General features: G+C 72.0%; 48 protein-coding genes. 16 read left to right on the top strand and 32 right to left on the bottom strand.

Going from position 1 to position 53,813, the window contains the following annotated elements; genetic code table 11:
• The 3 genes from AB0F18_RS18205 to AB0F18_RS18195 form a co-directional block, all read right to left on the bottom strand.
• Positions 1–1,319: histidine kinase (locus AB0F18_RS18205; protein ID WP_362061411.1), on the bottom strand; the 1,319-nt coding region annotated here is incomplete at its 3' end.
• A gap of 106 nt (positions 1,320–1,425) precedes the next feature.
• The gene (locus AB0F18_RS18200) at positions 1,426–2,421 is read right to left on the bottom strand and encodes a hypothetical protein (protein ID WP_362061408.1); all 996 of its coding nucleotides are present in this window, start codon (positions 2,419–2,421) and stop codon (positions 1,426–1,428) included.
• Positions 2,422–2,514: 93 nt separating this feature from the next.
• Positions 2,515–3,336 (bottom strand): IclR family transcriptional regulator, encoded by an 822-nt coding sequence (locus tag AB0F18_RS18195; RefSeq protein ID WP_362061405.1) that lies wholly within the window; start codon positions 3,334–3,336, stop codon positions 2,515–2,517.
• Positions 3,337–3,474: 138 nt separating this feature from the next.
• Here AB0F18_RS18195 and AB0F18_RS18190 point away from each other — a divergent pair, with 138 nt between their 5' ends.
• The 3 genes from AB0F18_RS18190 to AB0F18_RS18180 all read left to right on the top strand — a co-directional run bounded on the left by AB0F18_RS18190 (position 3,475) and on the right by AB0F18_RS18180 (position 6,596).
• The gene (locus AB0F18_RS18190) at positions 3,475–4,998 is read left to right on the top strand and encodes an aldehyde dehydrogenase (NADP(+)) (protein ID WP_362061402.1); all 1,524 of its coding nucleotides are present in this window, start codon (positions 3,475–3,477) and stop codon (positions 4,996–4,998) included.
• 122 nt (positions 4,999–5,120) lie between these two features.
• A complete protein-coding gene (locus AB0F18_RS18185; protein WP_362061399.1) occupies positions 5,121–6,305 on the top strand; it encodes a TerD family protein in 1,185 nt (394 codons plus the stop codon).
• Between the two features lie 114 nt (positions 6,306–6,419).
• Positions 6,420–6,596, top strand: a complete 177-nt coding sequence (locus tag AB0F18_RS18180; protein ID WP_362061396.1) for a hypothetical protein — start codon at positions 6,420–6,422, stop codon at positions 6,594–6,596.
• A gap of 16 nt (positions 6,597–6,612) precedes the next feature.
• On the opposite strand, the gene AB0F18_RS18175 is transcribed toward AB0F18_RS18180, so the two are convergent.
• Complete coding sequence (locus AB0F18_RS18175) at positions 6,613–8,070, bottom strand: alkaline phosphatase PhoX (RefSeq protein ID WP_362061393.1); 1,458 nt, start codon at positions 8,068–8,070, stop codon at positions 6,613–6,615.
• 197 nt (positions 8,071–8,267) lie between these two features.
• The gene (locus tag AB0F18_RS18170; protein WP_362061390.1) at positions 8,268–9,770 is read right to left on the bottom strand and encodes a hypothetical protein; all 1,503 of its coding nucleotides are present in this window, start codon (positions 9,768–9,770) and stop codon (positions 8,268–8,270) included.
• A gap of 295 nt (positions 9,771–10,065) precedes the next feature.
• On the opposite strand from AB0F18_RS18170, the gene AB0F18_RS18165 reads away from it, so the two are divergent.
• Positions 10,066–11,907: an endonuclease/exonuclease/phosphatase family protein gene (locus AB0F18_RS18165; protein ID WP_362061387.1), complete on the top strand. Its 1,842-nt coding sequence runs from the start codon at positions 10,066–10,068 to the stop codon at positions 11,905–11,907.
• Positions 11,908–12,097: 190 nt separating this feature from the next.
• Complete coding sequence (locus tag AB0F18_RS18160) at positions 12,098–12,352, top strand: hypothetical protein (protein ID WP_362061384.1); 255 nt, start codon at positions 12,098–12,100, stop codon at positions 12,350–12,352.
• An 80-nt stretch (positions 12,353–12,432) separates the two neighbouring features.
• On the opposite strand, the gene dapD is transcribed toward AB0F18_RS18160, so the two are convergent.
• Together dapD and AB0F18_RS18150 are read right to left on the bottom strand one after the other, a co-directional pair.
• Complete coding sequence (dapD, locus tag AB0F18_RS18155; protein ID WP_362061381.1) at positions 12,433–13,413, bottom strand: 2,3,4,5-tetrahydropyridine-2,6-dicarboxylate N-succinyltransferase; 981 nt, start codon at positions 13,411–13,413, stop codon at positions 12,433–12,435.
• 9 nt (positions 13,414–13,422) lie between these two features.
• Positions 13,423–14,673, bottom strand: a complete 1,251-nt coding sequence (locus AB0F18_RS18150; RefSeq protein ID WP_362061378.1) for an MFS transporter — start codon at positions 14,671–14,673, stop codon at positions 13,423–13,425.
• Between the two features lie 86 nt (positions 14,674–14,759).
• Between AB0F18_RS18150 and AB0F18_RS18145 the strand changes: the two genes are divergently transcribed.
• A complete protein-coding gene (locus AB0F18_RS18145) occupies positions 14,760–15,635 on the top strand; it encodes a winged helix-turn-helix transcriptional regulator (RefSeq protein WP_362061375.1) in 876 nt (291 codons plus the stop codon).
• A gap of 87 nt (positions 15,636–15,722) precedes the next feature.
• On the opposite strand, the gene AB0F18_RS18140 is transcribed toward AB0F18_RS18145, so the two are convergent.
• Positions 15,723–16,259 carry a TetR family transcriptional regulator gene (locus AB0F18_RS18140; RefSeq protein WP_362061372.1) on the bottom strand — a complete coding sequence of 179 codons (537 nt, stop codon included), beginning with the start codon at positions 16,257–16,259 and terminating at the stop codon, positions 15,723–15,725.
• Complete coding sequence (locus tag AB0F18_RS18135; protein ID WP_362061369.1) at positions 16,259–16,582, bottom strand: multidrug efflux SMR transporter; 324 nt, start codon at positions 16,580–16,582, stop codon at positions 16,259–16,261. Before AB0F18_RS18135 ends, AB0F18_RS18140 begins: the two co-directional genes overlap by 1 nt.
• A gap of 106 nt (positions 16,583–16,688) precedes the next feature.
• On the opposite strand from AB0F18_RS18135, the gene AB0F18_RS18130 reads away from it, so the two are divergent.
• Positions 16,689–17,516, top strand: coding sequence for a hypothetical protein (locus AB0F18_RS18130; protein ID WP_362061366.1), 828 nt, complete (start codon positions 16,689–16,691; stop codon positions 17,514–17,516).
• A 10-nt stretch (positions 17,517–17,526) separates the two neighbouring features.
• On the opposite strand, the gene AB0F18_RS18125 is transcribed toward AB0F18_RS18130, so the two are convergent.
• The 9 genes from AB0F18_RS18125 to AB0F18_RS18085 all read right to left on the bottom strand — a co-directional run bounded on the left by AB0F18_RS18125 (position 17,527) and on the right by AB0F18_RS18085 (position 25,639).
• Complete coding sequence (locus AB0F18_RS18125; protein WP_362061423.1) at positions 17,527–18,834, bottom strand: DUF3616 domain-containing protein; 1,308 nt, start codon at positions 18,832–18,834, stop codon at positions 17,527–17,529.
• Positions 18,835–19,073: 239 nt separating this feature from the next.
• Complete coding sequence (locus AB0F18_RS18120; protein ID WP_007263433.1) at positions 19,074–19,418, bottom strand: metal-sulfur cluster assembly factor; 345 nt, start codon at positions 19,416–19,418, stop codon at positions 19,074–19,076.
• Positions 19,415–19,876, bottom strand: a complete 462-nt coding sequence (gene sufU, locus AB0F18_RS18115; RefSeq protein ID WP_344154520.1) for a Fe-S cluster assembly sulfur transfer protein SufU — start codon at positions 19,874–19,876, stop codon at positions 19,415–19,417. The genes AB0F18_RS18120 and sufU overlap by 4 nt, the downstream gene beginning before the upstream one ends.
• A gap of 25 nt (positions 19,877–19,901) precedes the next feature.
• Complete coding sequence (locus tag AB0F18_RS18110) at positions 19,902–21,158, bottom strand: cysteine desulfurase (RefSeq protein WP_362061361.1); 1,257 nt, start codon at positions 21,156–21,158, stop codon at positions 19,902–19,904.
• Positions 21,155–21,919, bottom strand: a complete 765-nt coding sequence (gene sufC, locus AB0F18_RS18105) for a Fe-S cluster assembly ATPase SufC (protein ID WP_362061358.1) — start codon at positions 21,917–21,919, stop codon at positions 21,155–21,157. The genes AB0F18_RS18110 and sufC overlap by 4 nt, the downstream gene beginning before the upstream one ends.
• A 7-nt stretch (positions 21,920–21,926) precedes the next feature.
• On the bottom strand, positions 21,927–22,244 hold the full coding sequence (locus AB0F18_RS18100; protein WP_042820167.1) for a bifunctional 3-phenylpropionate/cinnamic acid dioxygenase ferredoxin subunit: 318 nt from the start codon (positions 22,242–22,244) through the stop codon (positions 21,927–21,929).
• Positions 22,244–23,422, bottom strand: a complete 1,179-nt coding sequence (gene sufD, locus AB0F18_RS18095; RefSeq protein WP_362061354.1) for a Fe-S cluster assembly protein SufD — start codon at positions 23,420–23,422, stop codon at positions 22,244–22,246. The genes AB0F18_RS18100 and sufD overlap by 1 nt, the downstream gene beginning before the upstream one ends.
• 67 nt (positions 23,423–23,489) lie before the next feature.
• On the bottom strand, positions 23,490–24,905 hold the full coding sequence (gene sufB / locus AB0F18_RS18090) for a Fe-S cluster assembly protein SufB (protein ID WP_362061351.1): 1,416 nt from the start codon (positions 24,903–24,905) through the stop codon (positions 23,490–23,492).
• Positions 24,902–25,639 (bottom strand): ArsR family transcriptional regulator, encoded by a 738-nt coding sequence (locus tag AB0F18_RS18085; RefSeq protein WP_362061348.1) that lies wholly within the window; start codon positions 25,637–25,639, stop codon positions 24,902–24,904. Before AB0F18_RS18085 ends, sufB begins: the two co-directional genes overlap by 4 nt.
• A gap of 227 nt (positions 25,640–25,866) precedes the next feature.
• On the opposite strand from AB0F18_RS18085, the gene AB0F18_RS18080 reads away from it, so the two are divergent.
• From AB0F18_RS18080 to AB0F18_RS18065, 4 genes are all read left to right on the top strand, one after another.
• Positions 25,867–26,793: an ABC transporter ATP-binding protein gene (locus AB0F18_RS18080; protein ID WP_362061345.1), complete on the top strand. Its 927-nt coding sequence runs from the start codon at positions 25,867–25,869 to the stop codon at positions 26,791–26,793.
• The gene (locus AB0F18_RS18075) at positions 26,790–27,572 is read left to right on the top strand and encodes an ABC transporter permease (protein WP_362061342.1); all 783 of its coding nucleotides are present in this window, start codon (positions 26,790–26,792) and stop codon (positions 27,570–27,572) included. Before AB0F18_RS18080 ends, AB0F18_RS18075 begins: the two co-directional genes overlap by 4 nt.
• 97 nt (positions 27,573–27,669) lie before the next feature.
• Positions 27,670–28,806 (top strand): hypothetical protein, encoded by a 1,137-nt coding sequence (locus AB0F18_RS18070; RefSeq protein WP_362061339.1) that lies wholly within the window; start codon positions 27,670–27,672, stop codon positions 28,804–28,806.
• A gap of 4 nt (positions 28,807–28,810) precedes the next feature.
• Positions 28,811–29,800: a COX15/CtaA family protein gene (locus tag AB0F18_RS18065; protein ID WP_362061336.1), complete on the top strand. Its 990-nt coding sequence runs from the start codon at positions 28,811–28,813 to the stop codon at positions 29,798–29,800.
• A 19-nt stretch (positions 29,801–29,819) separates the two neighbouring features.
• On the opposite strand, the gene AB0F18_RS18060 is transcribed toward AB0F18_RS18065, so the two are convergent.
• The 3 genes from AB0F18_RS18060 to AB0F18_RS18050 form a co-directional block, all read right to left on the bottom strand.
• Positions 29,820–30,914: an amidohydrolase gene (locus AB0F18_RS18060; protein ID WP_362061333.1), complete on the bottom strand. Its 1,095-nt coding sequence runs from the start codon at positions 30,912–30,914 to the stop codon at positions 29,820–29,822.
• A 95-nt stretch (positions 30,915–31,009) separates the two neighbouring features.
• The gene (locus AB0F18_RS18055; protein WP_362061330.1) at positions 31,010–31,369 is read right to left on the bottom strand and encodes a hypothetical protein; all 360 of its coding nucleotides are present in this window, start codon (positions 31,367–31,369) and stop codon (positions 31,010–31,012) included.
• 24 nt (positions 31,370–31,393) lie between these two features.
• Complete coding sequence (locus AB0F18_RS18050) at positions 31,394–32,341, bottom strand: heme o synthase (protein WP_362061420.1); 948 nt, start codon at positions 32,339–32,341, stop codon at positions 31,394–31,396.
• A gap of 314 nt (positions 32,342–32,655) precedes the next feature.
• Between AB0F18_RS18050 and tkt the strand changes: the two genes are divergently transcribed.
• The 5 genes from tkt (at position 32,656) to pgl (ending at position 39,460) form a co-directional block, all read left to right on the top strand.
• Positions 32,656–34,758: a transketolase gene (gene tkt / locus AB0F18_RS18045; RefSeq protein ID WP_362061327.1), complete on the top strand. Its 2,103-nt coding sequence runs from the start codon at positions 32,656–32,658 to the stop codon at positions 34,756–34,758.
• 34 nt (positions 34,759–34,792) lie between these two features.
• Positions 34,793–35,911 carry a transaldolase gene (gene tal, locus AB0F18_RS18040; RefSeq protein ID WP_362061324.1) on the top strand — a complete coding sequence of 373 codons (1,119 nt, stop codon included), beginning with the start codon at positions 34,793–34,795 and terminating at the stop codon, positions 35,909–35,911.
• Between the two features lie 2 nt (positions 35,912–35,913).
• Positions 35,914–37,443 (top strand): glucose-6-phosphate dehydrogenase, encoded by a 1,530-nt coding sequence (zwf, locus tag AB0F18_RS18035; protein WP_362061417.1) that lies wholly within the window; start codon positions 35,914–35,916, stop codon positions 37,441–37,443.
• Positions 37,440–38,492, top strand: a complete 1,053-nt coding sequence (gene opcA, locus AB0F18_RS18030) for a glucose-6-phosphate dehydrogenase assembly protein OpcA (protein WP_362061321.1) — start codon at positions 37,440–37,442, stop codon at positions 38,490–38,492. Before zwf ends, opcA begins: the two co-directional genes overlap by 4 nt.
• A 185-nt stretch (positions 38,493–38,677) precedes the next feature.
• The gene (pgl, locus tag AB0F18_RS18025) at positions 38,678–39,460 is read left to right on the top strand and encodes a 6-phosphogluconolactonase (RefSeq protein WP_362061318.1); all 783 of its coding nucleotides are present in this window, start codon (positions 38,678–38,680) and stop codon (positions 39,458–39,460) included.
• Between the two features lie 82 nt (positions 39,461–39,542).
• On the opposite strand, the gene pgi is transcribed toward pgl, so the two are convergent.
• From pgi to uvrC, 11 genes are all read right to left on the bottom strand, one after another.
• Positions 39,543–41,198, bottom strand: coding sequence for a glucose-6-phosphate isomerase (pgi, locus tag AB0F18_RS18020; protein WP_362061414.1), 1,656 nt, complete (start codon positions 41,196–41,198; stop codon positions 39,543–39,545).
• Positions 41,199–41,361: 163 nt separating this feature from the next.
• Positions 41,362–41,697, bottom strand: coding sequence for an RNA polymerase-binding protein RbpA (locus AB0F18_RS18015; RefSeq protein WP_007263454.1), 336 nt, complete (start codon positions 41,695–41,697; stop codon positions 41,362–41,364).
• A 107-nt stretch (positions 41,698–41,804) separates the two neighbouring features.
• Positions 41,805–42,038 (bottom strand): preprotein translocase subunit SecG, encoded by a 234-nt coding sequence (gene secG / locus AB0F18_RS18010; RefSeq protein WP_358893201.1) that lies wholly within the window; start codon positions 42,036–42,038, stop codon positions 41,805–41,807.
• Positions 42,039–42,159: 121 nt separating this feature from the next.
• A complete protein-coding gene (gene tpiA / locus AB0F18_RS18005; protein ID WP_362061314.1) occupies positions 42,160–42,948 on the bottom strand; it encodes a triose-phosphate isomerase in 789 nt (262 codons plus the stop codon).
• A 6-nt stretch (positions 42,949–42,954) separates the two neighbouring features.
• Positions 42,955–44,169: a phosphoglycerate kinase gene (locus AB0F18_RS18000; protein WP_362061311.1), complete on the bottom strand. Its 1,215-nt coding sequence runs from the start codon at positions 44,167–44,169 to the stop codon at positions 42,955–42,957.
• A gap of 138 nt (positions 44,170–44,307) precedes the next feature.
• The gene (gene gap, locus AB0F18_RS17995; RefSeq protein ID WP_344154451.1) at positions 44,308–45,315 is read right to left on the bottom strand and encodes a type I glyceraldehyde-3-phosphate dehydrogenase; all 1,008 of its coding nucleotides are present in this window, start codon (positions 45,313–45,315) and stop codon (positions 44,308–44,310) included.
• A 232-nt stretch (positions 45,316–45,547) separates the two neighbouring features.
• The gene (locus AB0F18_RS17990; RefSeq protein ID WP_362061308.1) at positions 45,548–48,514 is read right to left on the bottom strand and encodes a M14 family zinc carboxypeptidase; all 2,967 of its coding nucleotides are present in this window, start codon (positions 48,512–48,514) and stop codon (positions 45,548–45,550) included.
• A 163-nt stretch (positions 48,515–48,677) separates the two neighbouring features.
• Positions 48,678–49,673, bottom strand: a complete 996-nt coding sequence (gene whiA, locus AB0F18_RS17985; RefSeq protein ID WP_030237199.1) for a DNA-binding protein WhiA — start codon at positions 49,671–49,673, stop codon at positions 48,678–48,680.
• A complete protein-coding gene (gene yvcK / locus AB0F18_RS17980) occupies positions 49,664–50,728 on the bottom strand; it encodes a uridine diphosphate-N-acetylglucosamine-binding protein YvcK (RefSeq protein ID WP_362061305.1) in 1,065 nt (354 codons plus the stop codon). Before yvcK ends, whiA begins: the two co-directional genes overlap by 10 nt.
• Positions 50,725–51,672 carry an RNase adapter RapZ gene (rapZ, locus tag AB0F18_RS17975; protein ID WP_362061302.1) on the bottom strand — a complete coding sequence of 316 codons (948 nt, stop codon included), beginning with the start codon at positions 51,670–51,672 and terminating at the stop codon, positions 50,725–50,727. The genes yvcK and rapZ overlap by 4 nt, the downstream gene beginning before the upstream one ends.
• Entirely contained in the window at positions 51,669–53,669 is a 2,001-nt protein-coding gene (gene uvrC / locus AB0F18_RS17970) for an excinuclease ABC subunit UvrC (RefSeq protein ID WP_362061299.1), read from the bottom strand. The genes rapZ and uvrC overlap by 4 nt, the downstream gene beginning before the upstream one ends.
• Positions 53,670–53,813 lie beyond the last annotated feature (144 nt).

Below are 53,813 nucleotides of genomic sequence, written 5' to 3'. Positions count from 1 at the left end.
GCCCGCAGCCGCCAGCCGTCCCCGTGCGGTCCGGCCTCGACGCGGCCGCCGAGCAGGGCGGCCCGCTCGGCGGCGCCGCGCAGCCCGCGGCCCCCGGTGGTGCGCCCCGCACCGCCGTCGGGGGACGGCGGGGTCTGGGCGGGCGGGTTGGTCATGGTGATCTCCAGTTCGCGGTGGCCGTCGGACGTGTGGACGCGGATCAGCAGGGCGATGGGGCCGGCGCCGTGGCGCAGGGCGTTGCTCAGGCCCTCCTGGACGATCCGGTACGCCTCGCGGGAGGCGATCGCCGGGAGCTGCGTCCAGTCCCCGGCCGGGCCGGGGTCCTGCTCGGCGGTGAGGGTGGTGCCGCCGGCCCGGGTGCGGGCCAGGAGGCCGTCGAGGTCGACGGCCAGGGTGGGGGCGGGCATGGCGTCGGCCCGGGCCGGGTCCCCGTCCCGCAGCAGGCCGAGGACCGCGTCGAGCTCGCCGACGGTGCGCCGGGTGGTGTCCTCGATGGCGGCGAGCGCCTCGCGGACGAACTCCGGGTCTCTGTCCAGCACCCGCCGGGCCGCGCCCGCCTGGAGGGTGACGGCGCTCAGCGCGTGCCCCACGGCGTCGTGCAGTTCCCGGGCCAGCCGGTTGCGCACGGCGAGGTCGGCGGCCCTTTCCTCGGCGGCGGCCAGCCGGTCCGCCGCGGTCGGCCCGAGGAGTACGGGCGCGAGCCGGGCCAGCAGCGCGCCCGCCCCGGCGCAGATCGCGGCGAGCGCGGTCAGCAGTCCGGCCCCGACCAGGGGCGAGACGTAGGGCTCCGCCTCGGCGCTGAACCAGCCCACGCCCCACACCGAGGCCCGCAGCGCCCCGGAGAACGGCATGACGATCAGCACCACGCCCATGGGCGGTACCGCCAGGCTCATCCCGCTGACCACCGCCCCGATGCCCAGGTGCAGGGTCCACCAGGCCGAGGCCCGCCAGCGGGCCCCCCAGGACCGGGCCGGACCGTCCGCCAGCCGGTCCCCCGGGACCCCGGTCATGGTCCGGGCGACGGTCGCCGACAGCGGCCGGACCAGGCCGAACAGCCCGGTCAGGGCGATCAGGGGCAGGGAGGCCGCGTAGGAGAGCAGGGTCAGCGGGAGGGAGACCAGCACGTTGGCCCCGCCGGCCGCCGCGCTCACCACGACCTGGGTGAGCAGGAGGTACGGCATCAGCAGCGCCCCGCCGAGCACCAGGTGCACCCACCGCAGCCGGGCCCGCGCCCCCACCAGCAGCCCGGCCCCCCGGCGCAGCGCCCCGGCCGGCCGTCCCTCGCCGAAGCCGCTCACGGCCGTCCCCCGTTGGTCCATGTCTCTCCCCCGCCGGCTCCCCCGGCCCATCGGTTTCCTCCGGTCCCCCGCCGGTCCCCCGCCGGCCCCCCGCCGGTCCCCCGCCGGCCCCCTGCCGGCGGCCGGGTCAGCCCTCCCTGCGGGAATAGAGGCAGCGGACGAGGACGGCTCCGGCCAGCAGTCCGGTGATCATCTGGTCAGCGTAGGCCAGGAAGAAGGCCGTGGTGGAGGGTTCGCCCTCGCCGAGGTTCACGCCGAGGACGGCTATCAGGGTCCACGCCCCCCAGGTCAGCGCGGCCGCCGAGCCGATCCAGGCGAGGGCCAGCGGCCAGCGCGCCGGGCGCGACCCGCCCCGGGCCAGCATCAGCGCCCCCGCCACGGCGGCGAAGGCGCATATCGCGTGCGCCGCGGACACCACGCCGGTCTCCGCCGAGTACGCCGCCGCCCGCTCGGCGGGCAGCCCGGCGCTCCCGCCGAAGGCCCAGTACACCTGGACCGCCCCCGCTGCGAGGCCCGCCAGCGCAGCGGCTCCCGCCACCACCCCCGTGGGGGACGGGAGCCGCTGCCCGAGCGCGCCCTGCCAGAGCCGGCCCCAGCGCTGCCGCGCGTAGGGGACGAACAGTCCGGCCAGGGCGATCGCCTGGATGATGAAGCCGGTGTAGACGACGGCGAACACCCAGGAGTCGAGGAAAGGTTCGCGGGCCGCCATGGCCGCCTCGTCGGCGCCCATGCCCAGGGCCTTGACCAGGAGCTGGGCCGGGTAGCCGAGGACGATCGGGGTGAGCAGCCCGGTGGCGACGAAGACCGGCACCGCCAGCAGCCGGCCGGGCACCCGCATGCCCCAGGGGCGGGTGAGCACCAGCACGAGCACGATCACGCAGGCGTCCATGGCGACGGTGATCGCGTTGGCCACGGTCAGGGCCGTCCCGGCCTTCAGCAGGATGCTGTCCGCCGGTATGCCGATCCGACTCCCGGCCAGCCAGGCCGCCTTGAGGGTCAGGTAGGGCAGGGTGGCGGCCACGGCGGTGGTGCGCAGGATCCGCTGCCCGGTCCCCAGGGACCGGGCGGCCGACGGCTGCGTCGTGCTCATCTCGTTCGTCATGCGGACGGCTCGTGTGCTCATGCCTCAACGGTCGCGTGCGCGGCGCCCCGCCACCTCCCCCACGAAGGTGAACCGCCTCCCCCGCGCGGGGGAGGAACTCCCGCGTCCACCGCCTCACATGCGGCGCGTCACCACCGACAGCCGGTCCCGCGCCTCGAACAGCGCGGCCTTGATCGTCCGCTCGTGGTCCTCCGTCAGCCGGGCCACCGGCACCGAGCAGCTCACCGCGTCGCGGGCCGGCGTCCGGTACGGGACGGCCACCCCGAAGCAGCGCAGCCCGAGGGTGTTCTCCTCCCGGTCCACCGCGTAGCCCTGCTCCCGCACCAGCGCCAGCTCCTCGACCAGCCGCTCCCGGTCGGTGATGGTGTGTTCCGTGACGGCCTCCAGCCGCCGCGGCAGCATCCTGCGCACCTCCTCGTCGGTGTGCGTGGCCAGCAGGGCCTTGCCCAGGGCGGTCGAGTGGACGGGCAGCCGCCGCCCGACCCGGGTGAAGGGCCGCAGGTAGTGCCGGGAGGGCCGGGTGGCCAGGTAGACGACGCTCGTCCCGTCCAGCCGCGCCAGGTGGATCGTCTCGGTGGTGTCGTCGGAGAGCCGGTCCAGGCTGGGCCGGGCCGCCGCGACCACCTCGTCCCCGTCGATGTACGAACTGCCGACGAGCAGGGCCCGTACGCCGATGCCGTAGCGCGTGCCGGTGGCGTCCGTCTCCACCCAGCCCAGGTTCACCAGGGTGCGCAGCAGCATGTAGAGGCTGGACTTGGGCAGGGAGAGGTCGCTCTGGATGTCGGCGAGGCTGTGCAGCCCCGGATGCGCCGCGAAGTGCTCCAGCAGCAGGACCGTGCGCACCGCCGACTTCACGGGCGGTGCCGTCGCGGGGAGTCCCGGCTCGGCCGCCGGTGCGGGAGGGCCGTCCGTCCCGGTCGTCTCGGCTGTCGTCATGCGCCTGCTTCCCCTCTGGTCGGCTCGGATCGCCTCTTGTCACCCGGTGGACGCGGAACCTAGAGTCCGCAGCAGAAGTGATCATTCATCCACCGGAACGGCGTTCAGAATACTGAACGATCCGAGGAGGAGCAGGCCATGACGGCGAATCCAGTCTGGAGTGTGGACCCCCGCACCGGGAAGCAGCGCGAACGGGTTGCGGTGGAAGCCACAGCCCCGGACGTGGACCGGGCCGTACGGGCGGCGCACGCCGCGCGCGGCGCCCTGGCGGACGCGTCCGTCCGCGCCGCCTTCCTGCGGGCCGCCGCCGAGCTGCTCGACGGGGCCGCCGGGCAGGTCGTGGGGGCCGCCGACGCCGAGACGGCGCTGGGCACGGCCCGCCTGACCGGCGAGCTCGCCCGCACCACCGGCCAGCTGCGGGCCTTCGCCGACGCGGTGGAGGAGGGCTCCTACCTCGACGTCCGGATCGACCGGGCCGACCCCTCCCTCACCCCGCCGCGCCCCGAACTGCGCCGCTACAAGGTGCCGCTGGGCGTGGTCGCCGTCTACGCCGCCTCCAACTTCCCGCTGGCCTTCTCCGTACCCGGCGGGGACACCGCGAGCGCCCTCGCCGCCGGCTGCCCGGTGGTGGTCAAGGCCCACCCGGACCACCCGGCCACCTCCGAGCTGTGCGGCTCCCTGCTGCGCCGGGCGGCCGTGGAAAGCGGTCTGCCCGCGGACGTGGTGGCCGTGGTCCACGGGTTCGACGCCGGCCTGGAGCTGATCCGCCACCCGCTGGTCTCCGCCGCCGGGTTCACCGGTTCCGTCCGGGGCGGACGGGCCCTGTTCGACGCGGCCGCCGCCCGGCCGGTGCCCATCCCCTTCCACGGCGAGCTCGGCTCCCTCAACCCCGTCGTGGTCACCCCGGCGGCCGCCGCCGAGCGCGCCGAGGAGATCGGCTCCGGGCTCGCCGCCTCCGTCACCCTGGGCGTCGGCCAGTTCTGCGTGAAGCCGGGCCTGGTCCTGGTGCCCGAGGGGGCGGACGGCGACCTGCTCACCGCCGCGCTCGCCAAGCAGCTCGGGGAGACCGGGCCGGGCGTGCTGCTCGACCACCGGATGCGGGACGCCTTCCTCGCCGGCGTCCGCGAGCGGGCCGCCCTCCCCGGGGTCACCTCCCCGGTGACGCCGGGCCCGGGCGGGGAGCACGCCGTCGGGGCCGGCTACCTGAGCGTGCCCGCGGCGCGGCTGCTGGAGGGCGGCCCGTACGGGGTGCTCCTGGAGGAGTGCTTCGGCCCGGTGACCGTCGTCGTCCGCTACGAGGGCCCGGACGAGGCCGCCGAGGTGCTCGGCCGGCTCGACGGCAACCTGACCGCCACCCTCCAGCTGTCGCGGGCCGAGACCGAGGGCGCCCCGGGCCCGGCCGCCGCACTGATCGGGCAGGTCACGGGGCTGGCGGGACGGATCGTGGTGAACGGCTGGCCCACCGGGGTCGCGGTGGCCCCGGCCCAGCACCACGGCGGCCCCTACCCGGCCGCCACCTCGCACTCCACCTCCGTCGGCGGCACGGCGATCGAGCGCTGGCTGCGGCCGGTGGCGTACCAGTCGGTGCCGGACGCGCTGCTCCCGCCGGAGCTGCGCGAGGGCAATCCGCTGGGCCTCCCGCGCCGGGTCACCGGGGCCTGAGCGGCGCCCGGGGGCGGGACGGGTGCGGCAAGGAGCGCACGGACCGCGACCGCCCCCGCGACCGGCGCCGAAATCCCCCGAGGGTAAGGGAACGGCAAAGCGGCGCCGGTCGTTCTCCCGGCATGACCGCTATGACCCCTGGTTCCAACCTGCCGCTCGACACCACCCGCGTGACGGTGGACGTGGCCGCCCCGGTACGGCTCGACGTATCGGGTCTGCTGCTCGCGGCCGACGGCAAGGTGCGCTCCGACGCCGACTTCATCTTCTACAACCAGCCCTCCGGGCCCGGTGTCAGCCACCGGTCCGGCGGCGGGGCGGCGCCGGACTCGATCACCGTGGACACCGGCGCGCTGCCGCCCGGCATCGAGCGGATCGTGGTCACGGCCAGCCCCGACGCCGCGGGGCAGACCTTCCAGGGCATCGAGCCCACCGCCACCGTGCGGGACGCCGCGGGCGGCGCGGTGATCGCCACCTTCACCCCGCCGCAGCTGGGGACGGAGACCGCCCTCGTCGTCGTCGAGGTCTACCGGCGCGGCGGGGTGTGGAAGGTGCGCGCGGTCGGCCAGGGGTACGCCAACGGGCTCGCGGGCATCGCCACGGACTTCGGGGTCTCCGTCGACGAGGAGCCCGCGGCGGCCGCCCCGCCGGCCCAGGCCCCGGCCCCGGCGGCCGTCACCCCGCCCGCCCCGCCGATGCCGTCGGCGCCCCCGGCCGCTCCCCCGGCCTCCGGGAAGATCAACCTCGACAAGGGCCGGGTCAGCCTCCGCAAGAACCAGACCGTCTCCCTCGTCAAGGGCGGCCGCCCGCTGCTCTCGCAGGTCAAGATGGGTCTCGGCTGGGAGCCCGCCTTCGGCGGCCGCGACATCGACCTCGACGCGTCCGTCATCGCGTACGGACCGCAGCGCAACTTCGTCGACGCCTGCTACTTCGGCAAGCTGTCCATCCTGAGCGGCTCCGTCAAGCATTCGGGCGACAACCTGACGGGGGAGGGCGCCGGGGACGACGAGGTGATCGTCGTGGACCTCGGCCGGCTGCCCGCCGAGGTCACCGGCCTGGTCTTCACCGTCAACTCCTTCTCCGGCCAGAAGTTCACCGAGGTCGCCAAGGCCTACTGCCGGCTCATCGACGCGGCGAGCGACGAGGAGCTGGTCCGCTTCGACCTGACGGGCGCCGAGCCCCAGACCGGCGTGATGATGGCCAAGCTGATCAAGCAGTTCTCCGGCGAATGGGAGATGACGGCCATGGGCGACTTTGTGAAGTCCCGCACAGTGCGCGGCATGGTCCAGCCGGCCTCCCAGGCACTCTGAGCAGGTGGGCGGGCATATGCGGCTGCCAGGGGCCCGGGCGGGGGGCGGCGCGGGTGATCGATGCCACGCGTAATCCGGAGGTGGCTGTCAGTGCCCGCCCGTAGCCTTGGACCCATGCAGACTTCACTCCAGCCCGCGGGTCCCGCGCGCCCGTCCGCCGCCGAGGCGAACGAGGCGATTCGGCTCCTCGTCGAGACCTGGGCGGACGGGGAGTGGCCCTCGGAGGCGTACGAGTTCCTCCTGGAGGAGTGGGCCGCGGCCTCCCGCGCGGAGATGGCCGCGGCCCAGTAGGACCGGTACGCCCGCGTCAGCGCGGGGAGCGCCGCCACGGGCCGGTGACGGCCAGCATGATGCCCGGGTCCTGGATGTTGGCGTACAGGGTGCGCCCGTCCGGGGAGAAGCACACCCCGGTGAACTCCGAGTACTCCGGCTTCTCGGGCGTCCCGATGTTCAGTTCGTTGCGCGCCAGCGGGTAGACGCGGCCCGATTCGGTGGCCCCGAGCAGGTGTTGCAGCCCTTCGCCGTCCTCGGCGATGACCAGGCCCCCGTACGGGGACACGGTGATGTTGTCGGGGCCGTCGTAGCCGCCCTCGGCGTCCGGGGCGGCGTTCACCCCGATGAGGACGACGAGCCTGATGGTGCGCCGCTTGGGGTCGTAGAACCACACCTGCCCGTCGTGCGCGGCGCCCGGGCTCTCCTCACGCGCGTACGAGGAGACGAAGTAGGCGCCCCCGTCCGCCCACCACATGCCCTCCAGCTTGCGGGCCCGGGTCACGGCGCCGGCCGCGAACTGCTTGCGGACGGACAGGCTCCGCGCGTCGCGGTCGGTCACCTCCACCCAGTCGACCCCGTACACGGTCCCCGTCTTCGTCGCGCGCGAGAGGTCGTCCACGAACTGACCGGCCTTGTCGAAGCACTTGGCGGCGGCGAGCACCCCGGCACCGTCGGCGAGGGTGCGCAGCCTGCCGCGCCCGTGCCGGAAGCCCTGCGGCGGGGTCCAGCGGTAGAGCAGCCCGTTGGGGCCCGAGGCGTCCTCGGTCAGGTAGGCGTGGCCCTGGCGCGGGTCGATGACGACGGCCTCGTGCGCGTACCGGCCGAAGGCCTTGACGGGCCGGGGGTCGCGGTTGGCCCGGCGGTCGTGGGGGTCCACCTCGAAGACGTAGCCGTGGTCCTTGGTCATGCCGTTCTTGCCGGCCAGGTCCTCGGTCTCCTCACAGGTCAGCCAGGTGCCCCAGGGGGTGGCCCCGCCCGCGCAGTTGGTCGAGGTGCCGGCGATGCCCACCCATTCGGCGACGCCGCCGCCGCGCCGGACCTCGACGACCGTGCAGCCGCCGGAGGCGGCCGGGTCGTAGACGAGGCCCTCGGTGAGCGGAACGGGGTGCGCCCAGTTGGCCCGGGGGCCCTTGAGCTCGTGGTTGTTGACGAGGAGGGTGACTCCGCGGGCCCCCTCGAAGGCGGCCGTGCCGTCGTGGTTGGAGGGGGTGCTCTCGCCGGAGTCGAGGGTGGTGACTCCGCTGCGGGTGATCACGCGGTAGGTGAACCCGGCGGGCAGGGCGAGCAGTCCGGCCGGGTCCGGCAGCAGCGGGCCGTAGCCGGGGGCGTGCGGGTGGCCGTGCCCCTCTCCGGCGTCGGCCGTGTCGGGCCGCGGGTCGTCGGCGGCCAGTGCCCCGGGGGCGGTGGCGAGGGCGCCGACCGTCCCGGTGAGGGCGACGCCCGCACCGGCGATGACGGTACGGGCGGTGAAGTCTCTGCGGCTGAGGGGCATCGGGTCTCCTGGGGTGGGGAGGTGGTGCGCCTGACGTACGGTCGTCGGCGCACACGCTCCCGGCCGTATGTGAACGGCGGCTGAACTACCCGCGAACGCGGACCGGCCCCTTGCCGCCGGACGGAATGGCGAACTCCGGCCGCGGAACGGCCGGTTGCCGCCCCCGCCACGGCCCGGAGCGGCCCCCCGGCCCCAGGTCAGGACTGCCGGGACCGGGCCTTGAACGCGGCCTTCCGGGCCTCCTTGGCGGCCTTCTTGTCCGGATGCAACCGGCCCATGGCCTCCAGCACGTGGGCGGTCGCCGGGTGCTCGACCCGCCACACCTGGTCGAAGAACCCGGCGTGGTGCTCCGTCAGGCTGCGCATCAGCAGCGGCAGCTCCTCGGTCTCCCCGTCCGCGGCGAGCTGCGCCGCGATGGTGTCCACCGTCAGCCAGAACACCATCTCCTCGTCCGGGGCCGGTACGTCCGCCGCCCCGTGCTCCGCCAGCCAGACCCGGGCCAGCCCGCCCAGCTGCGGGTCGTCCAGCACGGCGCGCACCGCCGGCTCGGCCTCCGGTCCGGCCGGGGTGAGGGCCTGCTGGCAGCGCAGCCGGCGCAGCGGCGCGGCCTCGTCGTCGCCGCGGGCCGCGGCCAGCAGCTCGGCGACGGCGGTGGGCAGGTCGCGCCCGGCCAGCCACTGCTCGATCTCGGCCTGCGCGGCGGCCTCCGGGTAGAAGGAGACGGCGTCGAGCAGCATGTCCGCGCCCTTGCCCGCCAGTTCTCCGATGGCCGGGGCCTCGACCCCGGCCTCCAGCATCCGGGCGCGGACGCCGTACAGGCCGAGCGGGGTCAGCCGGACCATGCCGTAGCGGGTGATGTCCTCGTCGTCCTCCGCACGGTCCGGGCCGCCGGCGACGGCGTCCGCGTCGGCGAGGTCGTCGGCTTCCGCCATCAGGGCCTCGTCGACGGGGTGGTAGTCGACGAGTCCGATCGGGTCCAGCTGCCGGAACTGGTCGTCGAGGCGCATCATCGCGTCCGAGACCTGCTCCAGGACGGCGTCGGACGGGTCGCCCATGTCGTCCGGCATGATCATCGAGGCGGCGAGCACGGGCAGCGGCACCCGGCCGTCCGCCGGGGCCCCCTCGGAGACGCTGAGCAGGTAGAGGTTGGCGAGCACCCCGTCGAGGAAGTCGGCCTCGCGCTGCGGGTTCCAGTCGAGCCGGTCGAAGTCGATCTCGCCGCCCGCGTCGAGGGCGTCGACGAGGTCGTCCAGATCGGGTACGGCGGCGTCCGCGAGGACGGTGTCCAGGGCCGCCAGCCACAGGTCGAGCACGTCGGCGGGCGCCCCACCGGCCACCAGGGGGAGGTCCTCGCCGGGCGAGGCGGTGCCGTACTCAGGCTCGGCGCCGTCCGCGCCGTCGCCGCTGTCCTCCTCCGGCTCCGTCACGTCGACCAGGCCGGTGTCCACGGCCACCCGCCAGGCCTGGCTCGCGTACACGGGCGAGTCCTCGTCGGCGGGGTCGAGGCCGAGCGCCTCGGCGGCCTCGGGCAGCTGGTCGGCGACGAGTTCGCCGCCGACGTCGACGCGGGTGTCGGGTCCGGCCCAGCGGGCAAGGCGAACGGCGCGGGCGAACAGCGGGGCGACGAGTGCGTCGCGGGCCAGCTCCGCATCGGAGTGCAGCCGTACCGGCGGCAGCGTGGAGTGCGGCTCTGCGGACATGGGGTGGTTCTCCTCGGACGGGCGCGCGCGGGACGGCGGGGGTGAAATCAGGACGGAACGGGGCGGGCGGAGCGGTCACGGAGGGACCGTCAGACCCGGTGCGGCGACCCAGCGTAGACGCATTCGGGGCGGTCCCGGCGGAGCGGAACCGTCAGTTCATCCCACAGTCAGCTGTCGTATTTCCTGGAGACCTTGACAACTTTGCTGGTCACACAGGACATTGACGCGCGTAGACGTTAAGGGACCGTCAAATCCCACCCCCCTCTTCATCCTCCACACACCGGAGTTCCCTCACATGCGCTCATCGCATCCCCGTTCCGCCGCCGTCGCCGCCCTCGTCGCCGCCGCGCTGGCCTCCGGCCTGCTCGCGGGCACGGCCGACGCGGCCGAAGGCGCCGTGTCCGCCGATCCGGTACGCATCCACGACATCCAGGGCACCACCCGGATATCCCCGCTCAACGGCAAGGCCGTCGCCGACGTCCAGGGCATCGTCACGGGCGTGCGCACCTACGGCTCGCGCGGGTTCTGGATCCAGGACCCCGACGCCGACGACAACCCCGCCACCAGCGAGGGCGTCTTCGTCTTCACGAACTCCGTCCCGACCGTCGCCGTCGGCGACGCCGTCAAGGTCTCGGGCACGGTCGGCGAGTACGTCCCCGGCGGGGCGGCCTCCGGCAACCAGTCGGTCACCCAGATCTCCAAGCCCACCGTGACCGTGGTCTCCTCCGGCAACGCGCTGCCCGAGGCCACCGCCGTCAACGAGTACTCCGTCCCGGCGGAGTACGCCCCGGCGGGCGACCCGGCCGCCGGCGGCAGCATCAACGGCCTGACCCTGGAGCCCTCGCGCTACGCCCTGGACTACTACGAGTCCCTGGAGGGCATGAACATCCGCATCGGCAACTCGCGCGTGGTCGGCGCCACCGACCCGCACGCCGAGATGTGGGTGACGGTGAAGGGCTGGGAGAACACCGCCAAGCGCGGCGGCACCCTCTACGGCTCGTACGAGTCCCAGAACACCGGCCGCCTCCAGATCCAGCAGCTCGCGCCGCTCGCGCAGCAGCCCTTCCCGGTGGCCAACGTCGGCGACAGGCTGACCGGCACCACCGAGGGCCCGCTGGACTTCAACCAGTTCGGCGGCTACACCCTGGTGGCCCGCACCCTCGGCGCGGTCAAGGCGGGCACCCTCGCCCCCGAGAAGACCAAGGCCCAGTCGCCCGGCGAGCTCGCGGTGGCCACGTACAACGTGGAGAACCTCGACCCGACCGACCCGCAGGAGAAGTTCGACAACCTGGCCAAGGCCGTCGTCCAGAACCTGGCCTCGCCCGACATCGTCGCCCTGGAGGAGATCCAGGACGACAACGGCGCCAAGAACGACGGCACCGTCTCGGCCGAGGAGACCATCAAGAAGTTCACCGCGGCCATCGCGGCGGCGGGCGGCCCGGCCTACCAGTGGCGGACCATCAGCCCCGAGAACAACAAGGACGGCGGCGAGCCCGGCGGCAACATCCGCCAGGTGTTCCTCTTCAACCCCGCCCGGGTCTCCTTCACCGACCGCGCGGCGGGCGACGCGGTGACCGCGACCGGTGTGGCCAAGGAGAACGGCAAGGCCGCCCTGACCCACTCCCCCGGCCGGATCGACCCGGCGAACCCGGCGTGGGCCGACAGCCGCAAGCCGCTGGCCGGCGAGTTCGTCTTCCGCGGCCGCACGGTCTTCGTGATCGCCAACCACTTCAGCTCCAAGGGCGGCGACGAGGGCCTGACCTCGCAGCACCAGCCCCCGGTGCGCAAGTCGGAGGACAAGCGGCTGCTCCAGGCGCAGGCGGTGAACTCCTTCGTCAAGGAGCTCCTCGCGGCCGACAAGAACGCGGACGTCCTCGCCCTCGGCGACATCAACGACTTCGAGTTCTCGAACACGGCCAAGGCGCTGGAGGACGGCGGCGCACTGTACTCGGCGATCAAGTCGCTGCCGAAGGCGGAACGTTACTCCTACGTCTACCAGGGCAACGCGCAGGTGCTGGACCAGATCCTGGTCAGCCCGGCGATCAAGAACTACGCCTACGACAGCGTGCACATCAACGCCGAGTTCTCCGCCCAGAACAGCGACCACGACCCGCAGGTGCTGCGCTTCCGCCCGTAACACCCGCCCGGAGGGGCCGGGCGCCGCCGCCACGGCCGGGCCCCTCCGCCACGCTCCGGCCGGGGAGGCCGGGGGGCTTTCGGCCCTGGCGTGACGCTGGACACACCGCTGCCCACATGGGCCGGTTGTGGTGTTGAGTGTCCCCCACGCCCGATCTTGTCCTTCTTGTACCCCCGCACCTGGAGGCCGCGTGTTCCCCTCCATCTCCCTCGCCCAGGAAATCGGCCTCGCCGTCCTGCTCGTGGCCGCCCTCGTCTGGGTGCTCGGCCTCGGCCACACGCTGTGGGACAGCCGCTTCCACCACCCGGAGCCGGACGCCTACGAGGGCCTGCCGGTCATCCCGTCCCAGCGCACGGCGGCGGGACACCCGATGGAGTCGGTGGAACTGACGCAGGCGGAACAGGAGGCCTTCGCGGGCCTGATCCGCTCGATCCCCCTGCACTGACCCCCCGCGGGCACACACGGCAAAGCGCCCCCCACCCCCGCGAGGGGTGGGGGGCGCTTCGGCTGCGCGGCCCGTGCGGGTCAGTTGTGGCTGTGCAGGACCTCGTTGAGGCCGCCCCAGTTCGCCTTGTACGGGCGGGCCTCGACGGCGCCGGTGACCGAGTTGCGGCGGAAGAGGATGTTGTCGGCGCCGGAGAGCTCCAGGGCCTTGACGACCTGGCCGTCCGGCAGGGTCACCCGGGTGCCGGCGGTGACGTAGAGGCCGGCCTCGACGACGCACTCGTTGCCCAGCGCGATGCCGATGCCCGCCTCGGCGCCGATCAGGGTGCGCTCGCCGATCGAGATGATCTGCTTGCCGCCGCCCGAGAGGGTGCCCATCGTGGACGCGCCGCCGCCGATGTCGGAGCCGTCGCCGACGACGACGCCCGCCGAGATGCGGCCCTCGACCATGGAGGTGCCCAGGGTGCCGGCGTTGAAGTTGACGAAGCCCTCGTGCATCACGGTGGTGCCCTCGGCGAGGTGCGCGCCGAGGCGGACGCGGTCCGCGTCGGCGATGCGCACGCCCTTGGGGGCGACGTAGTCGGTCATGCGGGGGAACTTGTCGATCGAGGTGACCTGGAGGTGCAGGCCCTCGGCGCGGGCGTTCAGGCGGACGGTCTCGACCTGGTCGACGGCGACCGGGCCGAGCGAGGTCCAGGCGACGTTCGCCAGCAGGCCGAAGACGCCGTCCAGGTTCTGGCCGTGCGGCTTGACCAGGCGGTGGCTCAGCAGGTGCAGGCGCAGGTACGCGTCGTGCGCGTCCAGCGGCTTGTCCTCCAGGGAGGCGATCACGGTGCGGACGGCTACGACCTCGACCCCGCGGACCGCGTCCGAGCGGATCGCCTTGGCCGCGGCGGCGCCGAGGAGCTCCACGGCCTGCTCGGCGGTGAGGCGCTCGGTGCCGGCCGGGCCGGGCTCGGCGGAGAGCTCGGGGGCGGGGAACCAGGTGTCGAGGACGGTGCCGTCGGCGGCGAGGGTGGCAAGTCCGGCGGCGACGGCGCCGGTGGTACGCGTAGCAGTCATGCCCGAAACCTAACCGGCGACGGCCGCTGCGGGCGAACCGGTCTCATGTGCCGGTCGCGCGCGTCGCCGTACCCCCCGCGCGCCCATGGCCAGCACGGTTCCCCCGGCGGCCGCCCCGAGCACCGCGCACAGGGGCCACAGCAGGTCGGGCGCGGTGGAGTACAGCGCCCCGCCGAGGGGCGCCGCGAGGACGACACCGCTGACCGAGACGCCCGCGTACAGGCTCTGGAAGCGGCCGATGGCGTGCCCGGGCGACTCGTCCGCGACGTACGCCGTGGCGGTGGTCTTGTAGAGGATCTCGCCGAGGGTGAGCAGCACCATCATCGCGGCGGCGCTCGCGGCGCCCACGCCGAGCAGCAGCATCGCGTAGGCGCCGCCCACCAGGACCAGCCCGGTGCCGATGATGTGCAGCGGGGAGCGCCTGCGCAGCGCGAGGGCCGCGGGGATCTCCAGGAGCATGATCACACCGCCGTTGATCGCGATGAGCAGGCCGTAGGCCCGGGTGTCCAGACCGTGGTCCGCGAGGAAGACCGGGAAGGTCGTGTAGTGCTGCCGGTAGACGACGTCGATGACGACGATCGCGCCGAGCAGGACGAAGACGCGGGGCCGCGCGCACAGCTCCCGCCACAGCCCCCCGCGGCCCAGACCCCCGTCCGGGGCCGCGGAGGGGGTGGTGGCCGCCCTGGCCGGGACGACCCGGGCGGTCCAGAGGGCGAAGAAGAGGGTGCCGAGGCCGTCCGCGACGAAGAGCCAGTCGTAGGAGAGCCCGGTCGCCACGAGGGCCCCGAGCGGTGAGCCCACCGCGAAGCCGGCGTTGGACGTGAAGCGGGTGACCGCGAAGGCCTGGCGCCGGGAGCCCTCCGGCACGGTGACGGCGACCAGCGCCGAGTTGGCGGCCCGGATCACCCCGGAGGCGTACTGGGCGAGCGGCAGGACGAGGGCCAGCAGGCCGGTGGGGACCGCCGGCAGGACCACGAGGGCGGCGCCACCGAGCACGGAGGCGGTGATCAGCACCCGGCGGTGGCCGAAGCGGTCGCCGTACCAGCCGCCGGTGAAGTTCCCGGCGACCAGGCCGACGCCGCCGATGCCGACGATCAGGCCCGCCTGGGCGGCACCGAGGCCGCGCGGGCCGGTCAGGTAGAGGAAGACGAAGACGAAGGTGAAGCTGACGACGGCATTGACGAAGATCCCCGCAGCCAGCAGCCACACGACCCTCGGTACGTCCTTGAACCCCTGCAGCACACCCGTGTCCCCCTGCATTCCGTGAGTCAGTTCCTGAGTCAGTTCCTTTTGGGAACGGACTATGCCAGCATGACAGCCTGGGGTCAACGGACAAAGGAGTGCCCATGGCCCAGCGCACGCACCTCGGCGACGCGGACTGCTCCATCGCCCAGGCCCTCGACGTCGTGGGCGACTGGTGGACGCTGCTGATCGTGCGCGACACCGCGCGCGGTCTGTACCGCTTCGAGGAGCTCCAGCGCGAGCTGGGGGTGTCCCGGAAGGTGCTCGCCGAGCGGCTGAAGCTGCTGGTGGAGGCCGGGGTGCTGACGCGCGAGCCGTACCAGGAACGCCCGGTGCGGCACGAGTACCGGCTGACCCCGCGCGGGCGGGGGCTGCTGCCGGTCCTGGTGGCCCTCCAGGACTGGGGTGACACCTGGGTCCTGGGAGAGGGAGAGATGTCCGCGACCACCGACGAGTCCTCGAAGGAAGCCGCACGGGTCCACGCGCTGCGCGGCACCCGGCTGCCGGAGCTGCTGCTGCCGGACCGTTTCGGCGAGCGCCGCGATCCGGTGGCGGACAGCCCGTTCACGGTCCTGTACTGCTTCCCCGGCGCGTACGCCCGGGCCGAGTCCTACCCGCCCGGCTGGGGCGGGATCCCGGGCGCGAAGGGGTGCACGCTGGAGTCCTGCACCTTCCGCGACCAGCTGGCGGAGTTCACCGCGGCCGGCGCCACCGTGCACGGGGTCTCGACGCAGCGGCCGGACGAACAGCGGGAGTTCGCGGAGCGGGAGCGGCTGCGCTTCCCGCTCCTGTCGGACGCGGACCTCGACCTGGTGACGGCCCTGCGGCTGCCGACGTTCCGCGCGGCGGGGGTGAGCCGGATCAAGCGGCTGACGCTGGTGGTGGACCGGGAGCGCACGGTGCGGGAGGTGTTCTATCCGGTCCGGGACATCGAGACGAGCGTGACCGCTGCGCTGGCGGCCGTGCGCTCCGGGGGGTAGCGCGGGGGCGCCCCCAGACCCTCCCCCAGCTACCTCTGCCCCCTCAAACGCCGGCGGGGCTGGATATTGCCGCCGCGCGACATCCGGCTAGGCGGGGCGGAGGACCCGGCTCAGGATCTCGCGGGCGTACGGCTCCTCGTACGGCGTACCCGTCAGGAGGACCTGGAGGCTGATGCCGTCCATCACCGCCACCAGCGCCCGCGCCGTCACCGGGTCGGTGTGGTCCGCCAGGGCCTCGGTGACGGTCTCGCACCACTCGGCGGCCACCGGCCGCAGCGCCGGCCGGCGCAGGGCGGCCAGGTAGAGCTCGTATTCCAGCTCCGCCCGGCCCCGGTCCGCGGCCAGCATCTCCCCCAGCAGGCGGGCCAGCGCCCCCGCGAGGTCCTCCCCCTCGCGCAGGGCGAGCGCGGGCGCGTACACCTCGTTCGCCTGCCGCAGGGCGGCCACCAGCAGGTCGTCCAGGGTCTTGAAGTGGTACGTGGTCGAGCCCAGCGGTACGTCCGCCTCCGCCGCCACGCTGCGGTGGCTCAGCCCGGCGATCCCCTTGGCCCCGACCACCCGGATCGCGGCGTCGATGATCCGCTGCCGCCGCTCGGGGTCGTACCGGCGCACGGGGCCGGCCATCAGTGGGCCGCCCCGCCGAGGTTGAGCAGGACCACCCCGCCGATGACCAGCGCGATCCCGGCGATCTTCGCGGCGGTGGCCGCCTCCCCCATGAAGACCATCCCGATCGCGGCGATGGCGGCGGTGCCGACCCCGGCCCAGATCGCGTAGGCCGTGCCCACCGACATCGACTTCAGGGTCTGCGCGAGCAGCGTGAAGGCGATGACGTAGCCCAGCAGGGTGCCCAGCGAGGGCCACAGCCGGGTGAAGCCCTCGCTGTACTTCATCGCGGTGGTGCCCGCGACCTCGGAGGCTATGGCCAGGGCAAGCAGTACGTAAGGCACGTGTACAACAGTACGCAACGATGCGTACACATGTACACAGACCGACCCCGGGACACCGGCGCACATCGGAGCTACGGTGTCCCCACTCAGGGACAGGGGGCCGCTCATGGCAATGCACCAGGGGACCCACCCGGGCGGCGGCCGGCTGCCCCCGCAGCGGCCCCGGCCCGGGGTGGTGCCCCTGCGCCCGCTGGGGACCTCGGACATCCTCGGGGGCGCGCTCGCCGCCCTGCGCCGCTACGGCGGCCCGCTGTGCGGCGCGCTGCTGCTGGGCCAGCTGATGGCCGGGCTGCTGGTCACGGCGGCTGCCGGAGCGGCCACGCTGGCCTCGCTCAGCCCGAGGTCGGGCAGCCGCGTCTTCGTCTGGACCCTGTTCCCGGCGGCGGGCCTCTTCCTGCTGTTCACCTGCGCGCTGGCCACCGCCCTGATCGCGGCCCTGCTGCGCCCGGCGGTGCTCGGCCGCCCGGTGACCGCGCCGGGGCTGCTGCGCGCCGCGCTGCCCCGCACCCCGGCGGTGCTCGGCGCCCAGCTGCTGGCCCTGCTGGCCGCGGCCGGGCCCCTCGTGCTCCTGGTCGCCCTGGGGGTGCCGCTTCTGGCGGTGCTCCCCCTCCTCCCGGTCGCCCTGTGGCTCGGGGTGCTGTCCGCCCTGGCGCCGACCGCCGCCGGGTACGAGGGGCTCGGGCCGGCGGCCGCGTTGCGCCGCTCGGCGCACCTGGTGCGCGGGGCGTGGTGGCGGACGCTGGCCGTCACCGCCCCGGCCGTGGTGTTCACCGGGGCGGCCGCCTCCGCGCTCCTGCTGTGGCTGGGGCTGCCGGGGGCGCTGTCGGCGCTGGTCCTGCTGCCGGCGTTCCCGCAGCTGCCGGCCGGCCTGCTCTACGTGGACCGGCGGATCCGCCGCGAGCACCTCGCCGAGGCCTTCGCGGCCGACGCCTGACCGAGAACCCCTAGGAAAGCGTGAACCACGCGGCGCGGGACTTCTTGAACTCCGGGTGCGTGAGGTCCTTGGCCGCGATGCCGTCCCCGTAGAGGTCGGCGGAGCCGCTGTCGGTGATCAGCTGGACGCGCGCGCCCGGCGCCGACAGGTCCGGCACCTCGACGATGGCCTCCCAGCCGCCCGGGTCGGTGGTCGGCAGGTCGGCCCGCTTGACCGGGGCGTGTCCGGCGACGCCGTCCCACTGGTAGAGGGCGTAAGGGTCGGAGTTGTCGTCGGCGGCCCAGGACCCGGCCAGGATCAGGTACTGGTCCTGCGCGTTCTTGCGGATGTCGCGGACGGACAGCCCGCCCAGGTCCAGCTCGATCGCGGAACCGAACACCGCCGAGGCCCCGTTGGCGAGGACCTTGTCGAAGTTGGTGACCGGCACGAGCAGCGCCTTGCCGCCCGGGACCGCCGGGGCGAGCGGTGCGCGGAAGCCGACGTAGGCGGTGGTGGTGGAGCCCGGCGCGAACTCCAGGCCCTCCACGTTGAACCCGTCGATCTGCTTGGGCGCCTGACCCGTCGCCGTACCGGCCGCGAAGCCGTACTGGTCGCCGTGCGCCTGGTCCCAGGCGACCAGGTCCTCGCGCAGGTGCTCGTACGAGCGCCCGTACGCGAGCTGCGTGGCGGACCCGGAGCCGCTGAGGGTGGTGGTGAACACCGTGTTGCGGGGGGCCTTGTACTCGCCGTCCTTGTTGTTGCCGAGCGAGCCGGTCCAGTAGACGGTGTTGCCGATCCGGGTGGCGCCCTCGATGTCCACCTCCTTGGTGACGCCGAGCTGGGAGCTGAAGTCCCAGGTGCGCACGGGTGCGTCGGAGCGGGAACGGTCGTACAGGCGCAGCACGTTGTTCTCGTCGTCGGCGACGACGGTGTAGCCGTCGCCCACGTCCACGGCGGCCGAGGAGTCCGAGGCGCCGCTGAAGTAGCGGGCGTCGGCCGGGTTCTGGACGGCGGCGGAGGCGGCGTAGGAGAGGGTCTTGACGGCGGTCTTGCCGCCGAGCCCGGTGACCTTGATCGTCAGGTTGGTGTAGCCGCGGCCGTGCGCGGTGACGGCCAGCCGGCGCACGGCCCCGGTGCCGGTGACCGTGACGTCGCCGGTGCCGGCGACGGAGGCCTGGGTGGAGGCGGAGGCACTGACGGTGAGGGCGGAGACGTCGGCGCCGCTCTGCCCGACGGTGACGTTGACGGTCTGGTCGCCGACCCCGCCCACGGCCCCGGACAGGTAGCCGGCGGACAGCGAGATGGTCGGGGTGCCGTAGGTGACCGCCTGCGCGGGCATGACCGTCGTGGCGACGATCAGTGCGGCGATCCCCGCGGTACCGGCGATACCGAGCTGCTTCTTCAAGGTGGCGTCCTCTCCCTCAGGGCGTCACACCGTGACGGCCGTCGAGAAGGTTCGGCCACGCCGGCCAACTTCCGGTGCACGCCGTCCGGCCGCCGGAAGAACAGGGAGCGCCCGGGGAAGCAGGGAGGGCCCCCGGCACGAGTGTGCCGGGGGCCCTCCTGTGACCGCGTGGGTCAGACGTTGAAGCCGAGCGCGCGCAGCTGCTCACGGCCGTCGTCCGTGATCTTGTCCGGGCCCCACGGGGGCATCCAGACCCAGTTGATGCGGAGCTCGTTGACGATGCCCTCCGTCGCCGACTTCGCCTGGTCCTCGATGACGTCCGTCAGCGGGCAGGCCGCCGAGGTCAGGGTCATGTCGAGGGTGGCGATGTTCGCGTCGTCGATGTGGATGCCGTAGATCAGGCCCAGGTTGACGACGTCGATGCCCAGCTCGGGGTCGACCACGTCGTAGAGGGCCTCGCGGACCTCCTCCTCGGTGGCCGGCTTGATCGACGCCTCGGGCGTCGCGTTCTCGGTCATGCCGTCTTCCTCTCCGCGTCACCCAGCACCTGGGCGGTCGCGTCCTTCCACGCCATCCAGCTCAGCAGAGCACACTTCACACGCGCCGGATACTTGGAGACACCGGCGAACGCGACCGCGTCCTCCAGCACCTCCTCCATCTCCTCGTCCGGCTCGATCTTGCCCTTGGACTGCATCAGCTCCAGGAACACGCCCTGGATCTTCTGCGCCTCGGGCAGCTTCTTGCCGACCAGCAGCTCGTTCAGCACGGACGCGCTGGCCTGGCTGATGGAGCAGCCCTGGCCCTCGTAGGAGACGTCGGTGAGCGTCTCGCCGTCGTACTTCACGCGGAGCGTGATCTCGTCGCCGCACGTCGGGTTGACGTGGTGCACCTCGGCGTCGCCGTCGCGCAGGCCACGCCCGTGCGGGTGCTTGTAGTGGTCCAGGATCAGTTCCTGGTACATCGAATCCAGCTTCACAGCGTCCTCGTCCTCGTCGCCTTCGTCAGCCGAAGAAGTTCCGTACGTGCTCCAGCCCGTCGACCAGCGCATCGACATCGGCGGGAGAGGAGTACAGATAGAAAGACGCCCGCGTGGTCGCCGGAATTCCGTAGCGCAGGCAGACAGGGCGCGCGCAGTGGTGTCCCACGCGGACCGCGATGCCCTGCTCGTCGAGGACCTGGCCCACGTCGTGCGGGTGGATGTCGCCGAGTACGAAGGAGATCGCGGCGCCGCGGTCCTCGGCCGTGGTGGGGCCGATGATCCGCAGGCCGGGCACCTCCTGGAGGCGCTTGACCGCGTACTCGGTGATCGCGTGCTCGTGCGCGGCGATCTTGTCCATGCCGATCGAGGTCAGGTAGTCCACGGCCGCACCGAGGCCGACGGCCTGGGCGATCGGGGGGGTGCCCGCCTCGAACTTGTGGGGAGCCGGGGCGTACGTCGACGAGTGCATCGAGACGGTCTCGATCATCTCGCCGCCGCCGAGGAACGGGGGCAGGTCCTCCAGGAGCTCCTGGCGGCCCCACAGGACGCCGATGCCGGTCGGGCCGCACATCTTGTGGCCGGTGAAGGCCACGAAGTCGGCGCCGAGCGCCTGTACGTCCAGCGGCATGTGCGGAGCGGCCTGCGAGGCGTCGATCAGCACCAGCGCGCCGACCTCCTGCGCCCGCCGGACGATCGCCTCGACCGGGTTGACCGTGCCCAGGATGTTGGAGACCAGGGTGAAGGAGACGATCTTCGTCTTCTCCGTGATGACCTCTTCGATGTTGGACAGGTCGAGCCGGCCGTCGTCGGTGAGGCCGAACCACTTCAGCTTCGCGCCCGTGCGCTGCGACAGCAGCTGCCACGGCACGATGTTGGAGTGGTGCTCCATCTCCGTGATGGCGATCTCGGTGTCGCGGTCGACCCGGTAGGGCTCGTCGGCCCAGCCGAGCATGTTCGCGACCAGGTTGAGCGACTCCGAGGCGTTCTTGGTGAAGATCACCTCGTCGCGGCTCGGCGCGTTGATGAAGGCGGCGACCTTGTCGCGGGCGCCCTCGTACAGCGCCGTGGCCTCCTCGGCGAGCACGTGCACGCCGCGGTGGACGTTGGCGTTGTGCTGCTCGTAGTACTCGTTCAGCGCGTCGAGTACCTGGCGCGGCTTCTGCGAGGTCGCCGCGTTGTCCAGGTAAACGATCTTCTTCCCGTCGTGGACCACACGATCCAGCAGGGGGAAGTCCTTGCGGATCGCCTCGATGTCGAGGAGGCCAGGCAGCTGTGTCACGCGGTCGCGCCACCCTTCACGTACTTGTCGTAGCCCTCGTTCTCCAGCTGGTCGGCGAGCTCGGCGCCGCCGGACTCGGCGATGCGGCCGTTCGCGAAGACGTGAACGAAGTCGGGCTTGATGTAGCGCAGGATGCGCGTGTAGTGGGTGATCAGCAGGGTGCCGACCTCACCGGTCTCGCGGACGCGGTTGACGCCCTCGGAGACGATGCGCAGGGCGTCGACGTCGAGGCCGGAGTCGGTCTCGTCGAGGATCGCGATCTTCGGCTTGAGGAGCTCCAGCTGGAGGATCTCGTGGCGCTTCTTCTCACCGCCGGAGAAGCCCTCGTTCACGTTGCGCTCGGCGAAGGCCGGGTCCATCTGGAGCTGCTCCATGGCGGACTTGACCTCCTTCACCCAGGTGCGCAGCTTGGGGGCCTCGCCGCGGATGGCGGTGGCGGAGGTGCGCAGGAAGTTGGAGACCGAGACGCCGGGGACCTCGACCGGGTACTGCATGGCGAGGAAGACGCCGGCGCGGGCGCGCTCGTCGACGGACATCTCCAGGACGTCCTCGCCGTCGAGGGTCACGGTGCCACCGGTGACGGTGTACTTCGGGTGACCGGCGAGGGAGTACGCCAGGGTGGACTTGCCGGAGCCGTTGGGGCCCATGATGGCGTGCGTCTCACCCTGCTTGACCGTCAGGTTGACACCCTTGAGGATCTCGCGGGCGCCGTTCTCGGCCTCGACGGAGACGTGCAGGTCGTGGATTTCAAGCGTTGCCATGGGTACCTCAGGACTCCTGGGTGAGGGAGACGAGAACGTCGTCCCCTTCGATCTTTACGGGGTAAACGGGGACGGGGCGCGTCGCGGGCAGACCGGAGGGCTTGCCGGTGCGCAGGTCGAAGGCCGACCCGTGCAGCCAGCACTCGATCATGCAGTCCTCGACCTCACCCTCCGAGAGCGAGACGTTCGCGTGCGAGCAGATGTCGTTGATCGCGAACACCTCCCCCTCGGTGGAGACGATGGACACCGGCGTGCCGTCGAGTTCCACCCGCTTGGGGGTGTTCTCCTCCAGCTCGCTCAGCGCGCAGGCCTTGACGTACGTCATCAGACGGCCGCCGCCAGCTCGGCCTCGATCTTCGCGATGAGGCGCTCCTCGATGTCCGCGACACCGATCTGCTGGACGAGCTCGGCGAAGAAGCCGCGCACGACCAGACGGCGGGCCTCGTCGGCCGGGATGCCGCGGGCCTGGAGGTAGAAGAGCTGCTCGTCGTCGAAGCGGCCGGTCGCGGACGCGTGGCCGGCGCCGACGATCTCGCCCGTCTCGATCTCCAGGTTCGGCACCGAGTCGACGCGCGCGCCGTCCGTCAGGACGAGGTTGCGGTTCATCTCGTAGGTGTCCGTGCCCTCGGCGGTCTTCTCGATGAGGACGTCGCCGATCCAGACCGCGTGGGCGTCCTGGCCCTGGAGCGCGCCCTTGTAGACCACGTTGGACTTGCAGTGCGGGGCGTCGTGCGTGACCAGGAGGCGGTGCTCCTGGTGCTGGCCGGCGTCCGTGAAGTACAGGCCGAGCATCTCGGCCTCGCCGCCGGGGCCCGCGTAGGTGACGCGCGGGTGCAGGCGGACGAGGTCGCCGCCGAAGGTCACGACGACGGACTTGAAGCTCGCGTCGCGGCCGACGAGGGCGTTGTGCTGCGAGGTGTGGACCGCGGTGTCGTCCCAGTCCTGGACGGACACGAAGGTCACCTTGGCGCCGTCGCCGACGAGGACGTCGACGTTGGCGGCGCGCACGCCGTCACCGGTGTGGTCGATCACGATGATCGCCTCGGCGAAGGGCTTGATGTCGAAGACGGTGTGCCCGAAGGTCGTGCCGCCCTCACCGTGCAGGGAGACCCGGATGGGCTCGGCGAGCACGGTCTCCTTGGGCACGGTGACGACCGTGGCCTTGGCGAACGAGGAGAAGGCCTGGGCCGACACGCGGTCGACGGGGGTGCCGGCCTTGCCGACCCGCTCGTCGTCGCGCTCGACGGACTCGACCGTCACGCCCTCGGGGGCGTCGATCTGGGCCTTCATGGTTCCGTTGGCGACCGCGGTGCCGTCGTGCAGGCCCTTGAGGCGGGCGAGCGGGGTGAACCGCCACTCCTCCTCGCGGCCGGTCGGGACCGGGAAGTCGGCCACGTCGAAGGACGGGGGCGCACTCATCCGGGTGGCGACGGTGGACTCGGCGGCCACCGCGATCGCGCCGGCGGTGGTGGAGCCCGCCGGAATGTTCTGAGCCTCAGCCATGGCTGTCGTTCTGCTCTCTTCCTACGTCAAGAAATGTGCTGCGGGTGGACGGGTCGGGCGGCCGGTACTAGCCGACCGAACCCTCCATCTGCAGCTCGATCAGCCGGTTCAGCTCCAGCGCGTACTCCATCGGCAGCTCCTTGGCGATCGGCTCGACGAAGCCGCGCACGATCATGGCCATGGCCTCGAACTCGGTGAGGCCGCGCTGCATCAGGTAGAAGAGCTGGTCGTCGGAGACCTTGGAGACGGTGGCCTCGTGGCCCATCGTCACGTCGTCCTCGCGGACGTCGACGTAGGGGTAGGTGTCCGAGCGGGAGATGGTGTCGACCAGGAGCGCGTCGCACAGCACGTTGGACTTGGAGCCGTGGGCGCCCTCGCCGATCTCGACGAGGCCTCGGTACGAGGTGCGGCCGCCGCCCCGCGCCACCGACTTGGAGACGATGTTCGAGGAGGTGTTCGGCGCCATGTGGACCATCTTGGAGCCGGCGTCCTGGTGCTGGCCCTCGCCCGCGAAGGCGATGGACAGGGTCTCGCCCTTGGCGTGCTCGCCCATCAGGTAGACGGCCGGGTACTTCATGGTGACCTTGGAACCGATGTTGCCGTCGATCCACTCCATGGTCGCGCCCTCGTACGCCACGGCGCGCTTGGTGACCAGGTTGTAGACGTTGTTCGACCAGTTCTGGATGGTCGTGTAGCGGCAGCGGCCGCCCTTCTTGACGATGATCTCGACCACGGCGCTGTGCAGCGAGTCCGAGGAGTAGATCGGGGCGGTGCAGCCCTCGACGTAGTGGACGTAGGCGTCCTCGTCGACGATGATCAGCGTCCGCTCGAACTGGCCCATGTTCTCCGTGTTGATACGGAAGTAGGCCTGGAGCGGGATGTCCACGTGGACACCCTTGGGGACGTAGATGAAGGAGCCGCCCGACCACACGGCGGTGTTCAGCGAGGCGAACTTGTTGTCGCCGACCGGGATGACGGTGCCGAAGTACTCCTGGAAGAGCTCCGGGTGCTCCTTGAGCGCGGTGTCCGTGTCCAGGAAGATGACGCCCTGCTGCTCCAGGTCCTCACGGATCTGGTGGTAGACGACCTCGGACTCGTACTGGGCCGCGACACCGGCGACGAGGCGCTGCTTCTCCGCCTCCGGGATGCCGAGCTTGTCGTACGTGTTCTTGATGTCCTCCGGCAGGTCCTCCCAGGACTCGGCCTGCTTCTCGGTGGAACGCACGAAGTACTTGATGTTGTCGAAGTCGATGCCCGAGAGGTCCGAGCCCCACTTCGGCATGGGCTTCTTGTCGAACAGCTTGAGGCCCTTGAGGCGGAGGTTGAGCATCCACTCCGGCTCGGACTTCTTCGACGAGATGTCGCGGACGACGTCCTCGGACAGACCCCGCTTGGCAGCGGCGCCGGCCGCGTCGGAGTCGGCCCAGCCGTATTCGTAGGTGCCCAGGCCATCGAGCTCAGGGTGAGCAGTCTCCGTGGTCATGCGGGGTTCCTCCCGGCCGTACTTGCAGATGCTGATGTGTCGGTCTGTGTCGCGCTTCGCGGGATGAACGTGGTGCACACCCCGTCGCCGTGGGCGATCGTGGCGAGGCGCTGCACATGCGTCCCGAGCAGGCGGGAGAAGACCTCGGTCTCCGCCTCGCAGAGCTGCGGGAACTGCTCGGCGACGTGTGCGACCGGGCAGTGGTGCTGACAGAGCTGTTCACCGCTGTGCGGACCGGGAGCGCTCTTCGCCGTAGCAGCGTACCCGTCCGCGGTCAACGCCTTCGCGAGGGCCTCGGTGCGGTCCTCGGGCGCGGCCGCCTCGACGGCTTCCCGGTAGGTCTCCGCCTGCGACGCCATCCTCGCCCGGGCGAAGGCGGCGACGGCCGCTTCGCCCTTGTCCCCGCCGCCCACGGACTGCGCGATCCAGCGCAGGGCGTCCGCGGCGAGGGTGTCGTAGGACTGGTCGAAGGCATCGCGCCCGCAGTCGGTGAGCGCGAAGACCTTGGCGGGCCGGCCCCGGGTGCGTGCGCCGTACACACGCTGCTCACGGGGTGCGACCACGTCGTCGGCGACGAGCGTGTCGAGGTGGCGGCGGACGGCGGCCTGGGTGAGGCCGAGACGCTGCGCGAGGTCGGCGACGGTGGAGGGACCGTGGTCCAGGATGGACCTCGCGACCCGGTTGCGGGTTGACCGCTCTCCGGTCGCGAGCTCCCCCTGAGGGGCCTCGCTCATCCGTTCGCCGTATTTCACAACGCCATTGTTGCGTAATTACCGGAGCCCCGACAAGCCGTGACGGAGGCCACTCCTGGTGTCCTCCATCACTAAGGGTTACCTAATCTCTCCACGGAGAGTGAGGGAAGGGGTCCGGCCGCACCGCCCTGGCCAGCGGCGATGCACGGGGTGGGGAACCTTTCCCCCGGCGCCCCTGGGCGCCCCTGCCGCTCCGTAGACTCACCCGCATGAGCAACGACCCCGCCGTGGAGATCCGCGGACTGGTGAAGCGGTACGGATCGAAAACGGCGGTCGACGGCCTGGACCTCACCGTCCCCGGCGCCGCGGTCACCGCCGTCCTCGGCCCCAACGGCGCGGGCAAGACCACCACGGTCGAGACCTGCGAGGGCTACCGCCGCCCCGACGCCGGCACCGTCCGCGTCCTGGGCCTGGACCCCTTCACCCGGGCCGAGGCCCTGCGCCCGCGCATCGGCGTGATGCTCCAGTCCGGCGGCGTCTACTCCGGCGCCCGCGCCGTGGAGATGCTGCGCCACATGGCGAAGCTGTACGCCGACCCGCTGGACGTGGACACCCTGGTGGAGCGCCTGGGCCTCGGCGGCTGCGGCCGCACCCCCTACCGCCGGCTCTCCGGCGGCCAGCAGCAGCGCCTCTCCCTGGCCATGGCCGTCGTCGGCCGCCCCGAGCTGGTCTTCCTGGACGAGCCCACCGCCGGGCTCGACCCGCAGGCCCGCCGCGCGACCTGGGACCTCGTACGGGAACTGCGGGCCGACGGCGTCGCCGTCGTCCTCACCACCCACCACATGGACGAGGCCGAGCAGCTGGCCGACGAGGTCGCCATCGTGGACGCCGGACGGGTCATCGCCCACGGCAGCCCCGAGCAGCTGTGCCGGGGCGGCGCCGAGAACACCCTGCGCTTCTCCGGCCGCCCCTCACTCGACCTCGCCTCCCTGCTGAAGGCCCTGCCCGACGGCACCCAGGCCGCGGAGCTCACCCCGGGCTCCTACCGGGTCACCGGCGACGTGGACCCGCAGCTGCTGGCCACCGTCACCTCCTGGTGCGCCCAGCACGGGGTGATGCCCAGCAGCCTCACGGTGGAGCGCCACACCCTCGAAGACGTCTTCCTCGAACTGACCGGTAAGGAGCTGCGCGCATGAGCGCCGGTACGTTCACCCCCCGGCCGGGGGCCGCGCCGGTCTCCCGGATGATCTGGGCGCAGACCGCGCTGGAGACCCGGATGCTGCTGCGCAACGGGGAGCAGCTGCTGCTGACCGTGATCATCCCGGCGCTGCTGCTGACCCTGTTCTCCTCCGTGGACATCGTCACCGTGCCCGTTCAAGCGGGCGGCGCCGGGAAGTCCGTGGACTTCCTCGCCCCGGGCGTCCTGGCGCTCGCCGTGATGTCCACCGCCTTCACCGGCCAGGCCATCGCCACCGGCTTCGACCGCCGCTACGGGGTGCTCAAGCGGCTCGGGGCCTCCCCGCTGCCGCGCTGGGCGCTGATGGCCGCGAAGACCCTGTCGGTGCTGGTCACCGAGGTGCTCCAGATCGCCCTGCTGACGGTGATCGCCCTCGCGCTGGGCTGGTCCCCGCAGGGCGACCCGTTCTCCGTCGCCGCGCTGGTCCTGCTGGGCACCGCCGCCTTCTCGGGGCTCGGGCTGCTGATGGCGGGCACCCTCAAGGCCGAGGTGACCCTGGCCGCCGCCAACCTGGTGTTCCTGCTGCTGCTGGTCGGCGGCGGGGTCATCGTGCCGCTGGAGAAGTTCCCCGGCCCGGTGCGGGACGTCCTCGGACTGCTGCCCATCTCGGCCCTGTCCGACGGGCTGCGCGAGGTGCTGCAGCACGGGGCCGCGCTGCCGTGGGGCGACGCGGCCGTGCTGGCCGGCTGGGCGGTCCTGGGGCTGGGCGCGGCGGCGAAGTGGTTCCGCTGGGAGTAGTGCGCCGGGAGTGAATCACCCCTGCCGCTCGTTGGGCAGGCGGGAGGTTGACCACCTTCCACGGACAGCGGATCGGCGACGCCGGGGGACGACGGACATGGGGCAGCGGGAGGCCGTACTACGGCTGGACGGACAGTGGGCGCGGATCCGGTCGGGGGCCGCGCAGGCGGGACCCGGCGAGGCCGACCGGCTGCTGGGCGAGCTGATCGGGGCGCTGCGCGAGCCCGCCCGGACCGACCCCGAGTGCGCGGCCCGGCTGGGGCTGCGGCTCGGCGACCTGGCGGCCCGCCGGTTCGCGGCCGGGGACCGGGCCGGGGCGCTGGCTGCCATCGAGGAGGGCCTGCGCCATGCGCAGCAGGCCGCCGGGCACGCGCCGGAGTACGCCCGGTGGTACGCCCGGGGCCTGATCAACCAGGGGGTCTGGCTGGCCTGGCCGCTGAGCGACGGGGCCCGGCTGCCCCGGCACCCGCTCGGCGAGGGCGCTGAGGAGGGCCCGAGCGCCATGGAGCGGGCGGCCGGCGAGCGGGCCCGTGACCTGACCCGGGCCGCCGTCGAGGTGTGGGCCGGCCTCGACCAGGACGACCCCGTCAACCGGCGCGGGCTCGCGCAGGCCAAGGTGTTCCTCGGGGACCGCCTCGCGGAGCTGGGCTTCGCCGCCGACGCCGTCGCCTGGGCGGTGGACGCCGAGGGCGGGTTCCGCCGGCTGCTGCTCGCCTCCCCCGCGCCGGAGGAGGCCCGGGAGGCGGAGGAGGCCCTGGACCACATCGGCCGCCAGCTGGAGCTGCGGCTGCGCTACCTGTCCTTCGACTCCCTGGCCGCGCTGCGCGCCGACGGGCTGCTGCCCGAGCGGCTGCTGCCGCAGGCGGTGGTGGCCGCCCGGATCCAGGGCGTGCCCGAGGAGACGGTCGCCGCCCGGCTGGGGCTGGACGCCGAGCAGGTCGCCACCATGCTGGAGGTCACGCCCTGGCTCGCGGTGTGGCGCGTCGAGGTGCGCGGCGCCGACGGGCTGTGGGCCGTGCAGCCCGACCCGTGGCAGGGCTCGGCGGAGGTGCGGCAACGGACGGCCGAGGAGGTGGGGGCGGAGGTCGTGCGGGGGTTCATGGGGTCCCCGCAGTACCCCGGCGACTCCGCCCTGTGGCGGGTGCGCGTCTGGTGGCACGAGGAGGGCGACCCGGCCGGGGCCAGGTTCCGCCTGGTCGTCGGACCCGACGCACCCGCACCCACCCCCTCGTGAAAGTTTGCACAAGGCGGCGCATACGATAGTCGCCGTGTTGAACCCATTCGCATACATCGCCGCCCGCTGGACCCCGTCACCCCGGACCGTCCAGCGTGCCGCGCTCGCCGCGCTCGTGATGAGCGTGGTCATCGTCGTCACCGGCGGCGCGGTGCGGCTGACCGGTTCGGGTCTCGGCTGCGACACCTGGCCCAAGTGCACCGGCGACAGCCTGATCGTCACCCCGGCGCAGGGCTTCCACGGCGTCGTCGAGTTCGGCAACCGGATGCTGACGTACGTGCTCTGCGCGGCCGTCGGCGGCATCATCCTCGCGGCCCGCTCGGCCAAGCCGTGGCGGCACTCGCTGACGAAGCTCGGCTGGATCCAGTTCGCCCTGGTGATGGGCAACGCGGTCCTCGGCGGCATCACGGTCCTGACGGGCCTGAACCCGTACAGCGTGGCCGGGCACTTCCTGCTCGCCACCAGCCTGCTCACCGTCACCGTGGTGACCTGGCAGCGCACCCGCGAGGGTGACGGCGCCCCCCGGCCGCGCGTACCGGGCCCGGTGCGCAAGCTGTCGTGGGCACTGGTCGCCACCACCCTGGTGCTGATCGCGGCGGGCACCGTCGTGACGGGCTCGGGGCCGCACGCCGGCGACAAGAGCGAGATCAAGCGGATGCCGTTCGACTGGGCGGCCACCGCCCACGTGCACGCGATCGCCGCCTGGCTGGTGTGCGCGCTGGGCGTGGCGATGTGGCTGGTGCTGCGGGTGGTCGACGCCCCCGCCGACACCCGGGCCCGCGCCCGCGACCTGCTGATCGTGCTGCTCGCCCAGGGCGCCATCGGCTACGTGCAGTTCTTCACCTCGCTGCCCGAGGTGCTGGTCGCCGCCCACATGTTCGGCTCCTGCCTGGTGTGGATCTCGGTGATGCGCGTGGTCCTGAGCCTGCGCGAGCGCTCCCCCGAACGGGTGGGCACCCCGGCCCGCGACGACGCGCAGCTCTCCGCCGTCTGACGAAGCCGGCCCGGAGAGCTCAGGCCCGCTCGTCCAGCCGGTAGACGCGGCGGGCGTTGCCCGCCGCGAGCATCCCCGCGACCCGGTCCGCGTCCCGCCAGGACCAGGCCCCGTCCGCGACCCAGCCGCTCAGCACCCGCCCCAGCGCTTCCCGGAACACCAGGGCGCCGACCGCGTGCAGCTCGGGCAGGTTCCGGCCGCCGCTGGAGAACAGCAGCTTCCCGAACGGCGCGAGCTCCAGCAGCTCGGCCAGTACGGCGGCGGCCCGCGCCCCCGTGCGCGCGAGGGCCGGCCCGAGATCGGCGTGGACGTGCGGGTACGCCGCCGCGAGCCGGGCCGCGTGCCGGTGGTGGGGGTAGCCGCCGAGCAGGACGAGCGGCGCCCCCAGGCCCGCCGTGGCCCGGACGAACCCGGTCAGCGGCTCCGGCTCCGCCGCGCCGGTGTGCAGCTGGAGCGGCAGCCCGGACGCCACCGCGCTCCACAGCAGGTGCCGCAGGAGTACGGGATCCCGTACCGCCCCTCCCCCGGCCCGTGCGGCCAGCCACCGCCCGGCCGCGCCCCGCACCTCGCCGGGCCCCGGCGGCTCCGGGGCGCCGGCCAGGGCGGCCGCGTAGCCGGCGTGGGCCCCGCAGCCGAAGGCGACGGCCCCGGCGGCGGCGTGGTGGACGGCTCCGGCGAGGTTGGAGAGGAAGGCGGCGACGGTCCCGGAGGCGTCGGCGGCCCGTTCGGCCAGTGACTCCAGCCGGACCACCTCGAAGGCCTCCGCGTCCCCGGCGAGGGCCAGATCCTTGGGGCCGGTGAGGTCCCCCGGGGCTCCCGTGTCGACGAGGTACGCGCCCACCCCGGAGCCGCGCAGCAGCCTCCGCCCGCTCTCGGCGACCCCGAGCTCGCGCCGCCGGGCCAGGTACCGGGCGGGCGCGCAGTGCGGCTCCAGGCCGAGCAGGGGCGGGCACCAGCGGCGTACGGCGAAGCCGGTCTGGGTGTCGAAGAAGGTGGTGCCGGCGGCGGGCGGGCCGGCCGAGTGGATCAGCTGGGCCTCGAAGGTGGCGAGCCCCAGCTCCGTGCGGAGCACTCCGTGGCAGTGCTGGTCCACCAGGGGCGGCGTTTCGATCATCCGGTCATCCCGTTGCGGACGTGAGGAAGCGGCTTCCACACGTCCTAACGGGTGACGAGGGGGATAGGTGTTGCTCGCGCTGTTGACCGAGAGGGTCAGGCGGCGGGGTTGGCCGGGCCGCCCAGCTGGATTCCGGCCATCCGGGTCCACTCGTACGGGCCCGTCTTCACGCGGGCGGCGAGCTCCCCGTCGAAGTCCTCGTGCAGGGTCAGCCCGGCCTTCTCGGCGGCGAGCTGGGCGACGGCGTACGTGGGGGCCACCAGGTCGCCCCAGCCGCCGTCGGTGCCGACGAGGACGATCCGGGTGCCGGCCTGGCCGATGTGTGCGAGCTGGCCCTCGGCGCCGCCGTGCTGCTTGGCGAACGCGCCGATCTGCCGGGCCAGCTTCGCCGCCGTGCGGCTGTGCTTCTTGTCCGCGGCCTCTGCGGTCTGTGCGGTGTCTGCGGTCTCTGCCATGGACGGCATGCTACCGGCGAGTAATCAACGGAGGAAGGGATCCACGGCCACAGCCACGAAGAGCAGCGACACATAGGTGATCGACCAGTGGAACAGCCGCATCTCCTTGAGCTTCGCGCCCGTGACCCCGGCCTTGGCCCGCGCACTCAGCGCGTGCGCCTCCCACAGCCACCAGCCGCCCGCCAGCAGCGCGACGGAGGTGTAGAACCAGCCGGTGTAGCCCAGCGGGGTCAGCAGCAGCGAGACGGCGACCATCACCCAGCTGTAGAGGACGATCTGGCGCGCCACGGCCTTGTTGCCCGCCACCACCGGCAGCATCGGCACGCCGACCCGCGCGTAGTCGTCCTTCACCTTCATGGACAGCGGCCAGTAATGCGGCGGCGTCCAGAAGAAGATGACAAGGAAGAGGATGACGGCGGCCCAGGAGACCTCGCCCCGCACCGACGACCAGCCGATGAGCACCGGCATGCAGCCGGCGATCCCGCCCCACACGATGTTCTGCGCGGTGCGCCGCTTCAGCAGCATCGTGTAGACGACCACGTAGAAGAGGAGCGCGCCGAGCGCGAGGGCGGCCGACAGCCAGTTGATGAGCAGGCCGAAGAACAGGGTCGAGACGACCCCGAGCGTGATGCCGAAGACCAGGCACTCGCGCGGGCTCACCATGCCGGTCACCAGCGGCCGCTGCGACGTACGGTCCATCAGGGCGTCGATGTCGCGGTCGATGTACATGTTGAGCGCGTTGGCGCCGCCCGCCGACAGGTAACCGCCGAAGCAGGTGGCGAGCACCAGCCACAACGACGGCACTCCGCCCTCGGCGAGGAACATCACCGGCACTGTGGTGATCAGCAGAAGTTCGATGATCCGCGGCTTGGTCAAAGCCACGAAAGCCATGGCCCGGGCCCCGAACGGCCGGTGACCGGGGCTCGTCCCGAGCACCCCCGCTGGACGGGATTCGACGGCCGTCACGCACACCCCTGAGAGAGAATCCAGCAAGCTTCCGAAGCGATGCCTCCAGTAAATGAAGGCTCGGTAAAGGCTTGCGCGTACCACGCCACTGTAGACGTAGCTCTTGCCCCGCCCTGCGCGGGGGTCGCCTCGTGTTGAGCCGATCGGACCGACGACAAGATCACCGACGGCGGATCCCAGGTGAACGGCGGACGCCGGGACGGCGACGCACTGACTGCACTCGAATAGCCGCACGCGCTGGCGGGGGTAGGCTCGGAATCGCCCCGGTGTCACCGTTCGTCACCGGGAAAACAACATGTGGAGAGGAGCCCTGACCAACGGTGAGCACCAAGCCGACCACCCCAGAGCTCGAGTGGACCGAACTGGACCAGCGGGCCGTCGACACCGCCCGCATCCTGGCCGCCGACGCGGTCCAGAAGGTCGGGAACGGACACCCCGGTACGGCGATGAGCCTGGCCCCCGCCGCGTACACGCTTTTCCAGAAGGTCATGCGGCACGACCCGGCGGACCCCCAGTGGGTCGGCCGTGACCGTTTCGTGCTCTCCGCGGGGCACTCGTCCCTGACCCTTTACACCCAGCTCTACCTGGGCGGGTTCGGCCTGGAGCTGGACGACCTCAAGGCGTTCCGCACCTGGGGCTCGAAGACCCCCGGCCACCCGGAGTACGGCCACACCGCCGGCGTGGAGACCACCACCGGCCCGCTGGGCCAGGGCGTCGCGAACGCGGTGGGCATGGCCATGGCCGCCCGCTACGAACGCGGCCTGTTCGACCCGGAGGCCGCCACCGGCACCTCCCCGTTCGACCACATGATCTACGCGATCGCGGGCGACGGCTGCCTCCAGGAGGGCATCTCCCACGAGGCGTCGGCGCTGGCCGGCCACCAGAAGCTCGGCAACCTGGTGCTGCTGTGGGACGACAACCACATCTCCATCGAGGGTGACACGGAGACGGCCGTCTCCGAGGACACCATGAAGCGCTACGAGGCGTACGGCTGGCACGTCCAGCGCGTCGAGCAGCAGGCCAACGGCGACCTCGACCCGAAGGCCCTGTACGCCGCCCTCCAGGCCGCCAAGGCCGAGACCGGGCGCCCGTCCTTCATCGCGGCCCGCTCGATCATCGCCTGGCCGGCCCCGCACGCCCAGAACACCGAGGCCGCCCACGGCTCGGCCCTCGGCAACGACGAGGTCGCCGCGACCAAGCGCGTGCTCGGCTTCGACCCGGAGCAGACCTTCGAGGTCTCCGACGAGGTCATCGCCCACACCCGCGGCCTGGTGGACCGCGGCCGCGACGCCCGCGCCGCCTGGGAGAAGGACTTCTCCGCCTGGCGCACCGCCAACCCGGAGCGCGCCGCCGCCTTCGACCGCATCGAGGCCAACGAGCTGCCCGAGGGCTGGGAGGACAAGCTCCCCGTCTTCGAGCCCGGCAAGGGCGTCGCCACCCGCGCCGCCTCCGGCAAGGTCCTCGAAGCGCTCGGCGCGGTCATCCCGGAGCTGTGGGGCGGCTCGGCCGACCTGGCCGGCTCCAACAACACCACCATCGACAAGAACTCCTCGTTCCTGCCGGTGGGCAACCCGCTGCCGGAGGCCGACCCGTACGGCCGCACCATCCACTTCGGCATCCGCGAGCACGCCATGGCCGCCGCCATGAACGGCATCGCGCTGCACGGCCACACCCGCATCTACGGCGGCACCTTCCTGGTGTTCTCCGACTACATGCGCAACGCCGTCCGCCTGTCCTCCCTGATGCACCTGCCGGTGACCTACGTGTGGACGCACGACTCCATCGGCCTCGGCGAGGACGGCCCGACCCACCAGCCGGTCGAGCACGTCGCCTCGCTGCGCGCCATCCCGGGCCTGAACGTGGTCCGCCCGGCCGACGCCAACGAGACCGCCATCGCCTGGCGCGAGATCCTGCGCCGCCACACCAAGGTGTTCGGCAAGGGCGCCCCGCACGGTCTGGCCCTCACCCGCCAGGGCGTGCCGACGTACGAGCGCAACGAGGACGCGGCCAAGGGCGGCTACGTGCTGTTCGAGGCCGAGGGCGGCAACGCGCAGGTCATCCTGATCGGCACCGGCTCCGAGGTCCAGCTCGCCGTCGCCGCGCGCGAGGCGCTGCAGGCCGAGGGCGTCCCCGCGCGGGTCGTCTCGATGCCCTCCGTCGAGTGGTTCGAGGAGCAGTCCCAGGAGTACAAGGACAGCGTCCTGCCGCCTTCCGTCACGGCGCGAGTCGCGGTCGAGGCCGGCATCGGCCTGACCTGGCACCGTTACGTCGGGGACGCGGGCCGGATCGTCTCGCTGGAGCACTTCGGTGCCTCGGCGGACGGCGCCGTGCTGTTCCGCGAGTTCGGCCTCACCGCCGAAGCCGTGACCGCAGCCGCCAAGGCCAGCATTGATTCAGCACGTCTCGCCGCAGCTGCGCGCTGACCCGGTACAAGAACCAGTAGGAGATGCAATTCCGATGACAGACGCACTCAAGCGCCTCTCCGACGAGGGCGTGGCGATCTGGCTGGACGACCTGTCCCGCAAGCGCATCACGTCCGGCAACCTCGCCGAACTGATCGACCAGCAGCACGTGGTCGGTGTCACCACCAACCCGTCGATCTTCCAGAAGGCGATCAGCAGCGGTGACGGCTACGAGCAGCAGCTCGCCGACCTCGCCGCCCGCAAGGTCACCGTCGACGAGGCCATCCGCATGATCACCACGGCGGACGTCCGCGACGCCGCCGACATCCTGCGTCCCCTCTACGACTCCACCGAGGGCCAGGACGGCCGCGTGTCGATCGAGGTCGACCCCCGTCTGGCGCACAACACGACGGCGACCGTCGCCGAGGCCAAGCAGCTCGCCTGGCTCGTGGACCGCCCGAACACGCTCATCAAGATCCCGGCGACGAAGGCCGGCCTGCCGGCGATCACCGAGGTCATCGGCCGGGGCATCAGCGTCAACGTCACGCTGATCTTCTCGCTGGAGCGCTACCGCGAGGTCATGGACGCGTACCTGGCGGGCCTGGAGAAGGCGAAGGCCGCCGGCCTGGACCTCTCCCAGATCCACTCGGTCGCCTCCTTCTTCGTCTCCCGCGTGGACACCGAGATCGACAAGCGCCTGGACTCCGTCGGCACCGACGAGGCCAAGGCCCTGAAGGGCAAGGCGGCCCTCGCCAACGCCCGTCTGGCCTACGAGGCGTACGAGGAGGTCTTCTCCTCCGACCGCTGGGCCGCCCTGGACAGGGCGCACGCCAACAAGCAGCGCCCGCTGTGGGCCTCCACCGGCGTCAAGGACCCGGCGTACAAGGACACCCTGTACGTGGTGGACCTGGTCGCCCCCGGCACCGTCAACACCATGCCCGAGGCGACCCTGGAGGCCACCGCCCACCACGGCGAGGTCACCGGCGACACCATCCGCGGCACCTACGAGCAGGCGCGCGCCGAGCTCGACGCGGTCGCGAAGCTGGGCATCTCGTACGACGATGTGGTGCAGCTGCTCGAGGACGAAGGCGTCGAGAAGTTCGAGGCGTCGTGGAACGACCTGCTGAAGTCGACCGAGGCGGAACTGCAGCGCCTTACCCCCGCGGAGGACTGAGTATTTTGTCGGTGAACGGAGCGAACCCGCTTCGTGACGCACAGGACCGGCGGCTCCCGCGCATCGCGGGGCCGTCCGGCCTGGTCATTTTCGGCGTTACGGGTGACCTGTCGCGCAAGAAGCTCATGCCCGCCGTCTACGACCTCGCGAACCGCGGCCTGCTGCCTCCGGGCTTCTCGCTGATCGGTTTCGCCCGCCGCGAGTGGGCGGACGAGGACTTCGCCCAGGAGGTGTACGAGGCCGTCAAGGAGCACTCGCGCACCCCCTTCCGTGAGGAGGTCTGGCAGCAGCTGGTGCAAGGCTGCCGGTTCGTCCAGGGCGAATTCGACGACGACGCCGCCTTCGAGACGCTCAAGTCGACGATCGACGAACTCGACAAGGCCCAGGGCACGGGCGGCAACTTCGCCTTCTACCTCTCGGTGCCCCCGAAGTTCTTCCCCAAGGTGGTCCAGCAGCTCAAGAACCACGGGCTGGCGCAGAAGGAGGGCTCCTGGCGGCGTGCCGTCATCGAGAAGCCCTTCGGCCACAACCTGAAGAGCGCCGAGGAACTCAACAAGGTCGTCCACGAGGTCTTCCCCCGGGACGAGGTCTTCCGGATCGACCACTACCTCGGCAAGGAGACCGTCCAGAACATCCTGGCGCTCCGCTTCGCCAACACCATGTTCGAGCCGATCTGGAACCGGTCGTACGTCGACCACGTGCAGATCACCATGGCGGAGGACATCGGCATCGGCGGCCGGGCCGGCTACTACGACGGCATCGGCGCCGCCCGTGACGTCATCCAGAACCACCTGCTCCAGCTGCTGGCGCTCACGGCGATGGAGGAGCCCGGCTCCTTCCACCCCAAGGCCCTGGTGGCGGAGAAGCTGAAGGTGCTCAGCGCCGTCCAGATCCCCGAGGACCTCGGCAAGCACACCGTGCGCGGCCAGTACGCCGCGGCCTGGCAGGGCGGCGAGAAGGTCAAGGGGTACCTGGAGGAGGACGGGACCGACCCGAACTCCAAGACCGACACCTACGCGGCCATCCGCCTGGAGATCAACAACCGCCGCTGGGCGGGCGTCCCGTTCTACCTGCGCACGGGCAAGCGCCTGGGCCGCCGGGTGACCGAGATCGCGGTGGTCTTCAAGCGGGCTCCGTACCTGCCGTTCGAATCGGGCGCGACCGAGGAGCTGGGGCAGAACGCCCTGGTCATCCGGGTCCAGCCGGACGAGGGCGTGACGGTCCGCTTCGGCTCCAAGGTGCCCGGCACCTCCATGGAGGTCCGGGACGTCACGATGGACTTCGCCTACGGCGAGTCCTTCACGGAGTCCAGCCCCGAGGCCTACGAGCGGCTCATCCTCGACGTCCTCCTCGGCGACGCGAACCTGTTCCCGCGTCACCAGGAAGTCGAGCTGTCCTGGAACATCCTCGACCCGATCGAGGAGTACTGGGACAAGCACGGCAAGCCCGCGCAGTACCCGGCGGGCACGTGGGGGCCGGTCGAGGCGGACGAGATGCTCGCACGAGACGGACGGAGCTGGCGCCGGCCATGAAGATCGACCTCACGGAGACCACCTCCAGCAAGATCAACGCCGCGTTGGTGCAGGCGCGCCGGGACATCGGCACGCCGGCCATCGGCATGGTCCTCACGCTGGTGATTGTGACCGACGAAGAGAACGCGTACGACGCGCTCAAGTCGGCGAACGACGCCTCCCACGAACACCCTTCGCGGATCGTCGTCGTGGTCAAGCGGGTCAGCCGCTCCCCGCGCAGCCGCCGCGAAGCCCGGCTCGACGCGGAGATCCGCGTCGGGGCGGACTCCGGTACCGGCGAAACCGTCGTACTGCGCCTGCACGGCGAACTGGTCGACCACGCCCAGTCGGTCGTGCTGCCCCTGCTGCTGCCGGACGCCCCCGTGGTGGTCTGGTGGCCGGAGGGCGCTCCCTCGGACCTGGCGGGCGATCCGCTGGGCGCGCTGGGGCAGCGCCGGATCACGGACACCTACTCCTCCGAGCACCCGATCGCCGCGCTCGGCGCCCGGGCGGAGGCGTACGCCCCGGGCGACACGGACCTGTCCTGGACCCGGATCACCCCGTGGCGCTCGATGCTGGCCGCCGCGCTGGACCAGGTGACCCTGTCGCCGGTCGTCTCGGCGACCGTCGAGGGCGAGGACGAGAACCCGAGCTGCGAGCTGCTGGCCATGTGGCTGGCGGACCGTCTCGGGGTCCCGGTCAACCGGACCCTGTCAGGGGGGCCGGGGCTGACCGCCGTACGCATGGAGACCAAGGACGGCGTGATCGTCCTGGACCGCGCGGACGGCTCCCTGGCCACGCTGTGCATGCCGGGGCAGCCCGACCGTGCGGTGGCGCTGAAGCGCCGCGACACGGCCGAGCTGCTGGCGGAGGAACTCCGCCGGCTGGACCCGGACAACACGTACGAGGCGTCCCTGAAGTTCGGCGTCTCCCGGCTGGCGGACGCGGCTCCGGCTGCGCCGGTGGCTGACGCCGAGGTCGAGGCCGAGGTCAAGGCCGAGGCGGAGGCTCCGGCGGCGAAGCCGGCCGCCAAGCCGGCGCGCTCGGCGAAGCGGACGTCGGCGAAGTAGCCGGCCCGCCGGGGGGCGGGGCGGGGGTATCTCTCCCCGCCCCGCCCTTCGCCCTTTCCTCCCCCAGCTACCGCTGGGAGGTACCCCCAGGGGCTCCGCCCCAGCCCCGCGCCTCAAACGCCGGCGAGGCTGTCCACAGCCCCTCACACCACCCAGAACTACCAAGAAGGCGGCAGCACATGGGTATGACGACTCCCCAGGTCGTCGTCCACCGGGACAAGGAGCTGATGGCCCAGGCCGCAGCCGCCCGGCTGATCACGAAGATCGTGGACGCGCAGGCCGCCCGCGGCAGCGCCTCCGTCGTCCTGACCGGCGGCCGCAACGGCAACGGCCTCCTCGCGGCCCTCGCCGCGGCCCCCGCCCGGGACGCCATCGACTGGTCCCGCATCGACCTCTGGTGGGGCGACGAGCGCTACGTCCCCGCCGACGACCCCGAGCGCAACCACGTCCAGGCCCGCCAGGCCCTCCTGGACGCCGTCCCGGTGGACCCCGCGCGCGTGCACGCGATGCCCGCCTCCGACGGCCCGCACGGCGCCGACGTGGACGCCGCCGCGGCCGCGTACGCCGCCGAGCTGGCGCGGGCGGCCGGGCCCGAGGACCACGGCCCGGTGCCCCGTTTCGACGTGCTGATGCTCGGCGTCGGCCCGGACACGCACGTGGCCTCCCTGTTCCCCGAGCACCCCGCGGCCCGTGAGACCGAGCGCACGGTCGTCGGCGTCCACGGCGCCCCCAAGCCCCCGCCGACCCGGGTCTCCCTCACCCTCCCCGCGATCCGCGCGGCCCGCGAGGTGTGGCTGCTGGCGGCCGGCGAGGACAAGGCCGGCGCGGTGGCCATCGCCCTCGGCGGGGCCGGCGGGGTCCAGGCCCCGGCGGCCGAGGCCTACGGCCGCAGCCGCACCCTCTGGCTGCTGGACCGCGCCGCCGCGGCCAAGCTGCCCTCCGGGCTGTACCCCCCGGCATCCTCCTGATCGAGGGAACCGAGGGAATCGAGGGAAACGACGAAGCGCCCCGTACCGGTCCCACGACCGGTACGGGGCGCTTCCGCCGTTCCTACTGCCGTCCGCGCAGCTCCCGGTACGTGGCCACCAGCGCCCGCGTCGACGGGTCCAGGCTCTCCACGTGCGAGCCCTCCGTCAGCGCCGGCTCCACCCGCTTCGCGAGGACCTTGCCGAGCTCCACGCCCCACTGGTCGAAGGAGTCGATGTTCCACACCGCGCCCTGGACGAACACCTTGTGCTCGTAGAGGGCGATGAGCTGCCCCAGCACCGCCGGGGTCAGTTCGGCGGCGAGGATCGTCGTCGTCGGGTGGTTGCCCTGGAAGGTCTTGTGCGGGACGAGCGCCTCGGCGACGCCCTCCGCGCGGACCTCCTCGGCGGTCTTGCCGAAGGCCAGGGCCTGCGTCTGCGCGAAGAAGTTCGCCATCAGCAGGTCGTGCTGGGCCTCCAGCGCCGGCTCCAGCTCCGCCACCGGGCGGGCGAAGCCGATGAAGTCCGCCGGGATCATCCGGGTGCCCTGGTGGATCAACTGGTAGTACGCGTGCTGGCCGTTGGTGCCGGGCGTGCCCCACACCACCGGGCCGGTCTGCCAGTCCACCGGATTGCCGTCGCGGTCCACGGACTTGCCGTTGGACTCCATGTCCAGCTGCTGCAAGTAGGCCGTGAAACGGGAGAGGTAGTGGCTGTACGGGAGCACCGCGTGCGACTGGGCGTCGAAGAAGGCCCCGTACCAGATGCCCAACAGGCCCAGCAGCAGCGGGGCGTTGTCCTCGGGCGCCGCGGTGCGGAAGTGCTCGTCCATGGCGCGGAAGCCGCCCAGCAGCTCCCGGAAGGAGTCCGGGCCGATCGCGATCATCAGGGAGAGCCCGATGGCCGAGTCGAAGGAGTAGCGGCCGCCGACCCAGTCCCAGAAGCCGAACATGTTGGCCGGGTCGATGCCGAACTCGGTGACCTTCTCGGCGTTGGTGGACAGGGCCACGAAGTGCCGTGCCACGGCGGCCTGGTCTCCGCCCAGCCCCGCGAGCAGCCACTGGCGCGCCGAGGTGGCGTTGGTGATGGTCTCGATGGTGGTGAAGGTCTTGGACGCGATGATGAACAGCGTCTCGGCCGGGTCCAGGTCCCGTACGGCCTCGTGCAGGTCGGCGCCGTCCACGTTGGAGACGAACCGGACCGTCAGCGAGCGGTCGGTGAAGGAGCGCAGCGCCTCGTAGGCCATGGCGGGGCCGAGGTCGGAGCCGCCGATGCCGATGTTGACGACGTTCTTGATGCGCTTGCCGGTGAACCCGGTCCACTCCCCCGACCGGACCTGGCCGGAGAAGGCCGCCATCTTGTCGAGGACCTCGTGCACGGCGGGGACCACGTTCTCGCCGTCGACCTCGACGACCGCGTCCGCGGGGGCGCGCAGCGCGGTGTGCAGGACCGCCCGGTCCTCCGTCACGTTGATCTTCTCGCCGCGGAACATGGCGTCCCGCAGCTCCGCCACGCCGGTCGCCGCCGCCAGCTCGCGCAGCAGCGCGAGCGTCTCGTCGGTGACGAGGTGCTTCGAGTAGTCGATGTGCAGGTCGCCGACCCGCAGGGTGTATCCGGTGCCCCGGTCCGGATCCGTCTCGAACAGCTCCCGCAGATGCGTCTGCCCCAGCTCTTCCCGGTGCTTGCCGAGCGCGTTCCACTCGGGCGTCCGGTTGAGCCTCGTACGGCTTTCTGCGTTCATCTCGGACATCAACCCACTTCTTCCGTCCTGTTGTGCCCCGCCACCCCCAACCTAAGGGATCCGAAGGGGGACAACGCACACAAAGGGGCCCGGCCCGCGGGATTCGTACTCCCACGGGCCGGGCCCCGAGTCGCTCTTGAGTCCGAGCCGGTTGCGGTGCGGCTCAGATCTCGCCGCGGAGCTTGGCGAGGGCCTCGGCGAGGATCGCCTCGCCGTCGGCGTCCGTGCGGCGCTCGCGGACGTACGCGAGGTGCGTCTTGTACGGCTCGGTGCGCGGCGGCGCGGGCGGGTTGTCCCGGTCCTGACCGGCCGGGAACCCGCAGCGCGGGCAGTCCCAGGTGTCGGGCACCTGCGCGTCGCTGGCGAAGCTGGGCTGCGTCTCGTGCCCGTTCGAGCACCAGAAGGAGATGCGCAGACGGGGCGCGGATTCACCGCGCTCGGCCTCGCCCATCGGCCCGGCTCCGACCCGACTTCCACGAATCGCGTTGCCACTTGCCACGGTCGTAACTCCCTGCGTGATGGTGCCGCCCAGCGTGAGGGTATACCCGCTGTGGGCGCCTCAGTTTACGTAAAGACCAAGCGGGCCGGGCGAAATGGCCGGAACCGTCAGCTGCCGTTCGACTTCATGAGCAGGCCGAGGGCCACGATGCAGGCGAACCACAGCAGGCCGATGACGACCGTGATGCGGTCCAGGTTGCGCTCGGCGACGGAGGAACCGCCGACGGAGGACTGCATGCCGCCGCCGAACATGTCGGAAAGGCCGCCGCCCTTGCCCTTGTGCATCAGCACGAGCAGCATCAGCAGAGCGCTGAAGACGATCAGGGCGATCGAGAACCCCATAACCACGGCTGGTTCCTACTTTCTGGGCTTACGTCTGCTGCTGGGAGGAAACGGGGGCCGACGGCTGCGCCGGCAGCCCCCGGCCCCCGCAAGGGTACGACGGATCGGCCCTACCGCATACTCACTGGTCGCGGAAGCGGACGATCTTGACGAACTCGTCGGCGTCCAGCGCCGCGCCGCCGATCAGGGCGCCGTCGACGTCGGGCTGGGCCATGATCGCGGCGATGTTGCCGGCCTTGACCGAGCCGCCGTACTGGATGCGGACCTTGTCGGCCAGCTCCTGGGAGTACAGCTCGGCGAGGCGGCCGCGGATCGCCCCGCAGACCTCCTGGGCGTCCTCGGGGGTGGCGACCTCGCCGGTGCCGATCGCCCAGACGGGCTCGTAGGCGATCACGATGGACTCGACCTGCGCGGCCGGGACGTCCTTGAGGCCGCCGTTGACCTGGGCGAGGGTGTGCGCGACCTGGTTGCCGGCCTTGCGGACGTCCAGGCCCTCGCCGACGCACAGGATCGGGGTGATCCCGTTGCGGTAGGCGGCCTTGACCTTGGCGTTGCAGATCTCGTCGGTCTCGCCGTGGTACTGGCGGCGCTCGCTGTGGCCGACGGCCACGAAGGTGCACTTCAGCTTCGAGAGCATCGGGCCGGAGATCTCGCCGGTGTAGGCGCCGGAGTCCTGGGCCGAGATGTCCTGGGCGCCGTACTTGATCTTCAGCTTGTCGCCGTCGACCAGGGTCTGGACCGAGCGCAGGTCGGTGAAGGGCGGGAGCACCGCGACCTCGACCGCGTCGTAGTCCTTGTCGGCGAGGGCGAAGGCGAGCTTCTGGACGTGGGCGATGGCCTCGAGGTGGTTGAGGTTCATCTTCCAGTTGCCGGCCATGAGCGGGGTGCGGCCGTGTGCGACAGACGTCATGGTGGTTCAGCCCTCCAGGGCGGCGAGGCCGGGGAGCGTCTTGCCTTCGAGGTATTCGAGGCTGGCGCCACCACCGGTGGAAATGTGACCGAAGGCGTTCTCGTCGAAGCCCAGGATGCGGACCGCGGCGGCGCTGTCGCCACCGCCGACCACGGTGAAGGCGTCGCTGTCGACGAGGGCCTGCGCGATGGCGCGGGTGCCGTTCGCGTAGTCGGGGTGCTCGAAGACGCCGACGGGGCCGTTCCAGAAGACGGTCTCGGCGTCGGCGATCTTCGAGGCGTACAGCTCACGCGTCTTGGGGCCGATGTCCAGGCCCTCCTTGTCCGCGGGGATCTTGTCCGCGGCGACGGTCTCGAAGACGGCCGGGGTGCCGCCCTTGAGGTCGGGGAAGTCCGCGGAGGCGAGGATGTCGACCGGCAGGATCAGCTCGACGCCGTTCTTCTCGGCGCGGGCCATGTACTCCTTGACGGTGTCCACCTGGTCCTTCTGGAGCAGGGAGATGCCGACCTCGTAGCCCTTGGCGTGGAGGAAGGTGTAGGCCATGCCGCCGCCGATGAGGATGCGGTCGGCCTTGCCGAGGAGCTCGTCGATGACGGCGAGCTTGTCGGAGACCTTGGCGCCGCCGAGGACGACCACGTACGGGCGCTTGACGTCGGCGGTGAGCTTCTTCAGGACGCCGACCTCGGTGGCGATGAGGTAGCCGGCCGCGTGCGGGAGCAGCTTCGGCAGGTCGAAGACCGAGGCGTGCTTGCGGTGGACGGCGCCGAAGCCGTCGCCGACGTAGAGGTCGGCGAGCTCGGCGAGCTGCTCGGCGAAGGCCACGCGCTCGGCCTCGTCCTTGGAGGTCTCGCCGGCGTTGAAGCGCAGGTTCTCGATGACCGCGACCTGTCCGTCGGCGAGGGCCGCGACGGTCTCCCGGGCGGAGGAGCCGACGGTGTCGGTGGCGAAGGCGACCTCGGCGCCGAGCAGCTCGCCGAGCCGCTTGGCGGCCGGGGCGAGCGAGAAGTCCGGCTCCGTGCCCGTGCCCTTGGGGCGGCCCAGGTGCGAGGCGACGACCACGCGGGCGCCGGCCTCGGCGAGCTTCGCGATGGTCGGCTGGACGGCGCGGATGCGGCCGTCGTCGGTGATCACGCCTTCCTTCAGCGGCACGTTGAGATCGGCGCGTACGAAGACCCGCTTGCCGGCGACGCCGTCCGCGAGAAGTTCGTCGATCGTCTTCATGTGTTTCTACTCCTTGTCCCCATACAGGGCTGTTACCGGTGCAGGGCGGATGGGACGGGGCAAGCGACAGGGCCCGAACGGCGCCTCATCGCGCCGAGCGGACCCTGTGCTCACATGGTGTTGCCTTGCCCTACGTTCTTAGAGCTGACCGCCGACGAAGACGGTGAGGTCGACGAGGCGGTTGGAGTAGCCCCACTCGTTGTCGTACCAGCCGACGACCTTGACCTGCGTACCGTCCTGCACCATGGTCAGCGAGGAGTCGAAGGTGCACGAAGCCGGCCAGTTCACGATGTCGGAGGAGACGATCGCGTCCTCGGTGTAGTCGAGGATTCCCTTGAGCTGGCCCTCGGCGGCCTTCTGGAAGGCGGCGTTGATCTCTTCCTTGGTGGTCTCGCGGGAGAGCTCCAGGACGAGGTCGGTGACGGAGCCGGTGGGGACCGGGACGCGCATGGCGATGCCGTCGAGCTTGCCCTTGAGCTGCGGCAGGACCAGCGCGGTGGCCTTGGCGGCACCGGTGGAGGTCGGGATGATGTTCTCGGCGGCGGCGCGGGCGCGGCGCAGGTCCGAGTGCGGGAAGTCCAGGATGCGCTGGTCGTTCGTGTAGGCGTGGACCGTCGTCATCATGCCCTTGACGATGCCGAAGTTCTCGTCGAGGACCTTGGCCATCGGCGCCACGCAGTTGGTGGTGCAGGAGGCGTTGGAGATGACGTGGTGGTTGGCCGCGTCGTACTTGTCCTGGTTGACGCCCATCACGATGGTGATGTCCTCGTCCTTGGCCGGGGCCGAGATGAGGACCTTCTTCGCGCCGGCCGCGAGGTGCTTGGCGGCGTCGGCCTTCTTCGTGAAGATGCCGGTCGACTCGATGACGATGTCGGCGCCCAGCTCGCCCCAGGGGAGGTTCGCGGGGTCCCGCTCGGCGAACGTCTTGAAGGTCATGTCGCCGACCGTGATGGTGTCATCGGTGTGGGAGACGTCGGCCTTCAGCCGGCCCAGGATGCTGTCGTACTTGAGCAGGTGCACCAGGGTGGCGTTGTCCGTCAGGTCGTTGACACCCACCACCTCGATGTCCGCCCCCTGTTCGAGAAGCGCCCGGAAGTAGTTGCGGCCAATGCGGCCAAAACCATTGATGCCTACGCGGATCGTCACGAACCGATCTCCTCGTTGGTGCGCCGGCCTGTCCCGCCGGCGAGCTGTATGGGATGTCCCCGACCGCTTACGACCCTACCTCTCCGTGAGCTTCGGAGTGGAATCGGCCGGAGGCTGACACTCCCCCCACTTCCCGGGAGGGCCCCCGTGAACCCTGTACCACTGGCCGCGGCACGGGACCCGGGGGACTTCGGCCCCCGTCACTCAGCGTGAGTGGAGCGGGGTGTGGTGCTCAGTGGTCCAGGGCCCGGAGGGCCTTACCGATGAGTAGGGCCCGGTCGGCCGCCGCCGGCAGGTGCTCCAGCCCGAAGCCGAACAGGACCGTGTCACGCGTAGTGACGGCGGCGAAGGACTTGAACAGCTCTCCGGTCCTGGACCAATCGCCCGGAACGCCGGGACTTCCGGCCGGGGCCGCCTGGGCCGTCCAGGCGCCGAGGGCGGTCTCGAAGCCGTCGACGGCCTGGTCGGAGCCGCCCACGGAGACCCGGGCCTCGTCCGCGAAGACGCCGCGGCCGCCCGAACCGGGGTCGGTGACGTACGAGAGGGAGACCTCGACGGTCTTCCCCGCGTAGGGGCTCAGGTCGAAGGAGACCTGCTTCCAGCCGCCGGAGGAGCCGGTGAAGCTGTTCCAGGCCCCGCTGGTTCCGCTCGGTGAGCAGCCGCCGCCGTCGAGGGTCAGGTAGTGGCGCAGGAACGGGTGGTCGTTGATCAGGAATCCGGCCTCGCACTCCGCCGGGACGGTGGTGGAGTTCGAGCCGTTCGCTTCCGGGAGTGTGGTCCAGTCCTCGCCGCCGGCCGTACGGGCCTCCAGGACGGCGTGGTCGTAGCCCTCCTCGGTGTTCCAGTTGAGGGCCATCTTCAGCTTCGGCTGGTCGGCGGCGGTGACCTTGGTTAGGTCGACGGTCCGCGTGAGGCGCTGCCAGTCGTCGTCCTCGTGCGTGGCCGAGGCCATCCCGGTGCCCGCGAAGGGGGCGTACGGGTTCACGACGCCCGCGTACTGGCCCGCCTGCCCGCTCGTGAACTGCGGGAAGCGCGCCGGCGGCAGGGAGTCGGAGGTGACGCTGAAGGCACCCGGAGAGTTCAGCGGATTGCCGGGGTTGCCCGCCGCGTCGCCGAGGGCGCCCCCGGCCCCGGCGAGGGGGCCCGCGCCGGTGAAGCCGGTGGGGGCCTTGACCGGGGTCCGGTTGTAGGCGCCGAGGTAGTACTGGCTGAAGTCGTCGGTCAGGGCGCGGCCGACCTGGGCCCGGCCTCCCGCCAGTTCACCGGCCTCGACGAGCCTGCCGCCCTCGTTGAGGAAGTCGCGGACCGCGAGCTGGGTGGGGCCGCCGGGGGCGCCGGCGCCGGTGTAGTGGACGGCGGTGCGGAAGTGGGAGAGCACGCCGAGGTGGTGCGGGACGCCCTGGACGGCCACGTCCCAGACGGCGGCCGACTTGCCGTTGGCCCGCAGCGCGTCGACGTATTCCTGGGCGTACTGCGCCTTCGCGCCCTCCTCCGCGATCACCAGGACGTCCGCGCGCGGGCGCTGGGCGACGGTGTAGGTGAAGTGCTCGCTGGAGACCTCCTTGCCGCGGTCGCGGCCGGTGAACCAGACCTCGACCTTGTCGCCCGGTCCGGTGCCGTCCACCGTGGCCCGGTACTCGTCGAACCAGTTGTTGTCCTCGCCGCCGTAGACGTCGCCGCCCTTCCAGGCCTTGAGCTCGTCGTCGTGCGTACGGCCGCCGTTGACACGGAAGTTGAGCCGCTTGTCCTTCAGCGCCTTGCGAGCGGTGACGGAGACCGTCTGGTCCTCGCCGCGGGCCGTGTAGGAGGTGGTGAAGGGGTCGAGGGTGAAGTCGGCGGCGTTCAGCCCGACCGAGGAGGCGGGCCGGTCCGGGTGCGCCGCGCTCTCGCCCACGGACAGGGCGAACTCGACGTTCTTGGCGAACTCCGCCTGGATCAGCTTCTCGTCGTCCGGGAAGTTGAAGACGGAGGGGCATTCCTCGGGCTTCCACCGGTCGTTCGGGTCGACGGCGGAGGCCGTCTGGCAGGTGCTCATCTCCGGGGTGAACATCATGACGCCGTTGGCGTTGGCCGCGTGCCCGTCGGCCTCGCCGTTCGTGGTGTACAGCTCGGAGGACACCTGCGGGTAGTAGCCGGGGACGGCCGGGTGCTCCGGGGTGCCGGCGAGCGCCTTGTAGGCGACGTCGTCGGGGGTGGGGGTGGCCACCTGCCAGCCCACGCCGTAGAGCAGCAGCTCGGCGGCGGAGTGGTAGTTGATGGCGTACGTGAAGCCGATGCGCTTCTCGAAGGAGTCGAGGGCGACCGTCTCGGGCTCGGACTGCGCGGTGGGGCCACGATAGGTCTCGCTCGACGGGTTCGCGGAGGAACCCTCGTCGTCGTAACCCCACTTGTAGGCGAAGTTGCGGTTGGGGTCGACGCCGTCCACGGCGGTGATCTTGCCGTCGCCGTTGTTGTCGCGCAGGTTCTTGCGCCACAGCCGGTTGCCGTCGGGGGCGTGCGTGTAGTCGTACCCGTCCGGGTTGGCCGAGAGCAGGAACCACAGCTCGGTGGAGTCCACCAGCTTCGTGATCCGCGCGTCCTTGCCGTAGCCGTCGAGGGTGTGGTGCATCAGCCGCCGGGTCATCTCGGGGGTGATCCACTCGCGGGCGTGCTGGTTCGACATGTAGAGCACGGACGGCTTGTCGCCGTCCCTGCCCCTCTTCGCGTCCTTGGTGACCTTCAGCGCGAGGATGTCCTTGCCCTGCACGGTCTTGCCGATGGAGACGACCTTGGTGAGGCCGGGGAACTGCTGCGCGGTCCGCAGGATCTCCTCCTGGAGGCCCCCCTTGCCGCTGTACGGGCGGAACACCCCGTCCCCGGCGGCCTTGGCGCGGGCCAGGCCCTCGGCGGAGACCTTGCGCTCGGCGAGCTTGACCCCCTGGGCGGCGAGCCCCTTGGCCTGGTCCCCGGTGAGGAAGAGCTCGACCTTGGCGGTCCCGGACTCGGGCGCCCGCTCGGCGAACTCGTGGGCGTCCTGGCCGGCGGCGAGGACGAGCGGGACCTGCTCGCGGGTGATGTCGGCGTCGTAGACGCGTACCTCGTCGGCGCCGGAGGCGGCGCCGGGCGCGGGCCGGGCCTGGGCCGCGGTGGGCAGTGCGGCCAGTGTGGTTCCGAAGACGAGTGCGCTTGCGGCGAGGATCGTTCTCGCGCGTTGCCTCATGTGCCCCCCTGGGCGTCGTCAGCCACGAAAGCGTTCGGGGGCCAGGCTCACGATCGGGCGATGCTCATGTCAACGGGACAAACGGGGGTCAAGCGGGAACGGACCCGCACGGGTGAGCGTGCGGGCCCGTATGCCCTGCGTGACGGCGTGCGCCTCGGGCGGCTCAACCGGCCATGTTGTCGGCCAGCTCCTCGCTGAGGTCCAGGTTGGACTCGGTGCCGGGGATGCCGAGATCCTGGGCCCGCTTGTCGGCCATCGCCAGCAGGCGGCGGATCCGGCCCGCGACGGCGTCCTTGGTCAGCGGCGGGTCGGCGAGCGCGCCGAGCTCCTCCAGGGAGGCCTGCTTGTGCTCCATGCGCAGCCGGCCGGCCGCGGCGAGGTGCTCGGGGACCTCCTCGCCGAGGATCTCCAGCGCGCGCTGCACCCGGGCTCCGGCGGCGACCGCGGCCCGCGCCGAGCGGCGCAGGTTGGCGTCGTCGAAGTTGGCGAGGCGGTTGGCGGTGGCGCGGACCTCGCGCCGCATCCGCCGTTCCTCCCAGGCCAGCACCGACTCGTGCGCGCCGAGGCGGGTCAGCAGGGCGCCGATGGCGTCGCCGTCGCGGACGACGACCCGGTCCACGCCGCGCACCTCGCGGGCCTTGGCTGCGATGGAGAGCCGTCGGGCGGCACCCACCAGGGCCAGGGCTGCCTCGGGGCCGGGGCAGGTGACCTCCAGGGAGGAGGACCGGCCCGGCTCGGTGAGGGAGCCGTGGGCCAGGAAGGCACCGCGCCAGGCCGCCTCCGCGTCACAGGTGGCACCGGAGACCACCTGCGGGGGAAGGCCCCGGATGGGGCGGCCGCGGCCGTCCACGAGGCCCGTCTGGCGTGCCAGCTGGTCCCCGCCGGCGACGACCCGTACGACGAAGCGGCTGCCGCGGCGCAGCCCGCCCGGGGCCATGACCACCAGGTCGGAGGAGTGCCCGAAGATCTCCAGGATGTCCTTGCGCAGCCGCCGGGCGGCGATCCCGGTGTCCAGCTCCGCCTCGATGACGATCCGGCCGCTCACCAGGTGGAGGCCGCCCGCGAACCGAAGGATCGCCGAAACCTCCGCCTTCCTGCAGCAGGTCCGGGTGACGGGGAGGCGGGAGATCTCATCCTTCACCGCGGGCGTCATCGCCATGGGCCGATCCTTCCATGCATCCGAAAAATACGGTCGTACGCGGCGGCCAGCAGCTCCGGGTCGTGCTTCGGAGAGCCGTCCTGCCTGGCCACCGGCGCCAGCTCGACCGCCGCACCGAACCGCTTCGCGGCATCGGCGAGGGACTCGCGGTCGGGCACGGCGGCCTCGTCGGCCAGCACCACGTCCAGGGCGAGTTTAGGGGCGTGTCGGGCCAAAACCTCCAAATGACGCTGCGGAGAGAAGCCTTCTGTTTCGCCCGGCTGCGGGGCGAGGTTCAGCGAGAGGACCTTGCGGGCCTTCGTCGCCACCAGCGCGTCGAGCAGCTCCGGCACCAGCAGGTGCGGGATGACGGAGGAGAACCAGGATCCGGGCCCGAGCACCACCCAGTCGGCGTCGAGCACGGCGGCCACGGCCTCCGGCACGGCCGGCGGGTCACCCGGCACGACCTGGACGGAGAGCACCTCGCCCGGGGTCAGGGCCACGGTGGCCTGCCCCCGCACGGTGTCCACCTCGTCCGGGCGCGCCGGATCGTGCCCCTTGACCAGGGCCTGGAGCTCCAGCGGCACCGCCGACATCGGCAGCACCCGGCCCTGCGCGCCGAGCAGCTTCCCCACCAGGTCGAGGGCCTGGACGGGGTCGCCGAGCTGTTCCCACAGGGCGACGATCAGCAGGTTGCCGACGGCGTGCCCGTGCAGGTCGCCCTTGGACTGGAAGCGGTGCTGGATGACCCGGGCCCAGGTCTGGCCCCAGTCGTCGTCCCCGCACAGCGCGGCCAGCGCCTTGCGCAGGTCGCCGGGGGGCAGCACGCTCAGCTCCTCGCGGAGCCGTCCGCTGGAGCCGCCGTCGTCGGCGACGGTGACCACCGCGGTGAGCTCCCCGGTGATCCGGCGCAGGGCGGCGAGCGAGGCCGACAGGCCCATGCCGCCGCCGAGGGCGACGACCTTGGGCGCGACCACCTTGGCCGCCCCGCGGCGGCCTGCGCGGCCGGCGCCGTCCTCGCCCCGGCCGGGGGTCAGACGGCGCAGGCGGCGCAGCCGCAGGGTCCGTCCGGTCACTCGCGCCCCATGTCCCGGTGGACGACGACGGTCTCGACTCCCTCGGAGGCGAGGCGGGCGGCGAGCTTCTCGGACATGGCGACGCTGCGGTGCTTGCCGCCGGTGCAGCCGACCGCGATGGTCACGTACCGCTTGCCCTCGCGGCGGTAGCCGGCGGCGATGAGCTGGAGCAGCTCGGTGTAGCGGTCGAGGAACTCCTTGGCGCCGGGCTGGCTGAAAACGTAGCCCGACACCTCCTCGTTGAGGCCGGTGAAGGGGCGCAGCTCCGGGACCCAGTGCGGGTTGGGGATGAAGCGGCAGTCGACGACGAGGTCGGCGTCGACGGGCAGGCCGTACTTGAAGCCGAAGGACATCACGGTGGCCCGCAGCTCGGGCTCCTCGTCGCCCGCGAACTGGGCGTCCATCTTGGCGCGCAGCTCGTGCACGTTCAGGCTGGAGGTGTCGATGACCAGGTCGGCGTCGCCGCGCAGCTCGCGCAGCAGGTCGCGCTCGGCGGCGATGCCGTCGACGATGCGGCCGTCGCCCTGGAGGGGGTGCGGGCGGCGGACCGACTCGAAGCGGCGGACCAGGGCGTCGTCGGAGGACTCCAGGAAGACGATGCGCCGGGTGACGCCGCGGGCCTCCAGGTCGGCGAGGGACTCGCGCAGGGCGTCGAAGAACTGGCGGCCGCGGACGTCGACGACGACGGCGATCCGCGCCACGTTGCCCTGGGAGCGGGCGCCGAGCTCCACCATGGTGGGGATCAGCGCCGGCGGGAGGTTGTCGACGACGAACCAGCCGAGGTCCTCCAGGCACTTGGCGGCCGTGCTGCGGCCGGCTCCGGACATCCCGGAGATGATCACCAGCTCGGGGATGGCCGCCTCGGCGTTGTCGCCGGGCTCCACTGTCGTGCCCGTACTCACCTGTTCTCCGTCTCGGTCGTGCTCGGTCTCGTGCTCGGTCATTGCTCGGTCCCCCGTTCGGACGGAGTCCCCGCGGGCGCGGGGGCGTCGTCCTCAATGATCTCTCCTGTCGCCATGTTGACGGCAGGACCAGCGGGAACCGCCTGGGCGAGGGCCGCGGCCACGGTCTCGGCCGTCTTGCGGCCTATGCCGGGGACCTCGCAGATCTGGTCGATTGTCGCCTGTCTCAGCTTCTTCACCGAACCGAAGTGCTTCACGAGGGCCAGCCTGCGGCTCTCGCCGAGGCCGGGGACCTCGTCCAGGGGCCCTGCCTTCAGGCGCTTTCCGCGCTTGTTGCGCTGGTACTGGATGGCGAAGCGGTGGGCTTCGTCACGCACCCGCTGGAGCAGGTAGAGGCCCTCGCTGGTGCGGGGCAGGACGACGGGGTCGTCCTCACCGGGCAGCCAGACCTCCTCCAGCCGCTTGGCGAGGCCGCACACGGCGACGTCGTCGATCCCGAGCTCGTCCAGGGCCCGCTTGGCGGCCGCGACCTGTGGCTGCCCGCCGTCGACGACGACGAGCTGCGGCGGGTACGCGAACCGCTTGGGCCGCCCGTCGTCCTCGGGCTCCCCGTCCTCGGGGGCCCACTCCCCCGTCTTCAGCTTCTCCTGGAGGTACCGCCGGAACCGCCGGGAGACCACCTCGTGCATGGACCGGACGTCGTCCTGCCCCGCGAAGCTCTTGACCTGGAACCTGCGGTACTCACTCTTCCGGGCGAGCCCGTCCTCGAAGACGACCATGGACGCCACGACGTCGTCCCCCTGGAGGTGGGAGATGTCGAAGCACTCGATGCGCAGGGGCGCTCCGTCCAGCTCCAGGGCCTCGGCGATCTCCTCCAGGGCCCGGGAGCGGGTGGTGAGGTCGCTGGCGCGCTTGGTCTTGTGCAGGGCGAGGGACTGCTGGGCGTTGCGGTGGACGGTCTCCATGAGGGACTTCTTGTCCCCGCGCTGCGGGACGCGCAGGCTGACCTGCGACCCGCGCCTCTCCGCGAGCCACTGCCCCAGCGCGGGCGCGTCCTCCGGCACGACCGGGACGAGGACCTCCTTGGGCACGCTCTCGCCGCTCTCCTCCCCGTACAGCTGCTGGAGGGCGTGCTCGACGAGCCCGGCCGTGTCCACGGCCTCGACCTTGTCGGTGACCCAGCCGCGCTGCCCGCGCACCCGCCCGCCGCGCACGTGGAAGATCTGCACGGCCGCTTCGAGCTCGTCCTCGGCGACGGCGATCAGGTCGGCGTCGGTGGCGTCGGCCAGGACGACGGCGTTCTTCTCCATGGCCCGGCGCAGGGCCCCTATGTCGTCGCGCAGCCGGGCGGCCTTCTCGTACTCCATCTCCTCGGCCGCCGCGTGCATCTCCTTCTCCAGCCGGGAGAGGTAGGTGCCGGTGCGGCCGGCCATGAAGTCGCAGAACTCCTCGGCGAGTTCGCGGTGGTCCTCGGGGCTGATCCGGCCGACGCAGGGCGCCGAGCACTTGCCGATGTAGCCGAGCAGGCAGGGCCGCCCGATCTGGGCGGACCGCTTGAACACTCCGGCGGAGCAGGTCCGCACGGGGAACACCCGGAGCATGAGGTCGACGGTCTCGCGGATCGCCCAGGCGTGCCCGTACGGCCCGAAGTACCGCACGCCCTTCTTCTTGGGCCCGCGCATGACCTGCACGCGCGGGTACTGCTCATCGAGGGTGACGGCGAGCGACGGGTAGCTCTTGTCGTCCCGGTACTTCACGTTGAACCGGGGGTCGTACTCCTTGATCCAGGAGTACTCCAGCTGGAGCGCCTCGACCTCGGTGGAGACGACGGTCCACTCGACGGAGGCGGCCGTGGTGACCATGGTGGCGGTCCGGGGGTGCAGACCGGCGATGTCCTGGAAGTAGCTGGCCAGCCGCTGGCGCAGGCTCTTGGCCTTCCCGACGTAGATCACCCGGCGGTGCTCGTCGCGGAACCTGTAGACCCCAGGGGAGTCGGGAATCTCCCCGGGCCTGGGTCGGTAGCTGGAAGGGTCGGCCATGCCAACCACCCTACTGGCGCCGTACGACAACGAGCGGGCACCTCCGCCCCGGACCGCAGCCGATTCCGGCCCCGCCCCCTCCTCCAGCGCCGCAGGGTCCGGCCCGGGCGGCACGCCCGGGCCCGTCCCCCCCGGGGGCCCCGG

Source organism: Streptomyces sp. NPDC029216, assembly GCF_040648015.1.
Lineage (GTDB): Bacteria > Actinomycetota > Actinomycetes > Streptomycetales > Streptomycetaceae > Streptomyces.
The sequence above is the reverse complement of the archived record's forward strand: the minus strand, read 5'-3'. Positions and strand labels throughout refer to the sequence as shown.

What these genes read in the sequence shown, in the direction of transcription:
- whiA (WP_030237199.1), bottom strand. Translation starts at nt 49,673, where the DNA reads ATGGCGATGACGCCCGCGGTGAAGGATGAGATCTCCCGCCTCCCCGTC.
- opcA (WP_362061321.1), top strand. Translation starts at nt 37,440, where the DNA reads ATGAAGATCGACCTCACGGAGACCACCTCCAGCAAGATCAACGCCGCG.
- AB0F18_RS18200 (WP_362061408.1), bottom strand. Translation starts at nt 2,421, where the DNA reads ATGAGCACACGAGCCGTCCGCATGACGAACGAGATGAGCACGACGCAG.
- AB0F18_RS18175 (WP_362061393.1), bottom strand. Translation starts at nt 8,070, where the DNA reads ATGCCCCTCAGCCGCAGAGACTTCACCGCCCGTACCGTCATCGCCGGT.
- pgi (WP_362061414.1), bottom strand. Translation starts at nt 41,198, where the DNA reads ATGAACGCAGAAAGCCGTACGAGGCTCAACCGGACGCCCGAGTGGAAC.
- tal (WP_362061324.1), top strand. Translation starts at nt 34,793, where the DNA reads ATGACAGACGCACTCAAGCGCCTCTCCGACGAGGGCGTGGCGATCTGG.
- AB0F18_RS18080 (WP_362061345.1), top strand. Translation starts at nt 25,867, where the DNA reads ATGAGCAACGACCCCGCCGTGGAGATCCGCGGACTGGTGAAGCGGTAC.
- AB0F18_RS18145 (WP_362061375.1), top strand. Translation starts at nt 14,760, where the DNA reads ATGGCCCAGCGCACGCACCTCGGCGACGCGGACTGCTCCATCGCCCAG.
- AB0F18_RS17990 (WP_362061308.1), bottom strand. Translation starts at nt 48,514, where the DNA reads ATGAGGCAACGCGCGAGAACGATCCTCGCCGCAAGCGCACTCGTCTTC.
- sufD (WP_362061354.1), bottom strand. Translation starts at nt 23,422, where the DNA reads ATGGCTGAGGCTCAGAACATTCCGGCGGGCTCCACCACCGCCGGCGCG.
- AB0F18_RS18130 (WP_362061366.1), top strand. Translation starts at nt 16,689, where the DNA reads ATGGCAATGCACCAGGGGACCCACCCGGGCGGCGGCCGGCTGCCCCCG.
- AB0F18_RS18075 (WP_362061342.1), top strand. Translation starts at nt 26,790, where the DNA reads ATGAGCGCCGGTACGTTCACCCCCCGGCCGGGGGCCGCGCCGGTCTCC.
- AB0F18_RS18165 (WP_362061387.1), top strand. Translation starts at nt 10,066, where the DNA reads ATGCGCTCATCGCATCCCCGTTCCGCCGCCGTCGCCGCCCTCGTCGCC.
- AB0F18_RS18060 (WP_362061333.1), bottom strand. Translation starts at nt 30,914, where the DNA reads ATGATCGAAACGCCGCCCCTGGTGGACCAGCACTGCCACGGAGTGCTC.
- AB0F18_RS18120 (WP_007263433.1), bottom strand. Translation starts at nt 19,418, where the DNA reads ATGACCGAGAACGCGACGCCCGAGGCGTCGATCAAGCCGGCCACCGAG.
- AB0F18_RS18100 (WP_042820167.1), bottom strand. Translation starts at nt 22,244, where the DNA reads ATGACGTACGTCAAGGCCTGCGCGCTGAGCGAGCTGGAGGAGAACACC.
- AB0F18_RS18070 (WP_362061339.1), top strand. Translation starts at nt 27,670, where the DNA reads ATGGGGCAGCGGGAGGCCGTACTACGGCTGGACGGACAGTGGGCGCGG.
- AB0F18_RS18185 (WP_362061399.1), top strand. Translation starts at nt 5,121, where the DNA reads ATGACCGCTATGACCCCTGGTTCCAACCTGCCGCTCGACACCACCCGC.
- AB0F18_RS18125 (WP_362061423.1), bottom strand. Translation starts at nt 18,834, where the DNA reads ATGCCCGCGCAGGCGGTCACCTACGGCACCCCGACCATCTCGCTGTCC.
- sufC (WP_362061358.1), bottom strand. Translation starts at nt 21,919, where the DNA reads ATGGCAACGCTTGAAATCCACGACCTGCACGTCTCCGTCGAGGCCGAG.
- AB0F18_RS18150 (WP_362061378.1), bottom strand. Translation starts at nt 14,673, where the DNA reads ATGCAGGGGGACACGGGTGTGCTGCAGGGGTTCAAGGACGTACCGAGG.
- AB0F18_RS18085 (WP_362061348.1), bottom strand. Translation starts at nt 25,639, where the DNA reads ATGAGCGAGGCCCCTCAGGGGGAGCTCGCGACCGGAGAGCGGTCAACC.
- secG (WP_358893201.1), bottom strand. Translation starts at nt 42,038, where the DNA reads ATGGGGTTCTCGATCGCCCTGATCGTCTTCAGCGCTCTGCTGATGCTG.
- uvrC (WP_362061299.1), bottom strand. Translation starts at nt 53,669, where the DNA reads ATGGCCGACCCTTCCAGCTACCGACCCAGGCCCGGGGAGATTCCCGAC.
- AB0F18_RS18180 (WP_362061396.1), top strand. Translation starts at nt 6,420, where the DNA reads ATGCAGACTTCACTCCAGCCCGCGGGTCCCGCGCGCCCGTCCGCCGCC.
- dapD (WP_362061381.1), bottom strand. Translation starts at nt 13,413, where the DNA reads ATGACTGCTACGCGTACCACCGGCGCCGTCGCCGCCGGACTTGCCACC.
- tpiA (WP_362061314.1), bottom strand. Translation starts at nt 42,948, where the DNA reads ATGACGTCTGTCGCACACGGCCGCACCCCGCTCATGGCCGGCAACTGG.
- AB0F18_RS18140 (WP_362061372.1), bottom strand. Translation starts at nt 16,259, where the DNA reads ATGGCCGGCCCCGTGCGCCGGTACGACCCCGAGCGGCGGCAGCGGATC.
- AB0F18_RS18170 (WP_362061390.1), bottom strand. Translation starts at nt 9,770, where the DNA reads ATGTCCGCAGAGCCGCACTCCACGCTGCCGCCGGTACGGCTGCACTCC.
- rapZ (WP_362061302.1), bottom strand. Translation starts at nt 51,672, where the DNA reads ATGACCGAGCACGAGACCGAGCACGACCGAGACGGAGAACAGGTGAGT.
- AB0F18_RS18055 (WP_362061330.1), bottom strand. Translation starts at nt 31,369, where the DNA reads ATGGCAGAGACCGCAGACACCGCACAGACCGCAGAGGCCGCGGACAAG.
- AB0F18_RS18195 (WP_362061405.1), bottom strand. Translation starts at nt 3,336, where the DNA reads ATGACGACAGCCGAGACGACCGGGACGGACGGCCCTCCCGCACCGGCG.
- pgl (WP_362061318.1), top strand. Translation starts at nt 38,678, where the DNA reads ATGACGACTCCCCAGGTCGTCGTCCACCGGGACAAGGAGCTGATGGCC.
- sufB (WP_362061351.1), bottom strand. Translation starts at nt 24,905, where the DNA reads ATGACCACGGAGACTGCTCACCCTGAGCTCGATGGCCTGGGCACCTAC.
- AB0F18_RS18190 (WP_362061402.1), top strand. Translation starts at nt 3,475, where the DNA reads ATGACGGCGAATCCAGTCTGGAGTGTGGACCCCCGCACCGGGAAGCAG.
- AB0F18_RS18000 (WP_362061311.1), bottom strand. Translation starts at nt 44,169, where the DNA reads ATGAAGACGATCGACGAACTTCTCGCGGACGGCGTCGCCGGCAAGCGG.